Source organism: Pseudomonas sp. S3_C06, assembly GCF_054667675.1.
Genome location: NZ_CP162747.1, coordinates 2,371,004 through 2,428,674 on the forward strand (window position 1 = coordinate 2,371,004; position 57,671 = coordinate 2,428,674).

Annotated in this window: 53 protein-coding genes, 1 tRNA gene and 2 pseudogenes (2 of these 56 running past the window's edge); 26 read left to right on the top strand and 30 right to left on the bottom strand. The window is 59.0% G+C overall.

The window, feature by feature from the left end; all coding sequences use genetic code 11:
- The 4 genes from AB4N44_RS10415 to edd all read right to left on the bottom strand — a co-directional run.
- Positions 1 to 631 carry the 5' end (the start) of an ATP-binding protein gene (locus AB4N44_RS10415; RefSeq protein ID WP_095121285.1) on the bottom strand. Its footprint begins 839 nt before the window's first position, so only the first 631 of its 1,470 coding nucleotides appear in the window; its start codon is at positions 629 to 631; the stop codon falls past the left edge of the window.
- Positions 621 to 1,352: a response regulator gene (locus AB4N44_RS10420; protein ID WP_102900192.1), complete on the bottom strand. Its 732-nt coding sequence runs from the start codon at positions 1,350 to 1,352 to the stop codon at positions 621 to 623. Before AB4N44_RS10420 ends, AB4N44_RS10415 begins: the two co-directional genes overlap by 11 nt.
- A gap of 179 nt (positions 1,353 to 1,531) precedes the next feature.
- Positions 1,532 to 2,491, bottom strand: a complete 960-nt coding sequence (locus AB4N44_RS10425) for a glucokinase (RefSeq protein WP_460109003.1) — start codon at positions 2,489 to 2,491, stop codon at positions 1,532 to 1,534.
- Complete coding sequence (edd, locus tag AB4N44_RS10430) at positions 2,488 to 4,314, bottom strand: phosphogluconate dehydratase (RefSeq protein WP_137218817.1); 1,827 nt, start codon at positions 4,312 to 4,314, stop codon at positions 2,488 to 2,490. The genes AB4N44_RS10425 and edd overlap by 4 nt, the downstream gene beginning before the upstream one ends.
- A 220-nt stretch (positions 4,315 to 4,534) precedes the next feature.
- Between edd and gap the strand changes: the two genes are divergently transcribed.
- The 9 genes and pseudogenes from gap to AB4N44_RS10475 all read left to right on the top strand — a co-directional run bounded on the left by gap (position 4,535) and on the right by AB4N44_RS10475 (position 15,204).
- Complete coding sequence (gap, locus tag AB4N44_RS10435; RefSeq protein ID WP_368968479.1) at positions 4,535 to 5,536, top strand: type I glyceraldehyde-3-phosphate dehydrogenase; 1,002 nt, start codon at positions 4,535 to 4,537, stop codon at positions 5,534 to 5,536.
- Positions 5,537 to 5,735: 199 nt separating this feature from the next.
- Positions 5,736 to 6,254 (top strand): RNA polymerase sigma factor, encoded by a 519-nt coding sequence (locus AB4N44_RS10440; RefSeq protein WP_093430467.1) that lies wholly within the window; start codon positions 5,736 to 5,738, stop codon positions 6,252 to 6,254.
- Positions 6,255 to 6,379: 125 nt separating this feature from the next.
- Positions 6,380 to 7,345, top strand: a complete 966-nt coding sequence (locus AB4N44_RS10445; protein ID WP_150774420.1) for a FecR family protein — start codon at positions 6,380 to 6,382, stop codon at positions 7,343 to 7,345.
- A 122-nt stretch (positions 7,346 to 7,467) separates the two neighbouring features.
- Positions 7,468 to 10,053 carry a TonB-dependent receptor gene (locus AB4N44_RS10450; protein ID WP_460109002.1) on the top strand — a complete coding sequence of 862 codons (2,586 nt, stop codon included), beginning with the start codon at positions 7,468 to 7,470 and terminating at the stop codon, positions 10,051 to 10,053.
- A 111-nt stretch (positions 10,054 to 10,164) separates the two neighbouring features.
- Positions 10,165 to 10,761, top strand: coding sequence for a biliverdin-producing heme oxygenase (locus AB4N44_RS10455; RefSeq protein WP_110718803.1), 597 nt, complete (start codon positions 10,165 to 10,167; stop codon positions 10,759 to 10,761).
- A gap of 163 nt (positions 10,762 to 10,924) precedes the next feature.
- Positions 10,925 to 11,335, top strand: a complete 411-nt coding sequence (locus AB4N44_RS10460) for a YbaN family protein (RefSeq protein ID WP_064119128.1) — start codon at positions 10,925 to 10,927, stop codon at positions 11,333 to 11,335.
- Between the two features lie 463 nt (positions 11,336 to 11,798).
- A pseudogene (locus AB4N44_RS10465) lies at positions 11,799 to 12,806 on the top strand (methyl-accepting chemotaxis protein); the annotation flags it as partial.
- Positions 12,807 to 13,136: 330 nt separating this feature from the next.
- Positions 13,137 to 13,664: pseudogene (locus AB4N44_RS10470) on the top strand (methyl-accepting chemotaxis protein); the annotation flags it as partial.
- Between the two features lie 190 nt (positions 13,665 to 13,854).
- Entirely contained in the window at positions 13,855 to 15,204 is a 1,350-nt protein-coding gene (locus tag AB4N44_RS10475) for a CoA transferase (RefSeq protein ID WP_460109000.1), read from the top strand.
- Between the two features lie 208 nt (positions 15,205 to 15,412).
- On the opposite strand, the gene AB4N44_RS10480 is transcribed toward AB4N44_RS10475, so the two are convergent.
- The gene (locus tag AB4N44_RS10480; RefSeq protein ID WP_460158212.1) at positions 15,413 to 16,276 is read right to left on the bottom strand and encodes a DNA-3-methyladenine glycosylase family protein; all 864 of its coding nucleotides are present in this window, start codon (positions 16,274 to 16,276) and stop codon (positions 15,413 to 15,415) included.
- Positions 16,273 to 17,700 carry an arginine-ornithine antiporter gene (gene arcD, locus AB4N44_RS10485; RefSeq protein ID WP_064391748.1) on the bottom strand — a complete coding sequence of 476 codons (1,428 nt, stop codon included), beginning with the start codon at positions 17,698 to 17,700 and terminating at the stop codon, positions 16,273 to 16,275. Before arcD (AB4N44_RS10485) ends, AB4N44_RS10480 begins: the two co-directional genes overlap by 4 nt.
- Positions 17,701 to 18,137: 437 nt before the next feature.
- Between arcD (AB4N44_RS10485) and arcD (AB4N44_RS10490) the strand changes: the two genes are divergently transcribed.
- The 12 genes from arcD (AB4N44_RS10490) (at position 18,138) to AB4N44_RS10545 (ending at position 33,102) form a co-directional block, all read left to right on the top strand.
- Positions 18,138 to 19,565 carry an arginine-ornithine antiporter gene (gene arcD / locus AB4N44_RS10490; RefSeq protein WP_007908042.1) on the top strand — a complete coding sequence of 476 codons (1,428 nt, stop codon included), beginning with the start codon at positions 18,138 to 18,140 and terminating at the stop codon, positions 19,563 to 19,565.
- Positions 19,566 to 19,598: 33 nt separating this feature from the next.
- Positions 19,599 to 20,855, top strand: a complete 1,257-nt coding sequence (gene arcA / locus AB4N44_RS10495; protein WP_150774425.1) for an arginine deiminase — start codon at positions 19,599 to 19,601, stop codon at positions 20,853 to 20,855.
- Between the two features lie 69 nt (positions 20,856 to 20,924).
- On the top strand, positions 20,925 to 21,935 hold the full coding sequence (locus AB4N44_RS10500; protein WP_008086805.1) for an ornithine carbamoyltransferase: 1,011 nt from the start codon (positions 20,925 to 20,927) through the stop codon (positions 21,933 to 21,935).
- A 141-nt stretch (positions 21,936 to 22,076) separates the two neighbouring features.
- Positions 22,077 to 23,006 (top strand): carbamate kinase, encoded by a 930-nt coding sequence (arcC, locus tag AB4N44_RS10505; protein ID WP_034153407.1) that lies wholly within the window; start codon positions 22,077 to 22,079, stop codon positions 23,004 to 23,006.
- A 62-nt stretch (positions 23,007 to 23,068) separates the two neighbouring features.
- On the top strand, positions 23,069 to 23,431 hold the full coding sequence (locus tag AB4N44_RS10510) for a DUF5064 family protein (protein WP_007908047.1): 363 nt from the start codon (positions 23,069 to 23,071) through the stop codon (positions 23,429 to 23,431).
- A gap of 405 nt (positions 23,432 to 23,836) precedes the next feature.
- Positions 23,837 to 25,345: a sigma-54-dependent transcriptional regulator gene (locus tag AB4N44_RS10515; RefSeq protein ID WP_127929510.1), complete on the top strand. Its 1,509-nt coding sequence runs from the start codon at positions 23,837 to 23,839 to the stop codon at positions 25,343 to 25,345.
- 453 nt (positions 25,346 to 25,798) lie between these two features.
- Positions 25,799 to 26,182 carry a glycine cleavage system protein GcvH gene (gene gcvH, locus AB4N44_RS10520; protein ID WP_127929511.1) on the top strand — a complete coding sequence of 128 codons (384 nt, stop codon included), beginning with the start codon at positions 25,799 to 25,801 and terminating at the stop codon, positions 26,180 to 26,182.
- Positions 26,183 to 26,193: 11 nt separating this feature from the next.
- Positions 26,194 to 29,046: an aminomethyl-transferring glycine dehydrogenase gene (gene gcvP / locus AB4N44_RS10525; RefSeq protein ID WP_460108996.1), complete on the top strand. Its 2,853-nt coding sequence runs from the start codon at positions 26,194 to 26,196 to the stop codon at positions 29,044 to 29,046.
- 205 nt (positions 29,047 to 29,251) lie between these two features.
- Entirely contained in the window at positions 29,252 to 30,628 is a 1,377-nt protein-coding gene (locus AB4N44_RS10530; protein ID WP_460108995.1) for an L-serine ammonia-lyase, read from the top strand.
- A gap of 147 nt (positions 30,629 to 30,775) precedes the next feature.
- Positions 30,776 to 31,900, top strand: coding sequence for a glycine cleavage system aminomethyltransferase GcvT (gene gcvT / locus AB4N44_RS10535; protein WP_460108993.1), 1,125 nt, complete (start codon positions 30,776 to 30,778; stop codon positions 31,898 to 31,900).
- A 403-nt stretch (positions 31,901 to 32,303) separates the two neighbouring features.
- Positions 32,304 to 32,516 (top strand): cold-shock protein, encoded by a 213-nt coding sequence (locus AB4N44_RS10540; RefSeq protein WP_003227496.1) that lies wholly within the window; start codon positions 32,304 to 32,306, stop codon positions 32,514 to 32,516.
- Positions 32,517 to 32,613: 97 nt separating this feature from the next.
- On the top strand, positions 32,614 to 33,102 hold the full coding sequence (locus tag AB4N44_RS10545; protein WP_150750357.1) for an RDD family protein: 489 nt from the start codon (positions 32,614 to 32,616) through the stop codon (positions 33,100 to 33,102).
- A 134-nt stretch (positions 33,103 to 33,236) separates the two neighbouring features.
- Here the strand turns inward: AB4N44_RS10545 and nadA are convergent, their stop codons facing one another.
- The 19 genes from nadA to AB4N44_RS10640 all read right to left on the bottom strand — a co-directional run bounded on the left by nadA (position 33,237) and on the right by AB4N44_RS10640 (position 48,317).
- Positions 33,237 to 34,295 carry a quinolinate synthase NadA gene (gene nadA, locus AB4N44_RS10550; protein WP_016773509.1) on the bottom strand — a complete coding sequence of 353 codons (1,059 nt, stop codon included), beginning with the start codon at positions 34,293 to 34,295 and terminating at the stop codon, positions 33,237 to 33,239.
- Positions 34,296 to 34,566: 271 nt separating this feature from the next.
- Positions 34,567 to 34,642 (bottom strand) — tRNA-Lys (locus AB4N44_RS10555).
- 62 nt (positions 34,643 to 34,704) lie between these two features.
- Complete coding sequence (gene queC / locus AB4N44_RS10560) at positions 34,705 to 35,397, bottom strand: 7-cyano-7-deazaguanine synthase QueC (RefSeq protein ID WP_460108991.1); 693 nt, start codon at positions 35,395 to 35,397, stop codon at positions 34,705 to 34,707.
- Position 35,398: 1 nt separating this feature from the next.
- A complete protein-coding gene (gene queE / locus AB4N44_RS10565) occupies positions 35,399 to 36,046 on the bottom strand; it encodes a 7-carboxy-7-deazaguanine synthase QueE (RefSeq protein WP_007912722.1) in 648 nt (215 codons plus the stop codon).
- A gap of 166 nt (positions 36,047 to 36,212) precedes the next feature.
- Positions 36,213 to 37,046: a tol-pal system protein YbgF gene (ybgF, locus tag AB4N44_RS10570; RefSeq protein WP_007912724.1), complete on the bottom strand. Its 834-nt coding sequence runs from the start codon at positions 37,044 to 37,046 to the stop codon at positions 36,213 to 36,215.
- 6 nt (positions 37,047 to 37,052) lie between these two features.
- A complete protein-coding gene (gene pal / locus AB4N44_RS10575; protein ID WP_003178634.1) occupies positions 37,053 to 37,550 on the bottom strand; it encodes a peptidoglycan-associated lipoprotein Pal in 498 nt (165 codons plus the stop codon).
- 52 nt (positions 37,551 to 37,602) lie between these two features.
- Positions 37,603 to 38,883: a Tol-Pal system beta propeller repeat protein TolB gene (gene tolB, locus AB4N44_RS10580; protein ID WP_016983828.1), complete on the bottom strand. Its 1,281-nt coding sequence runs from the start codon at positions 38,881 to 38,883 to the stop codon at positions 37,603 to 37,605.
- Between the two features lie 17 nt (positions 38,884 to 38,900).
- Entirely contained in the window at positions 38,901 to 39,983 is a 1,083-nt protein-coding gene (gene tolA / locus AB4N44_RS10585; protein WP_460108989.1) for a cell envelope integrity protein TolA, read from the bottom strand.
- On the bottom strand, positions 39,983 to 40,435 hold the full coding sequence (tolR, locus tag AB4N44_RS10590) for a protein TolR (RefSeq protein ID WP_161806672.1): 453 nt from the start codon (positions 40,433 to 40,435) through the stop codon (positions 39,983 to 39,985). Before tolR ends, tolA begins: the two co-directional genes overlap by 1 nt.
- Positions 40,436 to 40,458: 23 nt before the next feature.
- The gene (tolQ, locus tag AB4N44_RS10595) at positions 40,459 to 41,154 is read right to left on the bottom strand and encodes a protein TolQ (RefSeq protein WP_008080223.1); all 696 of its coding nucleotides are present in this window, start codon (positions 41,152 to 41,154) and stop codon (positions 40,459 to 40,461) included.
- The gene (gene ybgC, locus AB4N44_RS10600) at positions 41,144 to 41,611 is read right to left on the bottom strand and encodes a tol-pal system-associated acyl-CoA thioesterase (RefSeq protein ID WP_064119107.1); all 468 of its coding nucleotides are present in this window, start codon (positions 41,609 to 41,611) and stop codon (positions 41,144 to 41,146) included. Before ybgC ends, tolQ begins: the two co-directional genes overlap by 11 nt.
- Positions 41,612 to 41,738: 127 nt before the next feature.
- The gene (ruvB, locus tag AB4N44_RS10605) at positions 41,739 to 42,800 is read right to left on the bottom strand and encodes a Holliday junction branch migration DNA helicase RuvB (RefSeq protein ID WP_460108987.1); all 1,062 of its coding nucleotides are present in this window, start codon (positions 42,798 to 42,800) and stop codon (positions 41,739 to 41,741) included.
- A complete protein-coding gene (ruvA, locus tag AB4N44_RS10610; protein WP_003227522.1) occupies positions 42,801 to 43,409 on the bottom strand; it encodes a Holliday junction branch migration protein RuvA in 609 nt (202 codons plus the stop codon). It lies immediately after the preceding gene.
- 115 nt (positions 43,410 to 43,524) lie between these two features.
- Positions 43,525 to 44,052: a crossover junction endodeoxyribonuclease RuvC gene (gene ruvC, locus AB4N44_RS10615; RefSeq protein ID WP_007962095.1), complete on the bottom strand. Its 528-nt coding sequence runs from the start codon at positions 44,050 to 44,052 to the stop codon at positions 43,525 to 43,527.
- A 158-nt stretch (positions 44,053 to 44,210) separates the two neighbouring features.
- Entirely contained in the window at positions 44,211 to 44,957 is a 747-nt protein-coding gene (locus AB4N44_RS10620) for a YebC/PmpR family DNA-binding transcriptional regulator (protein ID WP_460108985.1), read from the bottom strand.
- Between the two features lie 128 nt (positions 44,958 to 45,085).
- Positions 45,086 to 46,861 (bottom strand): aspartate--tRNA ligase, encoded by a 1,776-nt coding sequence (gene aspS, locus AB4N44_RS10625; RefSeq protein ID WP_038366634.1) that lies wholly within the window; start codon positions 46,859 to 46,861, stop codon positions 45,086 to 45,088.
- A 108-nt stretch (positions 46,862 to 46,969) separates the two neighbouring features.
- Complete coding sequence (locus AB4N44_RS10630; RefSeq protein ID WP_085730262.1) at positions 46,970 to 47,191, bottom strand: FmdB family zinc ribbon protein; 222 nt, start codon at positions 47,189 to 47,191, stop codon at positions 46,970 to 46,972.
- A gap of 131 nt (positions 47,192 to 47,322) precedes the next feature.
- Entirely contained in the window at positions 47,323 to 47,661 is a 339-nt protein-coding gene (locus AB4N44_RS10635) for a ribbon-helix-helix domain-containing protein (protein WP_127929518.1), read from the bottom strand.
- A 185-nt stretch (positions 47,662 to 47,846) separates the two neighbouring features.
- Positions 47,847 to 48,317, bottom strand: a complete 471-nt coding sequence (locus AB4N44_RS10640) for a Dps family protein (RefSeq protein WP_034153422.1) — start codon at positions 48,315 to 48,317, stop codon at positions 47,847 to 47,849.
- A gap of 312 nt (positions 48,318 to 48,629) precedes the next feature.
- Between AB4N44_RS10640 and AB4N44_RS10645 the strand changes: the two genes are divergently transcribed.
- The gene (locus AB4N44_RS10645; RefSeq protein WP_007912746.1) at positions 48,630 to 49,232 is read left to right on the top strand and encodes a cold-shock protein; all 603 of its coding nucleotides are present in this window, start codon (positions 48,630 to 48,632) and stop codon (positions 49,230 to 49,232) included.
- Positions 49,233 to 49,302: 70 nt separating this feature from the next.
- Here the strand turns inward: AB4N44_RS10645 and AB4N44_RS10650 are convergent, their stop codons facing one another.
- The gene (locus tag AB4N44_RS10650; protein ID WP_038366649.1) at positions 49,303 to 49,509 is read right to left on the bottom strand and encodes a SlyX family protein; all 207 of its coding nucleotides are present in this window, start codon (positions 49,507 to 49,509) and stop codon (positions 49,303 to 49,305) included.
- Between the two features lie 3 nt (positions 49,510 to 49,512).
- Entirely contained in the window at positions 49,513 to 49,938 is a 426-nt protein-coding gene (locus AB4N44_RS10655) for an HIT domain-containing protein (RefSeq protein ID WP_127930443.1), read from the bottom strand.
- A gap of 894 nt (positions 49,939 to 50,832) precedes the next feature.
- Between AB4N44_RS10655 and AB4N44_RS10660 the strand changes: the two genes are divergently transcribed.
- The gene (locus AB4N44_RS10660; RefSeq protein WP_150774433.1) at positions 50,833 to 52,179 is read left to right on the top strand and encodes an OprD family porin; all 1,347 of its coding nucleotides are present in this window, start codon (positions 50,833 to 50,835) and stop codon (positions 52,177 to 52,179) included.
- A gap of 119 nt (positions 52,180 to 52,298) precedes the next feature.
- On the opposite strand, the gene AB4N44_RS10665 is transcribed toward AB4N44_RS10660, so the two are convergent.
- Positions 52,299 to 53,141 carry a mechanosensitive ion channel family protein gene (locus AB4N44_RS10665; RefSeq protein ID WP_127929520.1) on the bottom strand — a complete coding sequence of 281 codons (843 nt, stop codon included), beginning with the start codon at positions 53,139 to 53,141 and terminating at the stop codon, positions 52,299 to 52,301.
- Positions 53,142 to 53,322: 181 nt separating this feature from the next.
- Positions 53,323 to 53,808, bottom strand: coding sequence for a YajQ family cyclic di-GMP-binding protein (locus AB4N44_RS10670; protein WP_007912755.1), 486 nt, complete (start codon positions 53,806 to 53,808; stop codon positions 53,323 to 53,325).
- A 140-nt stretch (positions 53,809 to 53,948) separates the two neighbouring features.
- On the opposite strand from AB4N44_RS10670, the gene AB4N44_RS10675 reads away from it, so the two are divergent.
- The 3 genes from AB4N44_RS10675 to AB4N44_RS10685 are packed head-to-tail and all read left to right on the top strand — an operon-like array spanning position 53,949 to position 57,536.
- A complete protein-coding gene (locus AB4N44_RS10675; protein ID WP_460108981.1) occupies positions 53,949 to 54,866 on the top strand; it encodes a putative 2-dehydropantoate 2-reductase in 918 nt (305 codons plus the stop codon).
- Between the two features lie 45 nt (positions 54,867 to 54,911).
- A complete protein-coding gene (locus tag AB4N44_RS10680) occupies positions 54,912 to 56,948 on the top strand; it encodes a sensor histidine kinase (RefSeq protein WP_127929522.1) in 2,037 nt (678 codons plus the stop codon).
- Between the two features lie 3 nt (positions 56,949 to 56,951).
- Positions 56,952 to 57,536 carry a cob(I)yrinic acid a,c-diamide adenosyltransferase gene (locus tag AB4N44_RS10685; RefSeq protein ID WP_455806074.1) on the top strand — a complete coding sequence of 195 codons (585 nt, stop codon included), beginning with the start codon at positions 56,952 to 56,954 and terminating at the stop codon, positions 57,534 to 57,536.
- Between the two features lie 113 nt (positions 57,537 to 57,649).
- Here the strand turns inward: AB4N44_RS10685 and AB4N44_RS10690 are convergent, their stop codons facing one another.
- Positions 57,650 to 57,671 carry the 3' portion of a Nudix family hydrolase gene (locus AB4N44_RS10690; protein WP_127929524.1) on the bottom strand. Its footprint extends 926 nt past the window's final position, so the window shows 22 of its 948 coding nt (coding positions 927-948); the start codon falls outside the window, past its right edge — the gene reads right to left on this strand; its stop codon occupies positions 57,650 to 57,652.

Here is a 57,671-nt window from a genome sequence, read left to right on the forward strand (position 1 = left end):
GTTGCGAGGGCAGGCCTTGCTCTTCAAGACTGGTGTACGGCTCCGGCAACAGTGAGGCGATGTACAGCCATTCGCCCGGGGCCATTTGAATCTGCGTGACCAGCACGGGTGGATTGACCGGCTCCAGGGTCAGCGCGTAATGCGCCCACGAGCGCGGCAGCTCATCGAGTTTCAGCCCGGCGTTGAAGATCCGCAGATCTTCGGGGCTGACAAAGGTCACCGAGATATCGGTGTCATGGCCCAACGTCTGCCGCAGCACTTCGTCGACCGCTTTCATCACCGCCGCTTTACGCGGCGTGACCGGCAGCACATCCATGCCCAGCGGTTTGTCGTTGAGCGTCACGACGAATCGGGTACCACCCATGCTACGCAATTGGTCGAGCACCAGGGGCCGATAAGCCACCGGCAACGAGCGGAAGTAACTGACGCTGGCAGTCATCGAATGGGCGAGGCTGCGGGCGCTGGTGACCAGGCCTTCGAGCTGCGTGGCGCGCAATTGCGAGACCCAGATCACGCTGGACAACGTCTGTGCGAACAACACAGCCAACAGCGTCAGCAGCAACATGCGCCCGAGCAGCGAACGCGGCACCGGGACCTTGGCGGCGAGTTTACGCAGCGAATCAGTGACCATTGCTGGCAACCACATTGGCTGCCAGTTGGTAGCCGCTGCCGCGTACAGTGCGGATCAGTCGTGGCGGTTTCTCGGTGTCGCGCAGACGCTGACGCAAACGGCTGACGGCCATGTCGACGATGCGATCGAGCGGCATCAGGTCGCGGCCCCGGGTGGCGTTGCCGATGGTGTCGCGGTCGAGGATTTCCTGCGGATGATCGAGGAACAGTTTCAGCAGGGCGAAGTCGGCACCGGAAAGAATCACTTCCTCGCCGTCGGTGTGAAACAACCGATGACTGACCATGTCCAGCCGCCACTCGTCGAAGGCCAGCACGTCACTGCCGCTGCGCTCCTGACCGAATTGCGCACGGCGCAGCAATGCCTTGATGCGTGCTTGCAGTTCGCGCGGGCTGAAGGGTTTGCCGAGGTAATCGTCGGCACCGAGTTCGAGACCGATCACGCGGTCGGCTTCGTCGGAACTGGCGGTGAGCATGATGATCGGCACCTGCGCCTGACGCGGATGCTGACGCACCCAACGGCACAGGCTGAAGCCGTCTTCGTCGGGCAGCATGACATCGAGGATCACCAAATCGCTCGGCGCCTCGTTGAGGGCCTGACGGAAACTGGCACCGTCGGCGGTGGCCCGTACCTGAAACCCGGCGCGGGTCAGGTAGGTTTCCAGCAACTCGCGTATTTCCTGGTCGTCATCGACCAACAATATCGACTTGTTGACTGAGCTCACTTCGAAGGCATCCTTGTTGTTGGAATTGGGGCGGATTATGCCTTAAGCACTGATTTTACAAACACCACAAAACAACTGTAGGAGTGAGCCTGCTCGCGATAACGGTTTGTCAGTCAACGAATGTGTTGAATCCAAGACAGCTATCGCGAGCAGGCTCACTCCTACAGTTTGATTGCATTTCAGGTCGGAATTGATTGGTCCAGGGCTACGCCAGCGCCGACAAGGCCGGAATACGGCGCTGTCACCAGCCACACCGGAATGCCTTTGAAGTAATCGCTCATGCACCCTTTGTCAGCGAAGCTGCGGGCGAAACCGCTTTCGAGGAAGAAATCGGCAAACCGTGGAATCACACCGCCGACGATGTAAACCCCACCCCGTCCGCCCGTAGTCAGCACGTTATTGCCGGCCACACGGCCGAGCCAGCAGCAGAACTGCTCGAGCACTTCCAGCGCGATCGGATCGCCCGCCAGACCAGCCGCCGTAATCGCTTCCGGCGTATCGAGTGTCGGCTCATGCCCATCGACTGCGCAGATCGCCCGATAAACCCGTGGCAAGCCACCACCGCTCAACGCGGTTTCCGCGCTGACATGGCCAATCTCGTTGTGGATGTGCTGCCACAACTGGGTTTCACGCGGGCTGCTCAGCGGCAGATCAACGTGACCGCCCTCGCCCGGCAACGCCGCGAAACGGCCTGCACCGAGGTCGAGCAAGGTGCCGACGCCCAGGCCAGTGCCCGGGCCGATCACCACCGCCGGACGCAACGGCTCCGGCGTGCCCTCGCAGACCACACGAAATTCGCCCGGCTGCAAACGGGTCATGCCCAGCGCCATCGCCGAGAAGTCGTTGACCAGCAACAACTGCTCGACCTGCAAGGTTTTGCAGAACGCGCTGCGACTCAGGCGCCAGTGGTTGTTGGTGAATTTGAACTCATCACCACTGACCGGGCCGGCCACTGACAGGCACACCGAACCAATCGAACCCGGCGCCAGACCGAGCCCGCTCAGGTACAGGCTGATCGCCTCTTCCGGGCTGGCGTGGTCGGCCGTGGCCAGCACCTGAACCGATTGCAGTTGCTGGTTTTTCCACAACGCAAACCGCGCGTTGGTGCCTCCGATGTCACCGACCAAAGCCAGTTTCAATTAAGCGTCTCCAGGGCAGAAGTGAAGGCGCTGGCGCCCTGCTCCGCCGAGCTGAAGGCCAAACGCATAAAGCCAAACAGTTCGCGACCGCTGCCAATGTTGTTGCCCAACAGGCCTTTGGCGGGTTCGCGCGCTGCAAATTCTGCGGCGTCGACCTTGAGTTCCAAAGTACCTTTGACGCCATCGACGCGGATGATATCGCCCTCTTGCACGCGTGCCAAAGCGCCACCGACATAAGCTTCGGGGCTGACGTGAATCGCCGCCGGGATTTTCCCCGAGGCGCCGGACATACGCCCGTCAGTCACCAGCGCGACTTTGAAGCCGCGATCCTGCAGCACGCCGAGGAACGGCGTCATCTTGTGCAACTCGGGCATGCCGTTGGAGCGCGGGCCCTGGAAGCGCATCACTGCGACGAAATCTTTTTCCAGCAAACCGGCCTTGAACGCGTCGGCCAGGTCCTGCTGATCCTGGAACACCATCGCTGGTGCTTCGACGATCTGGTTTTCCAGAGCGACGGCAGACACCTTCATCACACCGCGACCGAGGTTGCCTTCCATCACGCGCAAACCGCCTTCCTGCGAGAACGCACGGGCGACCGGGCGCAGAATGTTTTCGTCGAGGCTGTCGACCGGGCCTTCACGCCAGACCAGTTCACCGTTATCAAGGAACGGCTCTTTGGTGTATTTGCTCAAGCCGTGGCCGAGCACAGTGTTGACGTCTTCGTGCAGCAGGCCGGCGCCGAGCAGTTCGCGAATGAGGAACGACATGCCGCCCGCTGCCTGGAAGTGGTTGATGTCGGCTTTGCCGTTCGGGTAGACGTGGCTCAGGGTCGGCACGACTTCGGAGAGGTCGGCCATGTCCTGCCAGGTCAGTTGAATGCCCGCCGCCATGGCGATGGCCGGCATGTGCAGGGTGTGGTTGGTCGAACCGCCGGTGGCGTGCAGCGCGACGATCGAGTTGACCAGCGACTTCTCGTCGACGATTTCACCGATCGGCATGAAGTTGCCGTTCTGCTTGGTCAGGCGCGTCACTTGATGTGCGGCTTCACGGGTCAGCGCATCACGCAGCGGCGTGTTCGGGTTGACGAAAGAGGCACCCGGCAAGTGCAGGCCCATGACTTCCATCAGCAACTGGTTGGTGTTGGCGGTGCCGTAGAAGGTGCAGGTGCCCGGGCTGTGGTAGGACTTCATCTCCGATTCCAGCAGCTCTTCGCGGGTCGCTTTGCCTTCGGCGTACTTCTGGCGCACGTCGGCTTTTTCCTTGTTGGAAATCCCCGAGACCATCGGCCCGCCCGGGACGAAAATCGTCGGCAGATGACCGAAGCGCAGCGAGCCCATCATCAGGCCCGGAACGATCTTGTCGCAGATGCCGAGCATCAGTGCGCCGTCGAACATGTTGTGCGACAACGCCACAGCGGTCGACATGGCGATCACTTCGCGGCTCGGCAGGCTCAGTTCCATGCCCGGCTCGCCTTGGGTGACACCGTCGCACATCGCCGGAGTGCCGCCAGCGAATTGGCCAACCGAGCCGATTTCGCGCAGGGCGTTCTTGATCTGTTCCGGGAACACTTCATACGGCTGATGCGCCGAGAGCATGTCGTTATACGAAGAAACAATGGCGATGTTCGCCGAGTTCATCATCCGCAGGCTGTGCTTGTCTTCGCTGCCGCAACCGGCCACGCCATGGGCGAAGTTGGCGCATTGCAGCTTGCCGCGCATCGGCCCGTCAGTGGCGGCGCCGCGAATCAGTGCAAGGTAAGCCTGACGCGTGGCGCGGCTGCGGGCGATAAGCCGTTCGGTGACCTCAAGAACGCGGGGATGCATGTGTAGAACTCCAGGCTAACGGATGTGGCGACCTGATTGTCTATGCTGATCAAACGCCGTTGTTGTTGGAATGACAGACGGCTTTTTTGACCATTCGGACCAGTTGATTCAGGTCACTCGTTGTAGATAAAACAAAATATTGCCACTAAAAAGGCTTGTTTTCTATTTTTATGCGAATAATCTTGTAATTCCAACAACAAAACGACGGCGGCGCTGTTCCATGACTCTTCGAATCGCAATCAATGGTTTTGGCCGCATCGGCCGTAATGTCCTGCGCGCACTGTATACCCAAGGCTATCGACAGGATTTGCAGATCGTCGCCATCAACGATCTCGGCGACAGCTCGATCAATGCCCATCTGCTCAAATACGACACCGTTCACGGCACGTTCGACGCTCAGGTCGAGCATGACAACGAAAGTCTGACCGTCAACGGCGACCGCATTGCGGTCAGCGCGATTCGCAACCCGGCCGAATTGCCATGGGCGGCGGAAAAGATTGATGTGGTGTTCGAATGCACCGGTCTCTTTACCGATCGCGCCAAAGCGGCCGCGCATCTTACTGCCGGCGCGCGCAAAGTGATCATCTCCGCCCCGGCCAAAGGTGCCGACGCCACCGTTGTTTACGGTGTGAACCACGACATTCTGCGCCAGTCGCACCAGATCATCTCCAACGCTTCGTGCACCACCAACTGCCTGGCGCCGGTGGCGCAGGTGCTGCACCGCGAGCTGGGGATCGAAAGCGGCCTGATGACTACGATCCATGCCTACACCAACGATCAGAACCTCACCGACGTCTATCACACCGACCCGTACCGCGCGCGTTCGGCCACGCAGAACATGATCCCGAGCAAGACCGGCGCCGCTGAAGCGGTGGGCCTGGTGCTGCCGGAACTGGCGGGTAAGCTGACCGGCATGGCCGTGCGCGTGCCGGTGATCAATGTGTCGCTGGTGGATTTGACCGTACAGCTGAAAAAAGAAGCCAGCGCCGAAGAAGTCAACGCGCTGATGAAATCCGCGAGCCAGCACTCGAAGATTCTCGGCTTCAACACCCTGCCGCTGGTATCCAGCGACTTCAACCATAACCCGCTATCGTCGATCTTCGACGCCAACCACACCAAATCCAGCGGCAAGCTGCTGAAAGTGCTGGCCTGGTATGACAACGAGTGGGGCTTCTCCAACCGTATGCTGGATAACTGCCTGGCGTTGTGTAACGCGGAGTAATCTCAGGTTATCCCCTGCCCCTGTGGGAGCGAGCCTGCTCGCGAATACGATGTGTCATTCAATATTTATGTTGGCTGGGACACCGCTTTCGCGAGCAGGCTCGCTCCCACAGTTTTTTGCGCAGCTTTCAAAATCAGGGCTTGACCATTCGACTAGATGATAAGCATTATCATTCGCTTGAAATCGATCAGGTCCTCCCGTGAGTCAATCGCGCTTCAACCACGTCTTCCTCACCCAGCGCACATCCTTGTTGCGCACGCTGGAACGCATGGTCAACAACCACAGCACCGCAGAAGACCTGTTGCAGGAGACCTACCTGCGCGTGACGCGGGCGTTGAGCGAGCGGGCCATCGATCACCTCGAACCTTTTGTCTTCCAGACCGCGCGCAATCTGGCGCTGGATCATTTGCGCGCGCGCAAGATCCATTCGCGAACCATGGTCGATGATGTGCCGCAGGATGTCGTGCACAGCGTCGCCGCCCCCGCCAGCAGCGCCGAAGACGCCGCCCACGCCGAACAGATGCTGGAGCGCCTGAACGTGAGCCTCAGTCAACTCAGCCCGCGCCAGCAGCAGATTTTCATCCTCAGCCGTTTGCACGGGAACAGCTATCAGGAAATCGCTGATGAGCTGAACGTTTCCCTCAGCACCGTGCAGAAAGAATTGAAGCTGATCATGTCCATTTGCATCGGTGTCGCTGAACGTCTGAATGGCGACTGAGGTCGTAGGCCTTTTCTGTAAGTGCCAGGATCGACTGCACGGATCATCGGGCTTTGTTACCCTTGCCCGACTTTTACGCTTCACTTGAAAAAACAGCCGTGCGCAGACACTGCCGAGGAAACACCGTGACGGACACCCACCGCTCGCCTTCGCCGGATTCGGTGCAGGACGCTGCAAACGCAATGGACCAGGCACTGGACTGGCTCATCGTGCTCGGCAGCCCGGACGAGGAGCAGACCCGGCAATTTCACGCCTGGCTGGCGGCCGATCCGTTGAATGCCGAGGCGTTTGCCAAGGCTCAGGCGATCTGGGACGGCCCGCAGGTCGCCCAGTGCGCACAAAGCCTGGCGGCCAAACCTGCGAAAGTCACCGTCCTCCAGCGTCTGCGTCCGCACTGGAAACCGCTGGCCACTGCTGCGGTGCTGATCCTCGGTTTGTTCAGTTTCAGTAATTTGCCGATGCGCCTTCAGGCCGATCACCTCACGGTGGTTGGCGAGCGCCAGCGTCTGCAACTGGAGGACGGCTCGAAAGTCCTGCTCAATACCAATTCGGCATTCTCCAGCACCATCAACGATCAGCAGCGCGTTGCCCGGTTGTTTCAGGGCGAGGCGTTTTTCGAGATTGCCAGCGGTCGCAGTCAACCGCTGGAAATCGATGCCGGGCCAGTCACTGCCAGCGTGCGCGATACCGCGTTCGCCGTGCGTTATCTCGATGGCGTCGCGCAAGTCAATGTGCAGCGCGGCGACGTCGATCTGCGCGCCACGCACAACGACGCCCGCGTACGTCTGACTGCCGGTGAGAGCATCCGCATCGGTCCCAACGGTTTCGACCGCCCGGCCAAACTCGACGCCAACACAGACCTGGCTTGGGTGCAGGGCCGACTGGTGTTCGAGAACTGCCCGCTGAATCAGGTGCTGGCCGAATTGCGCCGCTACTACCCGGGCTGGATCATCAACACCAACGAGCAACTGGCCGACGTCGCCGTGACCGGCAATTACCGTCTCGATCAGCCGCTCGACGTGGTTCGTTCCCTCGCTCAGATCACCTCGGCGCAACTGAAAGAATTCCCCGCCGTGGTCATCCTGAACTAAATGAGAATTATTTTTACTCGATAGCCAACGTCAGTACGTCTCGTTATAGCCAATGCAATTGATTCGCATCACGCGAAGCCAATCAGCCCCTATAAAGATTCGTGCGACACGGAGCGCTATCGATGTCCTCACGCCTTACCCGCCAGACTTCCTCCCCTTCCCGCGTCTTGTCGCTGCTGACCGCTGCCATTCTGATGGCCGGCACCGCGCCACTGATGGCTGCCACTGAGCAACCGACGCGCAACATGGGCGATTACTCGTTCGCCATCGGCCAGCAGCCGCTGGTGTCGGCGCTCAATGCCTTCACCGCCGTGACCGGTTGGCAGGTCGGCTTGCCGGCAGAATTGGGTCAGGGCGTGTCGTCGCCGGGCGTGCGTGGCTCGTTGCCACCGGAAAAAGCCCTGGAGCGTCTGTTGGTGGGGACCAACCTGAGCTTCCGCAAAATCAGCAACAACAACGTCGTGCTGGAAAAGCGCAACAACAGCGGCACACTCAACCTCGATCAGGTGACCATCAGCGCCACCCGTCAGGAGCAGTCGGTCAACAGCGTGCCGGCTACCGTCACCGTGCAGACCCGTCAGGATCTGGACCGCAACAACGTCAACACCATCAAGGATCTGGTGCGTTATGAGCCGGGTGTTTCCGTGGGCGGCGCCGGTCAGCGTGGCGGTATCAGCGGCTACAACATTCGCGGCATCGACGGCGACCGCATCCTGACGCAGGTTGACGGTGTGGAAGTGCCGGACGGTTTCTTCAACGGTCCGTATGCCAAGACCCAGCGCAATTACGTTGACCCGGAAATCGTCAAACGCGTGGAAATCCTCCGTGGCCCGGCCTCGGTGCTGTACGGCAGCAACGCCATCGGCGGCGCCGTCAGCTATTACACCCTCGATGCCGACGACATCATCAAGCCGGGCAAAGATGTCGGTGCGCGTCTGAAAACCGGTTACAGCTCCGCCGATGACAGCTGGTTGAAGTCCGCCACCGTTGCCGGCCGCGCCGACCAGTTCGACGGCTTGCTGCACTACAGTCAGCGCGACGGTCACGAAACCGATTCCTACGGCAGTAACAATGGCACTGGCCTTGAGCGCACCGCCGCCAACCCGGAAGACGTCAACGCCTACAACGTGCTGGCCAAGATCGGCTGGAACTACAACGAAGATTCGCGCCTGGGCCTGACCTACGAAAAGTACAAGGATGATCGCGATACCGATCAGAAAAGTGCTTACGGCGGCCCGTACTTCAACGGCGCCCCGACCATCCCCAACAGCGTACTGCCCGGCGGCATGTACCAGTGGCGCACCGGTAACGACACCATCACCCGTGAACGTATCGGCATCGAACACTCCTTCGCCCTCGACAGCCTGCTGGTCGACAACGTGAAGTGGAGCCTCAACCACCAGATCGCCAAGACTGACCAGAGCACCACCGAGTTCTACTACCCGATCACCCGTAAAGTGCTGCGTACTCGCGACACCATTTACGAAGAAAAGCAGTGGGTCTTCGATGCGCAACTGGACAAGGCGTTCGCCCTCGGCGCCACCGATCACGTCCTGACTTACGGCACCACCATCAAGCAGCAGAAAGTCACCGGCTCGCGCAGCGGCGACGGCACCTGCCTGGCCGTCGGTCGTGGCTGCACCGCCATTGGTGCGACCAGCACCGCTGACGTGCTGGCCAAGGCCACCGACTTCCCGGACCCGACCATCAACACCTACAGCGTGTTCGCTCAGGATCAGATCAGCTGGAACAACTGGACCTTCCTGCCGGGCCTGCGCTACGACTACACCCAGCTCAAGCCGCACATCACTCAGGAATTCCTCAACACCGTGGCAGCTGACGGCCAAGGCACGGTCAGCGACGAGAACAAGACCTGGCACAAAGTCTCGCCGAAATTCGGACTGACCTACGCCCTGACCGAGAACTACACCTGGTACGGTCAGTACGCTGAAGGTTTCCGCACACCGACCGCGAAAGCCCTGTACGGCCGCTTCGAAAACACCACCACCGGCTACAGCGTGGCGCCCAACCCGGACCTGGAACCGGAAAAAAGCAAAAGCTATGAAACCGGTCTGCGCGGCAACTTCGAACACGGTTCGTTCGACGTGGCAGTGTTCTACAACAAGTACCGCGACTTCATCAACGAAGACGCTGTGACCCCGGGCCGCAACGAGCTGACCTTCCAGTCGGCCAACATCAAGCACGCCACCATCAAAGGTGCGGAAGTCAAAGGTCGTCTGAATCTGGATGCGTTCGGCGCCCCGCAAGGCCTCTACACCCAGGGCTCGATCGCCTACGCCTACGGTCGCAACAACGACAACGGCGAGCCGATCAACAGCGTCAACCCGCTGACCGGCGTGTTCGGTCTGGGTTACGACCAGGACAACTACGGCGGTCTGCTCAGCTGGACCTTGGTGAAGAAAAAGGATCGCGTCGACGACAGCAACTTCAAGTCGCCGGATGGCGTCAGCAGCCAGTTCAAAACCCCGGGCTTCGGCATTCTTGATCTGGCCGGTTATTACAAAGTCACCGACGACGTCACCGTCAGCGGCGGCATCTACAACCTGACCGACAAGAAATACTGGCTGTGGGATGACGTGCGCGGTTACGACAGCGTCGGCGAAGCGTCGGTGACGCAACCGGCCAATCTTGATCGCCTGACCCAACCGGGCCGCAACTTCGCGATCAATCTGATCTGGGACATCTGATCCGGCCCACCTCACTGCGCGTGTTCAGGCACCGCGCCGTGAGGTTTTTTTACGCTTGCACCTCGCCTTGTTCGTCTCGTTATCAAGCGCCTCTTTTATCAAGGACATGTCATGACCACTTCGGAAAAAGCCCTGCGTTCACAACGCCTGAACCAGATCACCCATGAGCCGCACAGCAAACTCGATGCATTGGTGAAGGCGCACGCGCCGTTCGAGACCCGCGCCAATTTCGCCCGTTTCGTCGTCGCGCAGTACCTGTTCCAGTCGGAACTGGTCGACCTGTACAACGATGCAGAATTGACTGCGATCGTGCCTGATCTGCCGGCCCGTTGCCGCGCCGAAGCGGCCAAGGCTGACCTCGCCGATCTCGACACCGAAGTACCGGCCCCGGTAGCCGGCGCGGTGAAGAACCCGAGCAAGGCTCGCGCGCTGGGCTGGATCTTTGTTTCCGAAGGTTCGAAGCTCGGTGCGGCGTTCCTGATCAAACGCGCCGTGGCGCTGGAGCTGAGCGAAACCTTTGGTGCCCGTCACCTCGGCGAGCCTGAAGGTGGCCGTGCCGAAGGCTGGAAGAGCTTCGTGCGTACCCTCGACTCGCTGCAGTTCAGTGCCGAGGAAGAAGCCGAAGTCGAGCAAGGCGCGATCGATGCGTTCAACCGCTTCACCGTGCTGCTGGAACAGGCTTACGCCACTGAAGCTGAACCGGCCTGACACAACACACATCCCCCTGTAGGAGTGAGCCTGCTCGCGATGGCGTCCTGTCATTCAACATGAATGTCGACTGATACACCGCTATCGCGAGCAGGCTCACTCCTACAGGAACTGCGTAAGCCTGTAAGATCTCCATTCCGCTTCAGAAGCCACCGCTGAGCCCATGCCGCAACCCGCCTCCTCGAAACTCGCCCGTGTGCTGTTCGGTCTGCTGGCCTACGTCAGCCTCGGCATCGGCCTGATCGCCATTGTCGTGCCCGGCCTGCCGACCACCGAGTTCATCCTTCTCGCCGCCTGGGCCGCGACTCGCAGTTCGCCGCGCCTGAGTGCCTGGCTGGAAAACCATCGGCTGTTCGGGCCGATCCTGAGCAACTGGCGCAACGGCAAGATCATCGCGCGCAAGGCCAAAGTCAGCGCGACGGTGAGCATGTTGCTCTGCGCGACTTTAATGCTGGTGATGCTCGACCACGGCTGGCCGGTCTATCTGGCAATTGCCGGGATGAGCCTGGGCAATCTGTGGATCTGGTCGCGCCCGGAATCCATCCGGGTCTGCACTGACCCGTCTTCGCACTGAAACATCCCTGTAATTATTCGCTTTTTCAGCACTTTCTCCTGCGCAAACGTTTAGCGCTGACCGTTCGTCGGCACGCGCCTCATGGCCTCTGCTTCCACGCCGATGAGCATTGAATGGCGCTGAATGGATTTGGCGAACCGGATAGTTCATATCCGCCTGCCACCCGTTTATTCATTCGCGAGATCGCCCCATGTTCGACTCTCTGTCCATTCGCCTGAAAATCGTTCTGCTCTCCGGTCTGTGCCTGCTCGGTGTGGTCGCGCTGATCGTCGGCATGAACATCTACCAGACCAACCAGAACGACGAACTGGTCAGCAACTCCAGCAACCAGTTGCTCACCGCCAGTGTGCAGAACCTGCTGCAAGCCAAAGCCGCCGAACAAGCGGTGCGGGTGCAGAAAACCTTCGGCGAAAGCCTGACGGTGATCACTGCCGTAGCGGATCAGATCAAGGACATGCGGGTAATGGCCGCCAAGCGTTCGCTGGACGCCGGCGCCTTGCGCGAAGAGTTGAACCTGAGCCTGAAAACCGCTTTTGAGCGCAACGATAAAGTGCTGGGCATCTGGCTCGCTTTCGAACCGAACGCTCTCGACGGCAAGGACAGCGAATTCGCCAACGATGCCGCTCGTCAGTCCAACGAAGCCGGGCGCTTCGCCACGTACTGGAGCCGCGCCGCCGGCGCCTCGCTGAACACCATCATGGTCGAAGAAGACCTGACCAAAACCACCCTCAGCGTCAGCGGCACGCCCTACAACAGTTGGTACACCTGCCCTCGCGACAACAAGCGCACCTGCCTGCTCGATCCGTATGCCGACACTGTCGGTGGCAAGGAAATGCTCATGACGACCATTTCCGTGCCGTTGATTGTCGACGGTAAAGCCATCGGCGTGGTCGGCGTCGACATCGCCCTCGACGCCCTGCAAGCGGCGGCCGTGGATTCCCAGCGCAGCCTGTTCAACAACGCCGGGCATATGCTGATCGTCTCTGGCAGCGGCGTGCTCGGCGCCGACAGTTCCGACGCGAGCAAGGTCGGCAAGAAAATCAGCGACACCCTCGGCGCCGATGGCAAGGATGTGCTGCAACTGCTGAGCTCCGGCACCCCGAAGATTCTCGAACAGGGCGATCTGATTCGTGCCGTGTATCCGGTCGACCCGATCGGCAACTCGCGCGCCTGGGGCGTAGTCATCGATCTGCCGAAACAAGTGCTGCTGGCCGATTCGGTCAAGCTGCAAGCGGTACTCGACGATGCTCAAGAAACCGGCGTGATCACGGCACTGCTGGTGGCAGTGGTCGCGGGTCTGGTCGGTCTGTTGCTGATCTGGCTGACCGCGTCCGGCGTTACTCGCCCGATCAATAGCGTTGCCGAAATGCTGAAAAACATCGCCAGCGGCGAAGGTGATCTGACCCAACGTCTTAACTACAGCAAGCAGGACGAACTGGGCGAACTGGTGAACTGGTTCAACCGTTTCCTCGACAAGCTGCAACCGACTATCGCGCAGATCAAGCAGAGCATCACCGAAGCACGCGGCACCGCCGACCAGTCTTCGGAAATCGCCCGACAGACCAGCGAAGGCATGCAGGTGCAGTTCCGCGAGATCGACCAGGTCGCCACCGCCTCCAACGAAATGAGCGCCACCGCCCACGACGTCGCCAACAGCGCATCGAACGCAGCCAATGCCGCGAAAGGTGCCGATCAGTCGGCCAAGGACGGCATGTCGATCATCGAGCGCAGCACCCGTGACATCAATCAACTGGCCGATGAAGTCAGCAAGGCCGTGACCGAGGTTGAAGCACTGGCAGTCAACAGCGAGCAGATCGGCTCGGTACTGGAAGTGATCCGCAGCATCGCCGAACAAACCAACCTGCTCGCCCTCAACGCCGCCATAGAAGCGGCCCGCGCCGGTGAGAGTGGCCGTGGTTTTGCCGTAGTCGCCGATGAAGTACGCAACCTCGCCAAGCGCACGCAGGATTCGGTGGAAGAAATTCGCATAGTCATCGAAAAGATTCAGACCGGCACCCGTGGCGTGGTCGCGACCATGCATTCGAGCCAGACCCAGGCGCACAACAACGCCGGGCAGATTCGTCAGGCGGTGGATGCGCTGGGCAAGATCAGCGATGCGGTGACGGTGATCAGCGACATGAACCTGCAGATTGCCAGCGCGGCCGAACAGCAGAGTGCGGTGGCTGAAGAAGTGAACCGCAATGTCTCGGCCATCCGCACCGTGACCGAAACATTGACTGAACAAGCCACTGAGTCAGCAGCAATCAGCAGCCAGCTCAATGCCTTGGCCAGTCAGCAGATGAAATTGATGGATCAGTTCCGCGTCTAGCAAACCTGCAAAAATCCCTGTGGGAGCGAGCCTGCTCGCGAAGACGGCAGCACATTCAACATTAATGTGACTGATCCACCGCTTTCGCGAGCAGGCTCGCTCCCACAGGGGTAAGTGTTCACCTGCGGGATTTCATCTGACTCGGGATTCTTTTGCACTATCATCGCCCTCTCGCTCCGGAGGGCCTTCGATGACTGATTTACTCACGTCCATTCAAGCCGCACTCGGCTTGCCGCATACGCCGATCCCGTTCACCGACCGAGGCGCCCTGCCCTCGGCGTTCGCCGTCACCGAGCTTGCCTGCGCCAGCATGGCCGCTGCCGGTCAGGCCGTCAGCGAATTGATCCGGCAACAGACCGGTCACCTGCCAGCCGTTGCAGTCGACCGACGTCTGGCCTCGTTCTGGTTCTCGACCTCGATCCGCCCCCTCGGCTGGCAAGTGCCGCCACTGTGGGACCCGATCGCAGGCGACTACGCCACCCAAGACGGCTGGATCCGCCTGCACACCAACGCCCCGCATCACCGTGCTGCCGCTGAACGCGTGCTGGGTGCCAGCGCCGATCGTGCCGCGATGGCGGCGAAAGTGGCGCAATGGACGAGTACGGATCTGGAGCAAGCGGTGGTCGACGCCAAGGGCTGCGCCGCTGAAATGCGCAGTTGGGCGCAGTGGCAGCAGCATCCGCAGGGGCTGGCGGTGAATGCCGAACCGTTGGTGCATTTCCTCGATTCGCAAGATGAAAGCCGCCAAACCTGGCGAGGCTCGGTGGCGCAACCGTTGGCCAGGCTCAAGGTGCTGGACCTGACGCGCGTGCTCGCCGGCCCCACCGCCAGCCGTTTTCTCGCCGGGCTTGGCGCCGATGTATTGCGCATCGATTCACCGACCTGGAACGAGCCCGGTGTCGTCCCGGAAATGACCCTCGGCAAACGCTGCGCGCGGTTGAACTTGCATGATCCGGCCGATCGCGCGGTGTTCGAAGGTTTGTTGAAAGACGCCGACATTCTGTTACACGGCTACCGCGCCGATGCACTGGAGCATCTCGGATTTGGCGTTGTGCGCCGTCGCCAACTCGCGCCTGGCCTGATCGATGTCGGCCTCAACGCCTATGGCTGGAGTGGCCCGTGGCAGAACCGTCGCGGCTTCGACAGTCTGGTGCAGATGAGCAGCGGCATTGCCGAGGCCGGGCAGCGCTGGCAGCAGGCTGAAAAGCCGACACCGTTGCCGGTGCAGGCGCTGGATCATGCGACCGGGTACCTGATGGCGGCCAGTGCGATCAGGTTGCTAACTGAGCGGTTGGCGAATGGCCGCTCGGGCTCGGCGCGATTGTCGCTGGCGCGTACGGCGAAGTTGTTGATCGAGCATGGACCGGGGACAACGCAAGCGTTGCGCGTCGAGGATGAACAGGATCAGAGCACGTCAATAGAGCAGACTCCGTGGGGACCGGCGCATCGTTTGCAGGTGCCGGTGAAGATCAGCGGCACACCGATTCAGTGGACGTTGCCAGCTACAGAATTGGGCTCACATCACCCACAGTGGAATTAAAAGCCCCTCACCCTAACCCTCTCCCAGAGGGAGAGGGGACCGATCAGGGAATATTGAAGAGATTCACCGACTTGAACGCTTGGCGCTGAATCCATAATCGACTCGGTCTTTCAGGTCGATGTACAACGCAAGACACCTCGGTCGGCCCCCTCTCCCTCCGGGAGAGGGCTGGGGTGAGGGCTGCAATTTCAGGCCGAGCGATGATGTATCAATCTGCCCTGCTCAAAGATGTCCACAAAAGCTGCGCCGCATACCCTCGATAAGGCCGCCAGGCCTCAGCCCGCAAAGACAATTCCCGAGCGTTTGGTCGCTGCCCTTCCAGCACTTCCAACGCCCGCAACAACCCGACATCGCCGGTGGGAAACCCGTCCAGATCGCGCAACTGCCGCAACGCAATGTACTGCGCTGTCCACTCGCCAATCCCGTGCAACGCCAACAACCGCGCCACGCCGCCCTCGCGATTCGGTTCAAATAAAGAAGGCTCATCCAGCAATGCCTGTGCGACGCCCGACAGCGTCCGCCCACGACTTTTCGGCATGCCCAGCGCCGCCAGATTCGCCGCCGCCAAGACGTGCGCCTCGGGAAACACATGCGTCAATCCGGGCACTGTGGATACCAGCGGCGCGCCATATTGCGCCACCAGTTTCCCCGCCAGACGAATCGCCGCCACCACCGTAATCTGCTGCCCAAGCACCGCGCGAAACGCCAACTCCAACCCATCCCACGCACCGGGAATCCGCAACCCCGCGCGCTCTACAATCAACCGCGCCAGCAACGGATCATTCGCCAGATGCGCTTGCATCAACGCCACATCAGCATCCAGATCAAACATCCGCCGCAACCTGACAACGATCTCGGGCACGGCTGCCGGATCAGGAAAGTCCAGCTCGACCTCCAGCGCATCCGCCGTCCCAAGCCACACCGAAACCGTACCGTGAACACCGTTCAACCCGATGCTGCGCGAGTACACACCCTCAACCACAACCTCCATCCCGACCACCGCCCGCGCCGCGACAAACCCCAACATCGCCGCCCAGTCATACGGTGGCTGATACGCAAGCGACAACCTCACAACGACAGCACACCGCTGTACAAACCATAAGCCGCCAGCCCCGCACCGATAACCACGCAGGTAAAAATGCCTTTCTCGACATGGGTGAACAACGGCTCGCCCTGCTCATGTTTAGCCTTGGCAAACAGGATCACCCCCGGCGCATACAGCAACGCCGACAGCAGCAAATACTTCACCCCGCCGGCGTACAGCAACCACACCGCATACCCGAGGGCGATGCCACCGATCAGCAGATCCTTGGTGCGCTCAGCCGAAGCATGTTCGTAGGTTTCGCCGCGCCCGCTGAGCAACACCGCGTACGCCGCCGACCACAGGTACGGCACCAGAATCATCGACGACGCCAGATAAATCAGGCTGGTGTAAGTGCCCGCCGAAAACAGCGTGATCAACAGGAAAATCTGGATCATCGCGTTGGTCAGCCACAGCGCGTTGACCGGCACATGGTTCTTGTTTTCCTTTTTCAGGAACGCCGGCATGGTCTTGTCCTTGGCCGTGGCGAAGAGAATCTCCGCGCAGAGCAATGCCCACGACAACAACGCACCGAGCAGGGAAATCGCCAGACCGATGCTGATCAACAACGCGCCCCACGGCCCGACGATGTGTTCGAGTACCGCCGCCAGTGACGGATTCTGCAGATTCGCCAGCTCCGGCTGGCTCATGATCCCCAGCGACAGCACGTTGACCAGCACCAGCAGCGCCAGCACACCGATAAAACCGATGACCGTGGCGCGGCCGACGTCGCTGCGTTTTTCCGCCCGCGCCGAGTACACGCTGGCGCCTTCGATGCCGATGAACACGAACACCGTGACCAGCATCATGTTGCGCACCTGATCCATCACCCCGCCGAAATTCGGGTTGCTGGTGCCCCAGATGTCACGAGTGAAAATGTCAGCCTTGAATGCCACCGCCGCGATGACGATGAACATGATCAGCGGCACGACTTTGGCCACCGTGGTCAGCTGGTTGATCAGCGCCGCCTCCTTGATCCCGCGCATCACCAGAAAATGCACGGCCCACAGCAGCACCGAGGCGCAGCCGATGGCGATCGGCGTATTGCCCTGGCCAAACACCGGAAAAAAGTAGCCGAGGGTGCTGAACAGCAAGACGAAATAACCGACGTTGCCCAGCCACGCACTGATCCAGTAACCCCACGCCGACGAGAAGCCCATGTAGTCGCCAAACCCGGCCTTGGCGTAGGCATACACGCCGGAATCCAGTTCGGGTTTGCGATTGGCCAGGGTCTGAAAGACGAACGCCAGAGTCAGCATGCCGATCGCGGTAATCCCCCAACCGATCAGGATCGCCCCGGCATCGGCGCGCGCCGCCATGTTCTGCGGCAGCGAGAAAATCCCCCCGCCAATCATTGAACCCACCACCAGGGCGATCAACGCGCCTAATCGCAGCTTTTGCGTCGGTTGCGACATTTCAGTTTCCCTTTGAAGTGTGGTGAGCGTGCATTTGTAACAACTATTAACTAAACGGATAAAGGTAGATGACGTTTATCAGGTAACGCCAGTTAACGCCTGTTTATATATAGCGGATGACGCTAACGCCTAGCACGTTAAGACAGTTTTGTGCGCTGATCCTGATAAATCAATTCTGTACTGAAAACAGAGGCGGAAAATTTGCCAAAAGCTGAAAAAGAACTAGCGTCATAATTCGAAAGTAATAATAGCCATTCCCAACAATGTAGCCACAACGCCTCTAGGACGGGCCTTGCGGGCAGGATATTTATGCCTTCAGTCGAAGCCTAAGTCATTCATTAACAATGGAATGTGACCATGCACTGATCTAAGTCAGCTGTTTGAACAGACAACAGAACTACGCTGTGATCTCTTCTCTCCTGCAATGGAGTCATGCAATGTCTGAAGCTCCCGGAAAACTACGACTAGGTGCACTGGTTGCATTGGTAGTCGGCTCGATGATCGGTGGCGGGATATTTTCTTTGCCACAAAACATGGCGGCCAGCGCCGATGTCGGTGCCGTACTGATCGGCTGGGCCATCACCGCTGTCGGCATGCTCACCCTCGCTTTTGTCTTTCAAACCCTCGCCAATCGCAAGCCCGACCTGGACGGCGGTGTCTACGCCTACGCCAAGGCCGGATTCGGCGATTACATGGGTTTCTCGTCCGCCTGGGGTTACTGGATCAGTGCCTGGCTGGGCAACGTCGGTTACTTCGTTCTGCTGTTCAGCACTCTCGGCTATTTCTTTCCGATTTTCGGTGAGGGCAACACCGTTGCTGCGGTGATTGGCGCCTCGGTGCTGCTGTGGGCCGTGCACTTTCTGGTGCTGCGCGGGATCAAGGAAGCGGCGTTCATCAACCTGGTGACCACGGTCGCCAAGGTCGTGCCGCTGCTGCTGTTCGTGTTGATCGCGGTGTTCGCTTTCAAACTGGACATCTTCACCGCCGACATCTGGGGCATCAAAAATCCGGATCTGGGCAGTGTGATGAACCAGGTGCGCAACATGATGCTGGTCACCGTGTGGGTGTTCATCGGTATCGAGGGTGCAAGCATCTTCTCGGCCCGCGCCGAAAAACGCTCGGACGTCGGTAAGGCCACTGTGATCGGCTTCATCACCGTGCTGCTGTTTCTGGTGCTGGTGAACGTGCTGTCGCTGGGCATCATGACCCAACCGGAACTGGCGAAACTGCAGAACCCGTCGATGGCCGCCGTGCTTGAGCACGTGGTCGGTCACTGGGGCGCGGTGCTGATCAGCGTCGGTCTGATCATCTCGCTGCTGGGCGCACTGCTGTCGTGGGTGCTGCTGTGCGCGGAGATCATGTTCGCCGCCGCCAAAGACCACACCATGCCGGAGTTCCTGCGCAAGGAAAATGCCAACCACGTACCGGTCAACGCCCTGTGGCTGACCAACGCGATGGTGCAGATTTTCCTGATCATCACGCTGTTCTCGGCGAGTACTTACCTGTCGCTGATCTACCTCGCCACTTCAATGATTCTGGTGCCGTACCTGTGGTCGGCGGCCTATGCCCTGCTGCTGGCGGTGCGCGGTGAAAGTTACGAAGGTTTTGCGGCCGAACGGCGCAAGGATCTGATTATCGGCGGCATCGCGCTGATCTATGCGGTGTGGCTGCTGTATGCCGGCGGGGTCAAGTACTTGCTGCTCTCGGCCCTGCTCTACGCACCTGGCGCGATCCTGTTCGCCAAGGCCAAGCTGGAACTCAAACAACCGATTTTCACTAACGTCGAGAAGCTGATTTTCGCCGCAGTGGTCGTGGGTGCCCTGGTGGCTGCCTACGGTCTCTACGACGGCTTCCTGACTCTGTAATCCCTGATTGTTTTGTTATCTGGAGGATCTGAAATGACCACGGAAAAAGTTAAGTACGGCGTCCATTCCGAAGCCGGCAAACTGCGCAAAGTCATGGTGTGCTCCCCAGGTCTGGCCCATCAGCGGCTGACCCCGAACAACTGCGATGAACTGCTGTTCGATGACGTGCTCTGGGTGGCTCAGGCCAAGCGCGACCACTTCGACTTCGTCACCAAAATGCGTGAGCGCGGCATCGACGTGCTGGAAATGCACAACCTGCTGACCGACATCGTCGCTAACCCTGAGGCACTGGACTGGATTCTCGAGCGCAAGGTCACCGCCGACTCGGTGGGCCTGGGCCTGATCAACGAAGTCAAATCCTGGCTGAAGAGTCTGGAGCCACGGCACATCGCCGAATTCCTGATTGGTGGCGTGTCTGCCGATGATCTGCCGGACAGCTTCGGTGGCAAGACCATCCAGATGTTCCGCGACTTCCTCGGCCACTCCAGCTTCATTCTGCCGCCGCTGCCGAACACCCAGTTCACACGTGACACCACCTGCTGGATCTACGGTGGCGTAACACTGAACCCGATGTACTGGCCGGCGCGCCGCCAAGAAACCTTGCTGGCCACTGCCATCTACAAATTCCACCCACAGTTCACCAACGCCGAATTCGAAATCTGGTACGGCGACCCGGACAAGGAGCACGGCAGCTCCACCCTCGAGGGCGGCGACGTCATGCCAATCGGCAACGGCGTGGTGTTGATCGGCATGGGCGAGCGCTCATCGCGTCAAGCCATCGGCCAACTGGCGCTGAACCTGTTCAAGAACAAAGCCGTGGAAAAAGTCATCGTCGCCGGTCTGCCGAAATCGCGCGCGGCGATGCACCTGGACACCGTGTTCAGTTTCTGCGACCGCGACCTGGTGACGATTTTCCCTGAGGTGGTGAACCAGATTGTCGCCTTCACCCTGCGCCCTGACGAAAGCAAACAGGGCGGCATCGACATCCGCCGCGAAGAAGGCACCTTCCTCGATACCGTGGCCAAAGCCCTCAACCTGCCGAAGCTGCGCGTGGTGGAAACCGGCGGCAACAGCTTCGCCGCCGAACGCGAGCAATGGGACGACGGCAACAACGTGGTGGCCGTGGAACCGGGCGTGGTCATCGGCTACGACCGCAACACCTACACCAACACCCTGCTGCGCAAGGCAGGCGTGGAAGTCATCACCATCAGCGCCGGTGAACTGGGCCGTGGCCGTGGCGGTGGCCACTGCATGACCTGCCCGATCATCCGCGACCCGATCGATTACTAAACCTCTGAGCCCTGGCCGACACTTACAACGTGCGGCCCGGGGGATAACCGACACCGAAGGAGATCCATCATGGCTTTTAACATTCACAACCGTAACCTGCTCAGCCTGGAACACCACACCCCACGTGAGCTGCGTTACCTGCTCGACCTGTCCCGCGACCTCAAACGCGCCAAATACACCGGCACCGAGCAACAACACCTGAAGGGCAACAACATCGCCCTGATCTTCGAAAAAACTTCGACCCGCACCCGTTGCGCGTTCGAAGTGGCGGCCTATGACCAAGGCGCCAACGTCACCTACATCGACCCGAACTCGTCGCAGATCGGCCACAAAGAAAGCATGAAAGACACCGCCCGTGTGCTGGGTCGCATGTACGACGCTATCGAGTACCGTGGCTTCAAACAGGAAATTGTCGAAGAGCTGGCCAAGTTCGCCGGCGTACCAGTGTTCAACGGTCTGACCGATGAATATCACCCGACGCAAATGATCGCCGACGTGCTGACCATGCGTGAACACGCCGACAAGCCGATCCATGAAATCAGCTACGCCTACCTCGGCGATGCGCGCAACAACATGGGCAACTCGCTGCTGCTGGTCGGCGCCAAGCTCGGCATGGACGTGCGCATCTGCGCGCCAAAAGCGCTGTGGCCACTGGATGATCTGGTCGAGCGTTGCCACAAATATGCGGAAGAAAGTGGCGCACGTATCACCCTGACTGAAGACCCGAAAGCAGCCGTTAAAGGCGTCGACTTCATTCACACCGACGTCTGGGTATCGATGGGCGAACCGGTGGAAGCCTGGGCCGAGCGTATCCAGCAACTGCTGCCGTACCAGGTCAACGCCGAGCTGATGAAAGCCTCCGGCAACCCGCGCACCAAGTTCATGCACTGCCTGCCGGCGTTCCACAACAGTGATACCAAAGTCGGCAAGCAAATCGCCGAACAGTATCCGCACCTGAAAAACGGCATCGAAGTGACCGACGACGTGTTCGAGTCCCCAGCCTGCATCGCCTTCGAGCAAGCGGAAAACCGCATGCACACGATCAAGGCGATTCTGGTTTCGACCCTGGCTGATCTGTAACCACTGCTGATCCATGATCGTTCCCACGCTCCCGCGTGGGAATGCATCCCGTGACGCTCTGCGTCACAGCGGACGCGGAGCGTCCGTGGCGGCATTCCCACGCAGAGCGTGTGAACGATCAACACGAAAAGGACATGCATTATGCGTATCGTCGTAGCTCTGGGCGGTAACGCCCTGCTCCGCCGTGGTGAACCGATGACCGCTGACAATCAGCGCGCCAACATCCGCATCGCCACCGAGCAAATCGCCAAGATCCATCCCGGCAACCAACTGGTCATCGCCCACGGCAATGGCCCGCAAGTCGGCCTGTTGTCGCTGCAAGCGGCGGCCTACACCTCCGTCACCCCTTACCCGCTGGACGTGCTCGGTGCCGAAACCGAAGGCATGATCGGCTACATCATCGAACAGGAACTGGGCAACCTGCTCGACTTCGAAGTGCCGTTCGCCACCCTGCTCACTCAGGTCGAAGTCGACGCCAAAGATCCGGCCTTCCAGAACCCGACCAAACCCATCGGCCCGGTCTACGACAAGGCCGAAGCAGAAAAACTCGCCGCTGAAAAAGGCTGGGCGATTGCCCCGGATGGCGATAAATTCCGCCGTGTGGTGGCCAGCCCACGACCAAAACGCATCTTCGAAATACGCCCGATCAAGTGGCTGCTGGACAAGGGCAGCATCGTGATTTGCGCCGGTGGCGGCGGGATTCCGACCATGTACGACGAGAACCGCAACCTCAAAGGCATCGAGGCGGTGATCGACAAGGATCTGTGCTCGTCGCTGCTCGCCGAGCAACTGGAAGCCGACCTGCTGGTGATCGCCACGGACGTCAACGCCGCGTTCATCGATTACGGCAAGCCGACACAGAAAGCCATTGCCGAAGCGCATCCAGATGAACTCGAACGCCTCGGTTTCGCCGCTGGCTCCATGGGGCCGAAGGTGCAGGCAGCCTGCGAATTTGCGCGCCATACTGGCAAGGTTGCGGTGATCGGTTCGTTGGCGGATATCGAAGCGATTGTCCAAGGTACTGCCGGTACTCGCGTGACCACGGCGAAGCCTGGCATCACTTATCGATAACTAGAAACGGCGGGGGCAGGCCCGGGGTCTGCCCTTCTCCCATGCCTTGAAAGGAGTAAACCATGGCCCAGTTTGAACCCGGTCATTTGCATATTGAGCGGCACGCGTTGACTCCGGATGACGTCAGTTACAACGTGCACCTCGACTATGAAGTGTTCACCGACCCGCAGAAAGGCAAAGGCATCCAGTTCACGATGCATGGCAACCTTCAGGGCAAGGACATGAAAGAGACCTTCTTCCTGCCCAAAGAGGAGGCCTACAACTTTGCCAACAATGTGACGAAAATCGCCGAGAAGTACGGCATTCCCAAGACGCACAGCCAGATCGGCTCGGTTCACAAGCATTACGACATGATGTTTGAAGACATCCGCAAGCAACTTGATATGAAGTCCGGCGACCCGGTCAATCTTGAGCATTTCGAATAACCCGCAAAAGCCCCTCACCCTAGCCCTCTCCCAAAGGGAGAGGGGACTGACCGGGGGATGCTCTAGAGTTACACCGACCTGATCCTGCATCACTGAATCCATAATCGACTCGATTTTTCAGGTCGACGTGTAGCGCCAGACACCTCGGTCAGCTCCCTCTCCCTCCGGGAGAGGGCTGGGGTGAGGGGACTGATTGAGGGATGCTCGATAGTTTTGCCGGCCCGACTCTGCTTTACCGAATCCATAATCGACCGGCTCTTTCAAGTCGATGTCAAACCTCAGACACCTCGGTCGGCCCCCTCTCCCTCCGGGAGAGGGCTGGGGTGAGGGTGCTTTTGCTTTCACCTCTCTCCAAGCCCAAGGCATACTTGCCACCCTCCGCACTGCAGAACACTGAACCGCCCCATGCGTATCCACGTCAGCTTCATCGACCGCGTCGGCATCACCCAGGAAGTCCTGGCTATCCTCGGCGGGCGTAATCTCAATCTGGATGCGGTGGAGATGATCCCGCCGAACGTCTACATCGACGCGCCGACCCTGAGCCCACAAGTGCTCGAAGAGCTGAAAGATGCATTGTTTCGCGTGCTCGGCGTGGAAGCGGTGACCGTGGTCGACATCCTCCCCGGCCAGCGTCGGCACTTGCAGCTTGATGCATTGCTGGCGGCGATGACCGATCCGGTTTTGGCGCTCGACAGCGCCGGCAAAGTGCTGCTGGCCAACCCGGCACTAATAGCGATCTACGGTCGCGAACCCGCCGGTGAAAGTGTCTCTGAACTGTTCAACGATCCGGCCCTGCTCGACACCTTGCTCGAACACGGCTTCCGTTTGCCACTGCGCGAAATTACCGTCAACGGTCAGACCTTGCTGCTCGACGCCACGCCGATCACCGACGCTGGCGCGCTGTTGACCTTGTATCAACCGAACCGCATCGGCGAACAACTCTCGGCACTGCACCACGACCATGCCGAAGGTTTTGACGCGCTGCTCGGTGAGTCGCCTGCAATCCGCACCCTCAAGGCACGCGCGCAAAGAGTCGCCGCCCTCGACGCCCCCCTGCTGATCCAAGGCGAAACCGGCACCGGTAAAGAACTGGTTGCCCGTGCCTGCCACGCCATCAGCACTCGGCACAGTGCACCGTTTCTCGCTCTCAACTGCGCAGCGTTGCCAGAGAACCTCGCCGAAAGCGAATTGTTCGGCTACGCCCCCGGCGCTTTCACAGGAGCAGCGCGTGGCGGCAAACCGGGGCTGATGGAACTGGCCAACCAGGGCACGGTGTTTCTTGATGAGATCGGCGAGATGTCGCCGTACTTGCAGGCCAAGCTGCTGCGTTTCTTGAACGATGGCAGCTTCCGCCGCGTGGGCGGTGATCGTGAAGTGAAGGTCAACGTGCGCATCCTCAGCGCGACCCATCGCGATCTGGAAAAAATGGTCAGCGAAGGCTTGTTCCGCGAAGACCTGTTCTATCGCCTCAACGTGCTCAACGTCGAAGTGCCGCCGCTGCGTGAGCGCGGGCAGGACATTCTGTTGCTGGCACGCTATTTCATGCAGCAGGCTTGTGCGCAAATTCAGCGCCCGGTCTGCCGCCTCGCCCCGGGGACTTACCCGGCGCTGCTCGGCAATCGCTGGCCGGGCAACGTACGACAATTGCAGAACGTGATCTTCCGCGCGGCAGCGATTTGCGAGAGCAGCCTGGTCGATATCGGCGATCTCGACATTGCCGGTACCTCGGTGGCGCGGCAGACCGACAGCGACGTCGACAGCCTCGAACAAGCGGTCGAAGCGTTCGAGCGATCGCTGCTGGAAAAACTCTACGTCAGCTACCCCTCGACCCGCCAACTGGCCAGCCGCCTGCAAACTTCGCACACCGCCATCGCCCATCGCCTGCGCAAATACGGCATCCCCAACAAACCCTGAACCCACCACGAATCCTCCTGTGGGAAATACCCCCACTGTGGGAGCGAGCCTGCTCGCGAAAGCGGTATATCAGCAGAATCATTGGTGACTGACACACCCTCTTCGCGAGCAGGCTCGCTCCCACAGGGGTTAGAGGGTGGATTCGAAATCCGTTCAAAAACGACCTCCAGCTGTACTGAAAGCGCTACAGCGGAACGATATCGCTACACCCGTCTTCGATCACCGCTGTGCAAGGCTTTGATCCCGTTCAGCTTTTCTCCTCGCCCCAGCCTGTAGCGATTTCGCTACACACCCCTGCTCAAGCCATCTCACCAAAACATATAACTTATTGATTTATATTAATAATTCAACATTGGCCGCGTTCTTGCTAATCAACCCCTCATAAATAAGGGCCTTCGCGCCCGACTATTCCACCGCGTCCACCAGACGAGTCTGGCCCCCTGAGGAGTTTCCATGAGCGAGTTGCGTTTTACTGAAGATCACGAATGGCTGCGCACCGAAGCTGACGGCAGCGTTACTGTCGGCATCACCGCTTTCGCGCAGAACGCCTTGGGCGACGTGGTGTTCGTGCAACTGCCTGAGCTGCAGGCTTACGAAAAAGGCGCCGAAGCCGCCACCGTGGAATCGGTGAAAGCCGCCAGCGGCGTGTACATGCCCCTCGACGGCGACGTACTGGAAGTCAACCCGGCGCTGGAAGATGCCCCGGAACTGGTCAACGAAGATCCGCTGGGCGAAGGCTGGTTCTTCCGCTTCCAACCTAGCGACGCATCGGCCGTGGCCAAACTGCTCGACCAAGACGCCTACGACCGTCTGATCAAAGCCCAAGCCGAAGCCTGAGGAACACCGACATGACTCAAGTAAACCTTGGCACCGCCAACGAATTCATTGCCCGTCACATCGGCCCGCGCGCCGGCGACGAGCAAGCCATGCTCAACAGCCTCGGTTTCGATTCGCTCGAAGCCCTGAGCGCCAGCGTCATCCCGGAAAGCATCAAGGGCACCAGCGTGCTTGGCATGGACGACGGCCTCAGCGAAGCCGATGCCCTGGCAATGATCAAAGGCATCGCCGGCAAAAACCAGCTATTCAAGACCTACATCGGCCAGGGCTACTACAACTGCCACACGCCGTCGCCGATCCTGCGCAACCTGCTGGAAAACCCGGCCTGGTACACCGCTTACACGCCGTACCAGCCAGAAATTTCCCAAGGCCGTCTCGAAGCGCTGCTGAACTTCCAGACGATGATCAGCGACCTCACCGGCCTGCCGATCGCCAACGCCTCCCTGCTCGACGAAGCCACCGCTGCTGCCGAAGCCATGACCTTCTGCAAACGCCTGAGCAAGAACAAAAGCAGCCACCAATTCTTCGCCTCGATCCACAGCCACCCGCAAACCCTCGACGTGCTGCGCACCCGTGCCGAGCCGCTGGGCATCGACGTCGTGGTTGGCGATGAGCGCGAACTGACTGACGTGACGCCGTTCTTCGGCGCACTGCTGCAATACCCGGCGAGCAACGGTGATGTGTTCGACTACCGCGAACTGACCGAACGCTTCCACGCCGCCAACGCTTTGGTCGCCGTCGCCGCTGACCTGCTGGCCCTGACCTTGCTGACCGCCCCGGGCGAGTTCGGCGCGGACGTCGCCATCGGTTCGGCACAACGCTTCGGCGTGCCGCTGGGTTTCGGTGGCCCGCACGCGGCTTACTTCTCCACCAAAGATGCGTTCAAACGTGACATGCCTGGCCGTCTGGTCGGCGTGTCGGTTGACCGTTTCGGCAAGCCTGCGCTGCGTCTGGCGATGCAAACCCGCGAGCAACACATCCGCCGCGAGAAAGCCACGTCGAACATCTGCACCGCGCAGGTACTGCTGGCCAACATCGCCAGCATGTACGCCGTCTACCACGGCCCGAAAGGCCTGACGCAGATCGCCAACCGCGTGCATCACCTGACCGCGATTCTGGCCAAGGGCCTGACCGCGCTGGGCGCGAAAATCGAACAAGCCAGCTTCTTCGACACCCTGACAGTAGCAACCGGCGCACAAACCGCTGCGCTGCACGACAAGGCGCACGTGGCGCAGATCAACCTGCGCGTGATCGACGCTCAGCGTCTGGGCCTGTCGGTCGACGAAACCACCACCCAAGCTGACATCGAAACCCTGTGGGGCCTGTTCGCCGACGGCAAAACCCTGCCGGACTTCGCCGCCCTCGCCGCTTCGGTTCAAAGCACTATCCCTGCTTCGCTGGTACGCCAGTCGCCAATCCTCAGCCACCCGGTGTTCAACCGTTATCACTCGGAAACCGAGCTGATGCGCTACCTGCGCAAACTGGCCGACAAGGACCTGGCACTGGATCGCACCATGATCCCGCTGGGCTCGTGCACCATGAAACTCAACGCTGCCAGCGAAATGATCCCGGTGACCTGGGCTGAATTCGGTGCGCTGCATCCGTTCGCACCGGCCGCGCAAAGTGCCGGTTACCAGCAACTGACCGATGAGCTGGAAGCGATGCTCTGCGCCGCCACCGGTTACGACGCGATCTCGCTGCAACCGAACGCCGGTTCGCAAGGTGAATACGCTGGCCTGCTGGCGATCCGCGCCTATCACCAGAGCCGTGGCGACGAACGCCGCGACATCTGCCTGATCCCGTCGTCCGCCCACGGCACCAACCCGGCCACCGCCAACATGGCTGGCATGCGCGTGGTCGTGACCGCGTGCGATGCGCGCGGCAACGTCGATATCGAAGACCTGCGCGCCAAAGCCATCGAACACCGCGAGCACCTCGCCGCGCTGATGATCACTTACCCGTCGACCCACGGCGTGTTCGAAGAAGGCATCCGCGAAATCTGCGGGATCATTCATGACAACGGCGGCCAGGTGTACATCGACGGCGCCAACATGAACGCAATGGTTGGCCTGTGCGCACCGGGCAAGTTCGGCGGCGATGTTTCGCACCTGAACCTGCACAAAACTTTCTGCATCCCCCACGGCGGTGGCGGCCCGGGCGTCGGCCCGATCGGCGTCAAGTCACACCTGACGCCGTTCCTGCCGGGCCACGGCCAGATGGAACGCAAGGAAGGCGCGGTCTGCGCAGCACCGTTCGGCAGCGCAAGTATTTTGCCGATCACCTGGATGTACATTCGCATGATGGGTGGCGCCGGTCTGAAGCGCGCTTCGCAACTGGCGATCCTCAATGCCAACTACATTTCCCGTCGCCTCGAAGAGCACTACCCAGTGCTGTACACCGGCAGCAACGGTCTGGTGGCGCACGAGTGCATTCTCGATCTGCGTCCGTTGAAAGACAGCAGCGGCATCAGCGTTGATGACGTCGCCAAGCGCCTGATCGACTTCGGTTTCCACGCGCCGACCATGTCGTTCCCGGTTGCGGGCACGCTGATGATCGAGCCGACCGAAAGTGAATCCAAAGAAGAGCTGGATCGCTTCTGCGACGCCATGATCCGTATCCGCGAAGAAATCCGCGCGGTGGAAAACGGCACGCTGGACAAGGACGACAACCCGCTGAAGAACGCGCCGCACACCGCTGCGGAACTGGTTGGCGAGTGGACCCACCCGTACAGCCGCGAGCAGGCCGTTTATCCGGTTGCGTCGTTGATTGAAGGCAAATACTGGCCACCGGTCGGTCGCGTCGACAACGTGTTCGGCGATCGCAACCTGGTGTGCGCCTGCCCGTCGATCGAAAGCTACGCTTAATTGAATGAGGGGCGTTTTAATCGCCCCGATTTCTGCAACACCACAGATCCCCCTGTGGGAGCGAGCCTGCTCGCGAAAGCGTAGTGTCAGTTAATGAAAGGTTGGCTGACACAGCGCTTTCGCGAGCAGGCTCGCTCCCACAAGGGATCTGCAACCGATTTCGGACTTTCGCCAATTCCTATAACAAGAAACCGGAGAACCACTCATGTCGTTAAGCGTGTTCGACCTGTTCAAGATTGGCATCGGCCCCTCCAGTTCCCACACCGTCGGCCCGATGCGTGCTGCTGCGCGTTTCGCCGAAGGTCTGCGCCGTGAAAACCTGCTGACCACCACCGCCAGCGTTCGCGTCGAGTTGTACGGTTCCCTCGGCGCTACTGGTAAAGGTCACGGCAGCGACAAAGCCGTGCTGCTCGGCCTCGAAGGCGAACACCCGGACACCGTCGATACCGAAACCGTCGCCGCGCGCCTGCAAGAAATTCGCGGCAACGGCCGACTGAATCTGCTCGTTGAACACAGCATTGCGTTCAACGAGAAAGAACACTTGGCGATGATCCGCAAGCCGCTGGCCTATCACCCCAACGGCATGATCTTCCGCGCCTTCGATGCGGCGGGGATCCAGATCCGCAGCCGCGAGTACTACTCGGTCGGTGGTGGTTTTGTTGTCGATGAGGACGCGGCCGGCGCCGATCGCATCGTCGAAGACGCCACACCGCTGACCTTCCCGTTCAAAAGTGCCAAGGACTTGCTCGGTCATTGCGCCACCTACGGTCTGTCGATCAGCCAGGTGATGCTGACCAACGAAAGCGCCTGGCGCCCCGAAGCGGAGACCCGTGCCGGCCTGCTGAAAATCTGGCAAGTGATGCAGGACTGCGTTGCCGCCGGTTGTCGTAACGAAGGCATTCTGCCTGGCGGTTTGAAGGTCAAACGTCGTGCGGCAGCGCTGCATCGGCAACTGTGCAAGAACCCGGAATCAGCGTTGCGCGATCCGTTGTCGGTGCTCGACTGGGTCAACCTCTACGCCTTGGCGGTCAACGAAGAAAACGCCAATGGCGGCCGCGTGGTCACCGCACCCACCAACGGTGCAGCGGGGATCATTCCGGCGGTACTGCATTACTACATGCGCTTTATCCCCGGTGCGAATGACGACGGCGTCGTGCGCTTTCTGCTGACCGCGGCGGCCATCGGCATTCTCTACAAGGAAAACGCCTCGATCTCCGGCGCCGAAGTCGGTTGTCAGGGTGAAGTCGGTGTTGCCTGCTCAATGGCGGCTGGCGCGTTGTGTGAAGTGCTCGGCGGCAGTGTTCAGCAAGTCGAAAACGCCGCAGAAATCGGCATGGAACACAACCTCGGTCTGACCTGCGACCCGATTGGCGGACTGGTGCAGGTGCCGTGCATCGAGCGCAATGCGATGGGTTCGGTGAAAGCCATCAACGCGGTACGCATGGCCATGCGCGGCGACGGTCAGCATTTCGTCTCCCTCGACAAGGTCATCCGCACCATGCGCCAGACCGGCGCCGACATGAAAAGCAAATACAAAGAGACCGCCCGCGGCGGTCTGGCGGTCAACATTATCGAATGCTGACCACGAAACGTAACTAGCCCCTCTCCCTCCGGGAGATAAACGTACCTAACTCCCTCTCCCTCTGGGAGAGGGCTGGGGTGAGGGGCTTTTGATCTTGATCTTGATCTAGCCCCATACCCCCAAACTCAAACTTTCAAGGAGCCACGCATGTCCACCGAACAACTGTCGAAAACCCCGCTGCACGCTCTGCACATCGAACTCGGCGCCCGCATGGTGCCGTTCGCCGGCTACGACATGCCGGTGCAATACCCGCTCGGCGTAATGAAAGAGCACCAACACACCCGTGAACACGCCGGGCTGTTCGACGTCTCGCACATGGGCCAGATCCGCCTGACCGGCGCCAACGCTGCCAAAGCCCTGGAAAGCCTGGTGCCAGTGGACATCATCGACCTGCCGGTGGGCATGCAGCGTTACGCGATGTTCACCAACGACAACGGCGGCATTCTCGATGACCTGATGGTTGCCAACCTCGGCAACGACGAACTGTTCCTGGTGGTCAACGCCGCGTGCAAGGATCAGGATCTGGCTCACCTGCAAAAACACATCGGCGCTCAGTGCACCATTACGGCGCTGTTCGAAGAGCGCGCACTGCTCGCACTGCAAGGTCCGGCAGCGGTCACTGTGCTGGCGCGCCTGGCTCCTGACGTGGCGAAGATGACCTTCATGCAGTTCAACCGCGTGTCATTGTTGGGCGTGGATTGCTTTGTCAGCCGTTCGGGTTACACCGGTGAAGACGGTTTCGAAATCTCCGTTCCGGCTGCAGATGCGGAAAAACTCGCGCGCGCCCTGCTCGCCGAACCGGAAGTTCAGGCCATCGGCCTCGGTGCTCGCGACTCGCTGCGCCTGGAAGCCGGCCTGTGCCTGTATGGCCACGACATGAACACCGAGACCACGCCAATCGAAGCCAGCCTGCTCTGGGCGGTCTCCAAGCCACGTCGCGCTGATGGCGCGCGGGCCGGCGGTTTCCCCGGTGCGGAAAACGTTTTCGCCCAGCAACAGAATGGCGTCGCACGCAAACGCGTCGGCTTGCTGCCACAGGAACGCACGCCAGTGCGTGAAGGCGCAGAAATCGTCAACGAAGCCGGCGAGATCATCGGCAGCGTGTGCAGCGGTGGCTTTGGTCCGACCTTGGGCGGGCCGTTGGCGATGGGTTACCTCGACAGCGCTTATGTCACCCTCGACACACCGGTTTGGGCCATCGTGCGTGGGAAAAAGGTGCAAATGCTTGTAAGCAAAATGCCATTTGTTCCACAACGCTACTATCGTGGTTGATTGACTGTTTCTATAAGTAACGCGATTGCGTAATGCGTGCACTAATGTGTCACGCAATCGCCACAAAAAAGTGCATTTTCTAACAATCGATTCGAATATGAACTTTGCTTATAACGTTCGAAAACAATTGAACAAGCGAATCGTCTAAGCCCGCACTAGTGAAAGGATTAACTTGCTCAAGCTCAGTAAAACCGGGGGCTTCGCAGGGCTTGTTTTTTCTCCCGTAGTTGGCGTAGAGTTTGTCCACTGTGTTTGCATGGGTCAGCTTGGAATCGTGACCTGGGCAGTAGCCTACAAGTTAGCTACATCCCGTTCGACGTCTTCTTACTCTCCTGCAACCAGCCCCAGTACTCTTTCATGAGAAAGAGACTGTCATCAATTTTTGCGTCAAAGGAAATAAGAAATGTCCACACGTCAGAGCGGTACCGTCAAGTGGTTTAACGACGAGAAAGGTTTTGGTTTTATCACTCCAGAAAGCGGTCCGGATCTGTTCGTGCATTTCCGCGCCATTCAGGGCAACGGCTTCAAAAGCCTGAAAGAAGGCCAGAAAGTGACCTTCGTTGCTGTGCAAGGCCAGAAAGGCATGCAGGCTGACGAAGTACAAGCAGAAGCCTGATCTTCTGTTACGAAAAAGCCCCTGATATTGATATCAGGGGCTTTTTTGTGCGCGCGAATCCGTAAAATGGCGCTTCAATTTGCGTCCAGAGGCTGCCATGTCGAAAAACCTGCTCACCCCACAGGGCGAATTTCCTGCCGTTGGCCTTGGCCGGCGTCTGGCTGCGATGTTCTATGACTTTCTGCTGTGCACCGCTCTGCTGATCGTCACCGGATTCGTTTACAAGTTGATCCAGGCAGCGATCATCGGCGAAGAACGTCTGCGGGTGATGACCGACGCCGGGCAACTGGACGGTGATCCGCTCTACTCGACGGTGCTGGTGTTGGTGCTGTTCGCATTCTTTGCGAAATTCTGGACCCATGGCGGGCAGACACTGGGCATGCAGGTGTGGGGCATTCGCGTACAGAACGCCAATGGCACCGCGATCAGTCTGTGGCAGGCGCTGTTGCGCTTTATGGTGTCGATTGCGTCGTGGCTGTGCGTGGGGCTGGGATTCTTCTGGTCGCTTTACGACAAGCAGAAGCGCACGTGGCATGACATCTATTCCGATACCCGCCTCGTCCGGGTCCCGAAGAAGACCAAATAATTTCCAGACTCTGAAAACCACTGTGGGAGCGAGCCTGCTCGCGAAGGCGGCGTATCAGTCGATTTCAATGGTGACTGATACACCGCTTTCGCGAGCAGGCTCGCTCCCACAGGTTTTGTGGCGCTTTTCAGAATTCAGGCGTTACCGGCCAGCTTCATCCGTGCGGCCTGGGTGAAGTCCAGCATGCGCTTGAGCGGCCGGATCGCCTGCGGAATCAACGCCGGATCAACAAAGATCTCGTTCGTGCCTTCCTTCAAGCTCTTCAGCGTGCGCTCAAGGGTATTCATGGCCATCCACGGGCAATGTGCGCAACTGCGGCACGCGGCACCGTTACCGGCGGTTGGCGCCTCGATGAAGACCTTGTCCGGGCACAACTGCTGCATCTTGTAGAAGATGCCCCGGTCGGTGGCCACGATCAGGGTCTTGTTCGGCAGGCTCTGCGCGGCAGCGATCAACTGGCTGGTGGAACCGACGGCATCCGCCAGTTCAATCACCGAAGTCGGCGACTCCGGGTGCACGAGGATCGCAGCATCCGGGTACAGCGCTTTCATGTCTTCGAGCTGCTTGGACTTGAACTCCTCGTGGACGATGCAGGCACCGTCCCACAACAGCATATCTGCGCCGGTCTTGCGCTGAATGTAGGTACCCAGGTGCTTGTCCGGCCCCCAGATGATCGTCTCACCGTTGTCCATCAGGCTTTCGACGATCTCCAGCGCGCAACTCGATGTCACCACCCAGTCAGCCCGCGCTTTCACAGCAGCGGAAGTGTTGGCATAGACCACCACCGTGCGCTCCGGGTGCTGATCACAGAACGCCGAGAACTCGTCGACCGGGCAACCCAGATCCAGTGAGCAGGTCGCTTCGAGGGTCGGCATCAGCACGCGTTTTTCCGGGTTGAGGATTTTCGCGGTCTCGCCCATGAATTTCACGCCGGCGACCACCACGGTCTTCGCCGGGTGAGCGTTGCCGAAGCGGGCCATTTCCAGGGAGTCAGAGACACAGCCACCGGTTTCTTCGGCCAGAGCCTGAATCACCGGGTCGCAATAAAAGTGGGCCACCAGCACCGCGTCCTGAGCCTTGAGCTCGGCGGCAATGGCGGAACGGTAATAAGCCTCTTCCTCAGCGGTCAGCGGTTTGGGCTGTTTGGCATCGAGGTGAGCTTGAACCAGAAGGCGTTCGGAAATCTGCGTCATGTTCGCAAGACCTGCAGGCGCTTTCGCGCGAAAGTCGAGTATACACCCGGCTCCGGACCGCTTGAGGGTACCGCCGGGAGAGTGAGTATTATCAGGCACGGACAGCATTGAAGCTGCGCAAGGCTACAGAATATCCCGTTGATACAAAAGATGATTCTGACCTGCGTCAGCGCTGCGGGTAGTGAAATAACGCGGAGCGAAATTACAGGCAAAAAAAAACCCGGAAATCCTCACTTTCGTGGGCCTTCCGGATTTTCTAAACCGCCAAATATGGTGGGTCGTGTGGGATTCGAACCTACGACCAATTGGTTAAAAGCCAACTGCTCTACCAACTGAGCTAACGACCCGCTGTGTGGTGGCGCGTATAATACTGATTTTTAAGGACTATTCAACACCTTTTTGAAAATAATCAAAAATAAGGTGTTGGGTCGTCCACACCAGCTGCCGCGAAGCCTTCTGCACGCAGGCGGCAGCTGTCGCATTTACCGCACGCGCGGCCGTCATCGTCGGCCTGATAGCAGGAAACGGTGAGGCCATAATCAACGCCGAGCTTAACGCCCGCCTCGACGATCTGTGCCTTGCTCAGGTTCTGCAACGGCGCCTGGATGCGGAAGCCATTGCCTTCAACGCCAGCCTTGGTCGCCAGATTGGCCATGCGCTCGAACGACTCGATGAACTGGGGGCGGCAATCCGGGTAACCGGAATAGTCCACGGCGTTGACACCAATAAAGATGTCGCGTGCACCCAGCACTTCTGCCCAGCCCAACGCCAGCGACAGGAACACCGTGTTACGCGCCGGCACGTACGTCACCGGAATGCCTTCGCCCAACTCTTCGGGGATGTCGATGCTGGTGTCGGTCAGTGCCGAGCCGCCCATACCATTCAGGTTGAGGCCAATCACCTTGTGCTCGACCACGCCCAAGTCGCGGGCGACGCGGGCAGCGGCGTGCAGTTCGGCGTGCGAACGCTGGCCGTAGTCGAAGCTCATGGTGTAGCAGCGGTAGCCTTCGGCGCGTGCCATGGCCACGACGGTCGCCGAATCGAGGCCGCCGGACAGCAGGATGACGGCGCGCTTTTCATTAGTCTTCAGTTGTTCAGTCATCTCAGCGCCCCGGCTCGTCGTTCCACAGATATTTATGCAACTGCAATTGCAAGCGCACCGGCAGGTTGTCCGCCACCACCCAGTCCGCCAGATCCCGAGCATTGAGGTCATGGTGACTTGGGGAAAACAGCACTTCGCCGGCACGCCGATCGAGACCGTACTGAATCAGTTTGGAGACGGCCCAGTCATAGTCGTCCCGCGAGCAGATAACAAACTTCACCTGATCGTTGGGCGTCAGCAGTTCGATGTTCTCGTAACGGTTGCGATGGGCTTCTTTCGAATCCGGCGTCTTCAGGTCGACAACGCGACTGACGCGCGGATCGACAGCCGAGACGTCGAGGGCGCCACTGGTTTCCAGCGAGACCTCGTAACCGGCATCACACAGCTGTTTGAGCAAAGGAATGGCGTTCGGTTGTGCCAGCGGCTCACCGCCGGTGACACAGACGTAGCGCGGACGAAATCCGGCCACTTGCTCGAGGATGTCGTCAAGGGTACGGACGGTGCCGCCACTGAATGCATAGGCGCTGTCGCAGTATTGGCAACGCAGTGGGCAACCGGTCAGGCGCACAAAAACCGTGGGCAGCCCGGCAGTCCGCGTTTCCCCCTGCAACGAGTAGAAAACTTCGGTGATTCTCAATGTGTCTTGCATAGTCGCCACGGGCGTAACAGCTAAACAGGCTGTCCGCCTCCGTCAGGCACTTCAGGCAATCCCGCCAACGCGTAGACCGCAAGAAGCGTGTTTCAGAAAAAGGGCGTGAATTCTAACGAAAAAACCCGCGACAAGCGCGGGTTTCTTCCAAACGGGTCAAGCGTGCTTACATGCGTTGCAGATCGCGTTGAGCCAACTGAGCGGCGGACGTGCCCGGGTATTGGGCCACCACCTGCTGCAGAATGCCTTTGACCTTGTCGGTATGACCGAGGCGGCGCTCTACATCAGCCAGCTTGTACAGCGAATCCGGCACTTTGGCGTGCTTGGGATACAGCTGCGAAACCTTGGCGAAAGCCTGACCTGCACCTTGCAGATCGCCTTTGGCCAGATTGACTTCGCCCAACCAGTACTGGGCGTTGCCCGCGTATTGGCTGTTCGGGTATTTGCGCAGGAAAGCGGCAAAAGCCTGGCTGGCCTTGTCGAAATCCTTGGCTTTGATCAGGTCGAAAGCGGCATCGTAATACAGCTTTTCCTTGGCCGGATCACCCGGTTCGCTGCTTGCAGCAGGTGCCTGGGCAGCAGCCCCGGCGCCAGCGGCAGCGCCGGCAGCAGCACTTGCATCGCCACCGGCAGAAGAATTCTCAGGAGTCGCGGCAGGTGCAACGCCGGATCCTATGCGCCGATCAAGATCCTGGTATCGCTCCAGGGATTCCTGCTTCATGCGCGCAACCTGATTCTGCAGTTCTTCAATCACACCTTGCTGGCGCGATATCTGATCCTGCATTTGTTGCAGTTGGTTGAACAGCATGCCTTGTGCCGAGGCAGGGGCCGAAGCCGCTCCCCCGGCATAGGCGCCGTTCGTACCGTAACCTGCAGGCGGATAACTGCTCCCGCTATTGTTATAACCGGAGTTGTCATCGACCACAGGAACCGCAGCCCACGCCGCAAGCGGCGCGAGGCTGAGAGCCAGAACAGTTACAGCACGACGGCACGTTCGCATATCGAATTACTTACGCAGTTCGACGCGACGGTTTTGAGCCCAGGACTGCTCGTCGTTGCCGGTAGCAACTGGACGCTCTTCGCCGTAGGAAACCAGTTCCAGCTGAGCTGGGGAAACACCTTGCAGTACCAGGTAGCGCTGAACGGCTTTCGCACGACGCTCGCCCAGTGCCATGTTGTACTCACGAGTACCACGTTCGTCGGTGTTGCCTTCCAGAACAACGCGAGCGCCGTTTGCTTTCAGGTCTTTGGCGTGAACGTCCAGAGCGCGCATGGCTTCTGGCTTCAGGTCCGAGCTGTCGTATTCGAAGTAGAAGGTGGTGATTGCGCGCAGAGCAGCTTCTTCGCTCAGGGAACCGTCAACGGCACCAGTGTTTGCGCCGTAACCAGCGTTTGGATCAACAGCGCCTTCACCGGCGTTGTCGCCGCCTTTGGACGAGCAACCTACAGCTACAGCCATGGCCAGAGCCAGCGCAGCAAATTTACCAAACTTCAGCATTTCCATCGTGAAACTCCTAATGAACCCCAGTGTGTTAAGTAAAACGTGTAGCGCCCGCTCACTTCAGGTAAGGGGACCAGGACGGTTCTCTGACTTCGCCTTGAGCGGTAGGAAGCGGGAGCCTAACGCGTCCATTAATGGACACGAGCATCAAGACTCCCCGGCCCTGTTGGCGGGTGGCGTAGATTACCATGGTGCCGTTGGGCGCAACAGTAGGTGACTCGTCCAGAGTGCTATCAGTGAGGATCTTTACACTCCCTCGCTGCAGATCCTGAGCTGCCACCTTGAAATTGGTGAAGCCATCCTGACGATGGATCATCACCAAAGTCTTTTCATCTGCCGAAAGTTTCGGGTTGGCGTTGTAGTTACCTACAAACGTCACACGCTCGGCACCACCGCCACTGGCGCTGGTTTTATAGATCTGAGGCTTGCCGCCGCGGTCCGAGGTGAAGTAGATGGTCGAACCATCCTTGCCCCAGTACGGTTCGGTGTTAATGCCAGGACCTGCGGTCACACGGGTGATCTGGCGCGAAGCCAGGTTCATCACGTAAATGTCCGGGTTACCGTCCTTCGACAATACAAAGGCCAGGCGATCGCCGTTCGGCGACCAGGCTGGCGCGCCGTTCAGACCTTCGAAGTTGGTGATCTGCTCACGGCGACCGGTGTCGATGTTCTGCATGAAGATGCGTGGACGCTTCTGCTCGAACGACACGTAGGCGATGCGTTTGCCATCCGGTGCGAAGCGCGGCGACAGGATCGGCTCGCGCGATTGCAGCAGAGTCACGGCGCGGGCACCGTCATAGTCAGAACGTTGCAGGGTGTAACGCGTGTTCTTCTCGGAGAAACGTTCGGCTGTGACGTACAGCAGACGCGTCGAGAACGCACCTTCGATACCGGTCAGTTTCTGGAACGACTGGTCGGAGATGAAGTGCGCCATGTCGCGCAATTGCTCGGTGGTGCCGGAAACACTGCCGTCTGCCACTTTCTGCTCGGTGGCCACGTTGAACAGTGCCCACTGCACCTGCAGGCGACCGCCGGCTGGGGCAATGCTGCCAACCATCATGTATTGAGCACCCACCGCCTTCCAGTCACGGAAGATGATTTCGCTCGGCTGGCTTGGCTGGCTGATCATGTTTTGCTTTGGAATCGGCGAGTAGTAGCCCGAGTTACGCAAATCGTTACCAATGATTTCTGCCATGTCGTCCGGCAGCACGGCACCGCCCTGCATGCCGAACGGTACAACGGCGATCGGGGTAGCCCGATCGCTGCCGCTGGTAACCAGAATGTTCTTTTCATCTGCCATCGCGATCCCTGCCATGCAGCAGATCACGACCAGCATTCCTCGAAGAAGGTTTCTCACAAGGCTAGATCCTCAGGTGTGAATGTCATCTTGAATGAACGATACGGAGCGAAATCGCTCGGCTTCATTCCCTGCATTTCTGTCAAACGTCCAATATTCTTCACTGCCGCGACTGCCGAAGCATCAAACGGACCGTCGCCACTGGACTTGGCCACGCTGACCGAAGTCACCGTACCGTCCGGCAACATGCCGATTTGCAGCACGACCGTCATGCCTTTGCGTGCCGAAGGAGGACGAGCCCAACCTTCTGCCGCTCGCGCACGAATCAGGTCATCGAAACTGCCCGCGACTTCGTCACCCTGCTCATCAGCCAAGGCCTGCTGGCGCTGCGGCGTGTCGGAAAGCAGATCGGCCAAGGCCTGAGCCTTTTTGTCTTCGGTCGATTTACGTGCCGCATCCTGCGCTTTCTTCTTCGCAGCATCGGCAGCAGCTTTCTTCTTCGCTTCGTCGGCGATTTTCTTCTTCGCCTCTTCAGCTTCAGCTTTCTTCTTGGCGTCTTCGGCGGCTTTCTTCTTCGCGTCTTCGACGATCTTCTTCTTGGCTTCTTCAGCAGCGGCTTTCTTGGCCTCTTCTTCAGCAGCCTTTTTCGCTTCTTCTTCAGATTTCTTCTTGGCTATATCAGCCAATTGTTTTTCTTCGGCCTTTTTGGCTTCGGCGGTCTTCTTAGCTTCGTCGGCTTTCTTGGATTCATCAGCCTTTTTCGCCTCGTCTGCTTTTTTCGACTCGTCGGCCTTCTTGGCCTCCTCGGCTTTTTGAGCCGCTTCTTCTTTCTTTTGTTCCGCAGCGGCCTTGATCTCTTCCTGCTCGACCTTCTTCTGCTCCATCTGCTCGACTTCGGTCTGGCGCGCGGCGGATTTCTTCGCCTCACCCGCAATCTTCTGATTGGTCTGGGTGGTTGCCTGACTTTTCGATTTCAGCTGGTAGAGGGTCGCCTGGACAATCGGTTTGGCCGGCGGCAGCTCTGGTGTAAAGGCAAAACTGACGAACAGCATGCCGAACACCAGCACGTGCAGGACAATCGCCAGAACACTAGGCCAGAAGTAGCTTTCCGAGGCGGACGGCTCTCGCTGTTGCTGCATCAGGGGGCCTCGGTAATCAAACCAACATTACCGACCCCGGCTTTCTGCAACCCGCCCATGGCGCCCATGACGGAACCGTAGTCGACGGTTTTGTCACCGCGGATGAAGACCTGGGTACGCTTGCCGCCTTCAGTGCCGGCACGAATGATCTTGGTCACCGCGTCGGTCATTTGCGGCAGGGTCATGGCCCTGTCCTGTTGCTTCTCGGTATCGACTTCGCTGCCAAGGTTCCAGTAGTAGGTCTTGTCAGCCTTGATCGAAATGGTCAGGACCTGAGTGTTGTTGTCCTGCGGCAAGGCTTCGCTGGAAACCTTGGGCAGATCAACTTTCACGCCCTGATTGAGCATCGGCGCGGTCACCATGAAGATGACCAGCAGCACCAACATCACGTCGATGTAAGGCACCACGTTCATCTCGGCGACCGGCTTGCGCTTTTTGCGAGCTCGAGCGATTAAAGCCATTGGAAATTACCTGCTTATTCTTCGCTGGTGTGCACTTTGCGGTGCAGGATCGCCTGGAATTCATCGGCGAAGGTGTAGTAGCGGCCCAACAAGGTTTCGCTGCGAGCGGCGAAACGGTTGTAAGCGATTACCGCAGGGATCGCGGCAAACAGACCGATCGCTGTGGCGATCAGGGCTTCAGCGATACCCGGAGCCACAGTGGCCAGGGTTGCTTGCTGGGCGCTGGCCAGACCGCGGAAGGAGTTCATGATGCCCCACACGGTACCGAACAGACCGATGTACGGGCTGACCGAACCGACCGTGGCGAGAAACGGCAGGCTCTGCTCCAGTTTCTCTTCTTCGCGGGAGATGGCGACGCGCATGGCACGGGCCACGCCTTCCATGACTGCTTCAGGGTCGACACCCGGCTGCTGGCGCAGACGGGAGAACTCCTTGAAGCCGGCACGGAAAATCTGCTCCACGCCCGAATCCGGATCCGGGTTGCTGCCCGCCTGACGGTACAGTTTGGACAGGTCGATACCCGACCAGAAGCGCTCTTCGAAGCTCTCCAGGGCGCGTCGACCGGCACGCAGCAGATTGCTGCGCTGAAAGATCATGATCCATGAGGTCACCGATGCGGCTACCAGGGTCAACATTACCAACTGCACCACGATGCTGGCATTGCTGACCAGGCTCCACATGGAGGAATGGTCGACGACGTTAGCTTCCACGCTTTATCTCCTGCTTTGAGTGTGTACCCGGGCCGACCGCGTCGGCAAAGGCCGCACGCAAGTCTTCGGGAAGGGCCCGGGGTTTCAAACTGTTAGTGCGCACACAGGCCACCAAAAACTGCCCCTCGCAGAGCAGCACATTATCCGTAGCCCGCCTGACCTGCTGTTTGAAGCGCAGGCTGGCACGGTTCAATTCGATTACTTCAGCGCTTACCAGCAGTTCATCGTCCAGTCGCGCCGGCGCGTGATAGCGCGCTTCGCTGGAGTGCACGACAAACAACAGGTCCTCCCCGGCAAGCTGCGATTGGGCAAAGCCCAGCTCGCGAAGCCGCTCGGTTCGAGCCCGTTCCATAAACTTGAGGTAATTAACGTAATACACGATGCCGCCCGCATCGGTGTCCTCGTAATAAACGCGACAACGATGTGCGAACGGCTCAAGCCCGTTTTGCGCGCGCATACTCTAGTGCTTACTCCTCAGGTTGCCAATCCGGCCAGGCAACTGTTTTTCATGGTTTCAGAGCTTTACCGTAAAAGTACCGTCCTCTGACAGTACAAACCCTGAATAAATCGACAACAAATGTGTATTAGTCGTCCACGGCATCGAGAAACTCGTCTGCCACGGGCATTTCACCCATTCGTGACGGAATGTTTAAACCGAAGTGCAGGTACGCATGCCGCGTCACCACCCTGCCCCGCGGTGTGCGCATGATGTAGCCCTGCTGAATCAGATACGGTTCCAGCACATCTTCAATGGTGTGACGTTCTTCACTGATCGCAGCGGCGAGGCTGTCGATACCGACCGGGCCGCCATCGAACTTCTCGATCATGGTCAGCAGCAGACGCCGGTCCTGATGATCGAAACCGTGTTCGTCGACATCCAGCAGGTTCAACGCCAGATCCGCCACCGCTTTGGTGATGTGACCCTTGGCGCGGACTTCGGCGAAGTCACGCACCCGGCGCAACAGACGGTTGGCGATTCGCGGCGTACCACGGGCACGACGTGCGATTTCGAACGAACCGTCCGGATCCAGTGGCAAACCGAGGATGGCCGCCGAACGGCTGACAATCGTCGCCAGATCGGCCGTGCTGTAGAACTCAAGACGCTGGACGATACCAAAGCGGTCACGCAACGGATTGGTCAACATGCCGGCGCGGGTCGTTGCACCCACCAGAGTAAACGGCGGCAGATCGAGCTTGATCGAACGCGCTGCCGGCCCTTCGCCAATCATGATGTCGAGCTGGAAATCTTCCATCGCCGGATACAGCACCTCCTCAACGATCGGCGACAGACGATGGATTTCGTCGATGAAAAGCACATCGTGCGGCTCAAGGTTGGTCAGCAATGCGGCCAGATCACCCGGACGTTCAAGTACCGGGCCGGATGTGCTCTTGATCGACACGCCCATTTCCTGGGCAATGATGTTGGCCAGCGTAGTCTTGCCCAGACCCGGCGGACCGAAGATCAGCGTGTGGTCGAGGGATTCACTACGACCACGGGCAGCCTGGATGAACAGCTCCATCTGCTCGCGCACGGTCGGCTGGCCAATATAGTCGGCCAGGCTGACCGGACGAATCGCGCGGTCCTGGACTTCTTCGCGCTCGCGCGGGCTGTGCGCGGCGGCGATCAGACGATCAGCTTCAATCACTTAAATCATTCCCTTCAGGGCGCGGCGGATCAGGTCTTCACTGCTCAAATTCTTGTCCTTGATGGCGGTAATCGCCTTGCTCGCTTCCTGCGGCTTGTAACCCAGGGAAATCAGCGCGCTGACCGCATCGTTTTCGGCGGTATTGACCGGCGCTGGCCCGTCCGGTTGGTTCGGGACGAGCGCGAACATCGCCGGCGAGGTTTCCCAAGCCTTGAAGCGATCCTTGAGTTCGACCAGCAAACGCTCAGCGGTTTTCTTGCCGACACCCGGCACCTTGGTCAGGGCCGAGGTGTCCTGAGACTGCACGCAGCGGATCAGTTCGTCGACTTCCAGACTCGACATCAAGGCCAGCGCCAATTTCGGCCCGACACCATTGAGACGGATCAACTCGCGAAAAAAGTCTCGCTCACGCTTGCCGGCGAAACCATAGAGTAATTGCGCGTCTTCGCGTACGACCAAATGGGTGTGCAAGGTCAGCGGTTCACCGACCGACGGCAGACGATAAAGGGTGGTCATGGGCACTTCCAGCTCATACCCGAGGCCGTTTACATCCAGAATCAGGTGCGGCGGCTGTTTCTCAGCCAGGGTGCCGCGCAAGCGTCCAATCACGTTTCAGATCCTTGAGCGTTGGCCAGCCGTGGGCTGGCGACTGTCGAAAGGCGGATTCCGGGCCGACGACCCAGGCGCAGGAAATCCGCTTTCAGGAAAATTGATGCTGATGCTATCAGAGACGCAGGCGCCCGCCACGACTGCGTGCCGTTCCCAAACCGTGCGGCAGCAGACTGGAGCGGGTGTGCGCATGGCAAATGGCAATGGCGAGGGCGTCCGAGGCATCGATTTGCGGTTTGCTGGTCAGCTTGAGCATGTGCATGACCATCATCTGCACTTGTTCTTTATTGGCGGCGCCGGTGCCGACCACAGCCTGCTTGACCTGAGTGGCCGTGTATTCGGCGATCTCCAGGCATTCTTCAGCACCGGCGACAATCGCTGCGCCACGGGCCTGCCCAAGCTTCAACGCCGAATCGGCGTTTTTCGCCATGAACACTTTTTCGATGCCCATGGTCACCGGGCCGTAGGTCTGGATGATCTCGCGGACCCCGCGATAGACGATTTGCAGGCGCTCGTGCAGCTCGCCGGCGCCAGTGCGAATGCAACCCGAGGCCACATAGATGCAGCCGCCACGCCCGGTATCGCGAACAATCCCGTAACCGGTAATGCGCGAACCGGGGTCGATACCAAGAATTAAAGTCATAACGCCTGCAGATTCGGTAAAAGCACGATTTTCAAATCAACCCATAACAAATGTGGGAGCGAGCCTGCTCGCGAAAGCGGTTTCATCATCAGCAACGATGTTGCCTGAAAATCCGCCTTCGCGAGCAGGCTCGCTCCCACATTGAATCGTAGTCGCTCTTAACCGAGCTGAGCGGCCACGTCTTCCGGAATATCAGCGTTGGAATAGACGTTCTGCACGTCATCCAGATCTTCAAGCATGTCGATCAGCTTGAGTACCTTCTCCGCACCTTCCAGATCCAGCTCGGCGCTGGTGGTCGGCTGCATGACGATTTCCGCGTCATCACCCTTGAATCCAGCGGTTTCCAGCGCGTTTCGCACCGCATAGAAACTGGTGAACGAGGTGAACACATCGATCGAGCCGTCTTCGTGGCTGACCACGTCATCGGCATCGGCTTCCAGCGCCGCTTCGGTCAGTGCGTCTTCATCAACGCCCGGCGCGAAGCTGATCTGGCCTTTGCGCTCGAACAAGTAAGCCACCGAACCGTCGGTGCCGAGGTTGCCACCACACTTGCTGAACGCATGGCGAACGGCTGCCGCAGTACGGTTGCGGTTGTCGGTCATGCACTCGACCATCACCGCTACACCGCCCGGGCCGTAACCTTCGTAGGTCAGCTCTTCAACGTTGTCGGCTTCGGTGGCACCGGCGCCACGCGCGACGGCGCGGTCAATGATGTCGCGGCTCATGTTCGCGCTCAGCGCTTTATCCAGCGCCAGACGCAGACGCGGGTTGGAGCCCGGATCACCGCCGCCCTGACGGGCCGCAACGGTCAGCTCGCGGATCCACTTGGTGAAGATCTTGCCTCTCTTGGCATCCTGACGTTCTTTGCGGTGCTTGATGTTCGCCCACTTGGAATGACCTGCCATAACTCGCTCCGAATTCTCTTTGAAACGTTGCCCGCCCTGCACATGCAGCGGCCAGCAAACAAAAAATCTCGACCTGCTCTCTATAGATAGAAAAAAGGCGCATCCGAAGATGCGCCTTCAGGCCCGTCTTACTCAGCCTTTGGCGTTTCGCGCAAACGAATGTGCAGTTCGCGCAGTGCCTTGGCATCCACCACACCCGGTGCCTGCGTCATCACGTCGGCAGCACTCTGGGTTTTCGGGAAGGCGATCACTTCACGGATCGACTGGGCGCCGGTCATCAGCATTACCAGACGGTCCAGACCGAAGGCCAGACCACCGTGCGGCGGTGCACCGTACTTCAGCGCGTCGAGCAGGAAGCCGAACTTCTCTTCCTGTTCCGCTTCATCGATACCCAACAGACGGAAGACCGACTGTTGCATCTCTTTGCGGTGGATACGGATCGAACCGCCACCCAGCTCAGTGCCGTTCAGCACCATGTCGTACGCGCGGGACAGAGCGCCAGCCGGGTTGGCTTCGAGCTCTTGCGGCGTGCACTTTGGCGCGGTGAACGGGTGGTGCAGCGCCGAGAAGCTGCCGTCGTCGTTCTCTTCGAACATCGGGAAGTCGACGACCCACATTGGCGCCCACTCGCAGGTCAGCAGCTTGAGGTCGTGACCGAGCTTGATGCGCAGTGCGCCCAATGCTTCGCTGACGATCTTGGCCTTGTCGGCGCCGAAGAACACGATGTCGCCATCGACTGCGCCAACGCGATCAAGGATCACGTTCAGCTTGTCTTCAGGGATATTTTTCACGATCGGCGATTGCAGACCTTCAACTCCGGCTGCACGCTCGTTGACCTTGATGTACGCCAGGCCCTTGGCACCGTAGATGCCGACGAACTTGGTGTAGTCGTCGATCTGCTTGCGCGGCATGCTCGCCCCGCCTGGAACGCGCAGTGCGGCGATACGGCATTTCGGATCGTTGGCCGGGCCGCTGAACACTTTGAAATCGACTTCTTTGAGTTGATCGGCAACGTCGACCAGTTCCAGCGGGTTGCGCAGGTCTGGCTTGTCGGAACCGTAACGGCGCATGGCTTCTTCGAAGGTCATGTGCGGGAAATCGCCGAATTCCAGACCCAGCACTTCCTTGAACAGGTTGCGGATCATTTCTTCGGTCAGGCCCATGATCTCTTTTTCATCGAGGAAGCTGGTCTCGATGTCGATCTGGGTGAATTCCGGCTGGCGGTCAGCGCGCAGGTCTTCGTCGCGGAAGCACTTGGCGATCTGGTAGTAACGGTCGAAACCGGCGACCATCAGCAGTTGCTTGAACAGCTGCGGCGATTGCGGCAGGGCGAAGAACGAACCAGCGTGAGTGCGGCTTGGCACCAGATAGTCACGTGCACCTTCAGGGGTGGCACGGGTCAGGATCGGCGTTTCGACGTCGAGGAAGCCGTTCTCGTCGAGGAAGCGACGGATGCTGGTGGTCATGCGCGAACGCAGACGCAGCTTCTCGGCCATTTCCGGACGACGCAGGTCGAGGAAGCGATAGCGCAGGCGAGTTTCTTCGCCAACGTCGGAGAACTCGTTCAGCGGGAACGGCGGGGTTTCCGACTCGTTCAGCACTTCCAGTTCGTAGCCCAGCACTTCGATCATGCCCGACGCCATGTTGGCGTTGGTGGCACCGGCCGGACGCAGACGCACCTTGCCGGTGATCTTCACAACGTATTCGCTGCGCACGCGATCGGCAGCGGCGAAGCTCTCGGCGCGATCCGGATCGAATACCACCTGGGCCAGACCGTCACGATCACGGATATCGAGGAAAATCACCCCGCCGTGGTCGCGACGACGGTGAACCCATCCGCAAAGGGTAATTTCCTGACCTTCCAGGCTTTCGTTCAGTTGGCCGCAATAGTGGCTGCGCATCATGGTAGTGGTTCGCTTCTCGTAATTCGAAATTCGGTAGAGATCCCGTCGCACACAAGCTGGGTGCGGCATCGGAAAACTCACGCGTGTCGTTCGACCTGGGCCTGAACCCTAGTCAGATTTGTCGCCACCGGCCAGATTCTTCTTGGCGCCGGTCTTGAAGTCGGTTTCGTACCAGCCGCCGCCGCTCAGGCGAAAACCCGGCATGGACAGCTGTTTCTTGAGCTCTGGTGCCTGGCAGGCAGGGCAGTCGACCAGCGGTGCATCGCTGATCTTTTGAATGGCTTCCAACTGATGACCACAGGAAGCACATTGGTAATCGTACATCGGCATGGGGGTGTCTCGGCGATCAGATTGCCACCGCGCGCAGGGCTTTGCGGCGAAAGAGCGGGATTATATCGATTAAATGCAGCCTGTGCAGCCGTAAGACTGCACAGGCCGCGACCTCGTTTGCAATCGCCGTTTCAGAGCGATTCGGTCGATGCAGCTTCCTTGATGCCGTTCATGACGCACACCACCCGTACAAGCGCGCTGAAATTCTTCACCCCGCCATGCCGCAGATGCACTTCACGGTCGACATGAGACAACAGCGAGCTGACCGAACAGCAATTTTGCGCGGCCATCGTGCCGAGGATGTTCCAGTAAACCTGCTCAAGCCGCAGGCAGGTTGCATAACCGTTCAGACGTACGGATCGTGACGATGGCTGAACCAGTGCCATGTCGAATTCGTTGACGAACGGATCGACTTTCAATTCATGTGGCAAGCCGACAATCCTGTCGCCTCGCCTGTCTCCCTCTACCATATCGGTGACACTCCTTTGCCATCTCTGCTTGTTTGAAAAGTCACATCCTGTGGCTTTCATAAAAGCGCAGACACAAAGTTATATCCAGACGACTTATTGACCATCTCCGTAGGATAAGCCAACGATACAAGTAAGATTCCGGACAGCGCACGACCCTCGACCGACTGGCTCGTGCGCCCGGATGATTATGCTTCCAGCAACGCGCGCAGCATCCACGCGGTTTTCTCGTGCACCTGCATGCGCTGGGTCAGCAGGTCTGCGGTCGGCTCATCGCTGACCTTGTCGAGCAGCGGAAAAATGCCGCGCGCCGTGCGCGTAACGGCTTCCTGGCCATCAACCAATTGTTTGATCATGTCTTCGGCACTCGGCACACCCACTTCTTCCTTGATCGAAGAAAGACGTGCGTACGTGGCATAGGCGCCCGGCGCCGGAAAACCCAAGGCGCGAATGCGCTCGGCGATCGAATCCACGGCCAGCGCCAGCTCGTTGTATTGCTCTTCGAACATCAAGTGCAGCGTGCGAAACATCGGGCCGGTGACGTTCCAGTGGAAGTTGTGGGTTTTCAGATACAGCACGTAGGTGTCCGACAACAGACGGGATAGTCCTTCGACGATGGACTTGCGATCTTCTTCACTGATACCGATATCGATTGCCATATTTACCCCCTAACGGCGATTGAATTCATCCAACAGGTGCAGACCCACTCTAGCAAGGCAACCGACACCCCGCAGCCCCGATTGGCTGCAAACGCTGCGACAAATCGACCGACGCCATGCCGCTGGCCGGGCTGATTTGAGTAGCCGCAGGCTTTGCTGTTAAATAGGCAGTGTGTCGCCATGCCCCATTTTTCGGGGCGTTGCGCATAGGCTGATGCCGTGAACGTGTCCACCGCCTCTTATTTTGTTCCGAAGCGAACCGTGCGCCTTCAGCTCTTCCTTGTGAGCCGTCATAAACGTGAGTCAATCAAAATGTTGAAAATCGTCCACCTGCTAATGGGCGCAGCGGCCTTGCTGCTGTCGTTCATACCCAGCTTGAAATCCGAAGCCGTTCCCTACCTGCAACAACCCGATGCACTTTACCTGGCCTTTTTCGGCCTGCTGAACCTGGTGATTGCCCCAGTGATTCCTTTCTGGAACAAAGGCCCTCGTCAGCATCTGCAAAATCTGGTCAGCGCTCTTCTGGTGCTGACTGTCGTCCTGCAAACCTTGACCCTGATCGCCCCGATGCCCGTCATCGCCGGCCAGCCAGCCGTGCTGTTCACCCTGGTGATCGCGCTGGTTGCCGTGGTCTTGCATCTGGCTGTGAGCTTCTATCGTTCTTCACCGGCTGCCGCTCCAACCAGCTATGACATGACCAATCGCGATACCGGTACCGTCAAGTGGTTCAACACCTCCAAAGGCTTCGGCTTTATCTCCCGGGATTCCGGCGATGATATTTTCGTGCACTTTCGCGCGATCCGTGGTGAAGGTCACCGCGTACTGGTCGAAGGCCAGCGCGTGGAATTCTCGGTGATGAACCGGGACAAGGGCCTGCAAGCCGAGGACGTGATCGCCGCTCTGCCGCGACGCTGATCCAGGCATAAAAAAACCGCGAGCAGCCTGCTGTTCGCGGTTTTTTTACGCCGGGTGAAAAGTACCCGCGTCAGTAGTGCGGCGGCGGCGCCTCGTCTTCGAAGGACTCGAACTGGCCGACCATCTCTTCCTGGCGCTTGAGCAGGGCTGCCATCTGCAATTGCAGGCGCTCAACCACGCGCTGTTGGGCTACCAGCACGTCGTTCAATGCCTGAATGGTGTCATCCTGAAACGCCAGACGGCTTTCCAGATCGGTAACGCGTTCTTCCAGGCTCATGACTCAGCCCTCCACAAAGGTGAAATGCTCGGTCAGGACCAGTCGCAACCGCTCGCGAATGGCGGCGACCTGCTCGACACTGTAAGGCTTGGCCGGGTGCTTGCCCCAGACCGGCGCTGGCCAGGCCGCGTCATCGCGTTTACGCACAATCACATGCATGTGTAACTGGCTGACGACATTACCCAGGGTTGCGACGTTCAGCTTGTCGGCGTCGAACAGATCCTTGAGCAACTCAGCCAGTGCGGTGGTTTCCTGCCATAACTGCTGTTGATCGGCGACATCCAACTGAAACAACTCACTGATATCGTCGCGACGAGGCACCAGGATAAACCAAGGGTAATTGGCGTCATTGGACAGCAGCAGTCGGCAAAGAGGGAAATCACCGATCGTCAGCGTGTCCTGTTGAAGTCGTGAATCTAAAGCAAACACTGCGCGCACTCCCGGCTGATCTTCATTATTCAGCTTAGCGGCCCTCCTCGCGAACGGCGCGACCAAGCGACAGGACGGCAGCATACCTGCGAATGCGCCAGCCTTCACGAAGGCTTGATGACGAACCGCTGCAAACGCCCCGGGATGGGACATTTACTCGCGCCATGCACCAGCACAGCACCAAGACACACTTCAAGCGTGGAGAAATGACCGAGAAAGACTGACTCGTTCAGCATCCAGCCAGCTCTCAACTGTATGAATACCGAACAGCTGTAAAATTTTTTGCACCAAAAACGCACAGTGCGTCTACGCTCACTGCGTCAGGCATCCGCCAAATACTCACTGGCGGGGTGAACCGGTAACGTTTTTGGTTGTCACGCTCGATCCTGCGTGTGGCAACACCATAGAAGGAATGGCGTCAAGCCCTGATAAAAAGGGGCTTGGCGTCCAGCATTTATGAGGTTTTTACAGTGACAGGCGGGCGTTCAGAAAAATAACCGCAACGAAATTGCGGTTTGTGCACGCTTGTTGCATTCGTACCCATATGGACTATAAGCGCACCACGGGAAGTGGATGCCTTAAGCCCCATAAGAATAGTGGCAGGGTTGCCCGATGGAGATTCAAGTGTTTTGCCAGGGACTCTTTTTTACCGATGCAAAAAGGCCCAGAAACAGCGATAAAGTTGTCAGTCCGGCTGCATTGGTACTGTGAATTTGCGACATCCACCACGCCATTTGCGACAACGTCGTAAAGATGCTGAAAGGTTGGATCAGCAAGTATCGCCAACATTGTCGGCGTGATATAAGTTTGCGCCGACACAAAAAGAAAGAGCCGCCCAGATAATAAAACAGGTGGGACGGCAGTACTCTTCTAAAACCAAAGGAGCAAATCACGATGCGCGTGATGAAGTGGAGCATGATCGCACTGGCAGTTGCTGCAGCCGCCAGTACTCAAGTGGCTACGGCCGCACCGTTTGTAAGTGACCAGGCTGAAGCCAAAGGTTTTGTTGAAGACGCGAAGTTTGATGTGTTGCTGCGCAACTATTACTTCAACCGAGACAGAAAAGCCGGATCAAACGATCAGCGAGACTGGACTCAAGGTTTCCTGAGCAACTTCAGCTCCGGTTACACCCAAGGTACCGTCGGCGTGGGTGTTGATGCGTTCGGCTACCTGGGCATCAAACTGGATGGTGGCGATGGCACCACAGGCTCGGGCAACACCAGCCTCGACTCCCAAGGTCATGCCAACGACTCCCTCGGTAAAGCAGGCGCAGCGATCAAGGCCCGCATCTCCAAGACCGAGCTGAAATTCGGCGAGTTCCAGCCAAGCACCGCTCCAGTCTTCGCCGTTGGCGGCTCCCGTCTGATTCCTCAGACCGCAACCGGTTTCCAACTGCAAAGCAGCGAAATCGACAACCTGGATCTGGAAGCAGGCCACTTCTACTCGGCCTCCAGCCAGGACGAGATGAACAGCGATGGTGAGTTGCACTCGCAGTACTCCAGCACCGGTGAAAACCCTGTCACAGGCAAAACCATGGACTTTGCCGGTGGTAAATACGGCATCACCGAGAACCTGAGCGTCTCGCTCTACGGTTCGAAGTTCAAGGATATCTGGAACCAGTACTACAGCAACGTGAACCTCACCACCCCGATCAGTGGTGACACTTCGCTGAACACCGACTTCAATATCTACCGCACCACTGACAGTGGCGATTCCAAAGCCGGTGACATCAGCAACACCACGTTCTCTCTGGCAACTGCGCTCTCGTTCCTGAAAGCACACACCGTGACTCTGGCCTTCCAGAAGGTCAATGGTGATACGCCGTTCGACTACGTCGGCGTGGGTGACAACAACCGTGGTGGCGACTCGATCTTCCTGGCTAACTCCATCCAGTACTCCGACTTCAACGGCCCTAACGAAAAATCTGCACAGATTCGTTACGACCTGAAAATGGCCGAGTACGGCGTTCCGGGCCTGAGCTTCATGACCCGTTACGTAAAAGGTTGGGACATCGACGGCACCAAAATGGACGCCAGCAGCCCATACAACTCTTACGGTTACGGCGAAGATGGCAAGCATCACGAAACCAACCTTGAAGCCAAATACGTAGTTCAGGCCGGCCCTGCCAAAGACCTGTCCTTCCGTATTCGTCAAGCATGGCACCGTGGCAACGCCGACCAGGCTGAAGGCGATATCAACGAGTTCCGCCTGATCGTCGACTACCCACTGTCGATCTTGTAATCGCCAAACACTAGTTTGCGGTAACAACAAAAAGGCCCATCTTACGATGGGCCTTTTTTATTGCCTGTCACTTGCAATAGTTGCCTGACCGACAAGTCAGGCAATTAATTAGCAACCTATCATTGTGTTACCGATTCCTGCACCACACGAATCACGCGTTGCGGAAAAGGAATATCAATGCCGGCAGTCTTTAAACGATCACGCGACTGTTCGTTAAACATGAACATCACGTCCCAGTAGTCTGCAGTTTTAACCCACACACGCAGCGAAACAGTGATCGAACTGTCGCCCAGCGTCGAAATCACGGCCTGTGGCGCAGGATCCTGCAAGACACGCTCATCCTTGGCCAGATCCAGCAGCACTTGACGGGCTTTTTGCAGATCGGCTTCGTAATCAACGCCTACATCAAACACGACTTTACGAGTCGGCTGACGGTTGGTGTTGGTGATGATGCCGTTCGACAGGTTGCCGTTCGGTACGATGATGGTCTTGTTGTCGCCGGTACGCAGTACCGTGTGGAAAATCTGGATGCTGTCGACAGTACCCGCCACACCTTGCGCTTCGATCCAGTCACCGATACGGAACGGGCGGAACAACAGAATCAGCACGCCACCGGCGAAGTTCGCCAGGCTGCCTTGCAAGGCCAGACCGATGGCCAGACCGGCAGCACCGATCGCAGCAACGAACGAGGTGGTTTCAACACCGATCATCGACGCGACGCTGACAATCAGCAGCACTTTGAGAATGATGTTCGCCAGGCTGCTGATAAAGCCTTGCAGGGCCAGATCGGCATTGCGCAGGGCCAGCAGACCGCCGAGCTTTTGCGTGACCTTGTTGATCAGCCACCAGCCAATGGCCAGGGTAATCACTGCCAGCAGCACGCGGCTGCCGTATTCCATGATCATTGGAATCCACGCCTGGGATGCCTTGACCAGGTTGTCCACCTCAGCATTCAAATCCATGTTCTATCTCCTGATTTCCGGCCATTCGGCACGCGAAAAATAAGCGGCAGAAACCCGCCGGGTGTACACAAAACAATGTGGGAGCGAGCCTGCTCGCGAAGGCGGTGTGTCAGTCAACTCATTGCTGAATGACACGGCGCCTTCGCGAGCAGGCTCGCTCCCACAGGTCATCTGACCGAGCTTAGTCGCGGAAGTTGTTGAACTGCAGTGGCATGCCGAATTCCTTGGCACGCAGCGCCGCGATGGCCTCTTGCAGATCATCACGCTTCTTGCCAGTCACACGCACTTGCTCGCCCTGAATGGCCGCCTGCACTTTGAGTTTGGCGTCCTTGATGTGGCCGACGATCTTCTTCGCCAGTTCCTTGTCGATGCCTTCCTTGAGCACGGCGTCCTGCTTCATCAGCTTGCCCGATGCGTAGGCGTCTTTGACTTCAAGGCACTGCACGTCGATCTTGCGCTTGACCAGCGCCAGCTTGAGGATTTCGATCATCGCTTCGAGCTGGAACCCGGCTTCAGCGGTCAGGCTCACGGTGAGGTCCTTTTCCTTGAACTCGAAGCTGCCTTTGCCTTTCAGGTCATAACGACGATCGAGTTCCTTCACGGCGTTCTCGACCGCGTTGGTGAGTTCGTGTTTGTCCAGTTCGGATACCACGTCGAACGACGGCATGTAATCTCTCCAATAAAAAGGCGCGCTCGATGTGGATGGAGCGCGCTTGGCTTGCGGTTAAAATCGGGCTCATTATAACGGGTCTTTTCCCACCGACACGGCGAGCCGCACATGCCTGTACGCAATCGAGCAAAAAACTGATGGCCACCCCCTGGCATATTCTCGGCGCTGGCAGTCTCGGCACACTGTGGGCCACACGTCTGGCTCGCGCCGGCCTGCCGGTCAGACTGATCGTGCGCGATGCCGAACGCTTGCAAAGCTATCAGGCTGCGGGCGGCTTGACGCTGGTGGAGCAAGGTGTGGCGAGCAGCTATGCGGTTCCCGGCGAAACACCCGACAGTCCCGAGCCGATCCGCCGTTTGCTGGTGGCCTGCAAAGCCTACGACGCCGAAAACGCCGTCGCCCGCCTCGCCCCACGACTGACAGCGGACGCCGAACTGATCCTTCTGCAAAACGGCCTCGGCAGTCAGGACGCCGTCGCCAACCGTGTGCCAATGGCACGTTGCATCAGCGCTTCAAGCACCGAGGGTGCATTTCGCGATGGCGACTGGCGCGTAGTGTTTGCCGGCCACGGCTTCACTTGGCTGGGCGACGCTGGCCATCCGGTTGCACCGATCTGGCTGGACGATCTCGACGCCGCGAAAATCCCCCACGAATGGAGCACCGATATCCTCACGCGCTTGTGGCGCAAACTGGCACTCAACTGTGCGATCAATCCGTTGACCGTGCTGCACAATTGCCGCAACGGTGGTTTGCAGGAACACCATTGCGAAGTCGCCACCCTGTGCGCCGAACTCGCTGAGTTGCTGGAGCGTTGCGGCCAGCCGGCCGCCGCCGACAATCTGCAACAGGAAGTCGAGAGGGTCATCCACGCCACCGCCGCCAATTACTCATCGATGTTTCAGGACGTCGCCAACCAGCGCCGCACCGAAATCAGCTATCTATTGGGCCACGCCTGCAAAGTCGCCGCCCGCCACCAGTTGAACCTGCCGCACCTCAATCAATTGCAACAGCGGCTGATCGCGCATCTGCACAGCCGTGGATTGCCCAGCGACTGAGCAGCGGCTACGCTGGCCACTTGTTCCTTTGCTGCGATAAACCTGATGCCATTGCGCCAGCGTCTCGAAAACCTGCCGGTCGGCCAGAAACTGCTGGCCGCCCTGCTGGTGCTGTTGACCACTGTTCTGCTGGTCGCCAACCTGACCTTTATCAGCGCCGCCTATTACATCTCTCAGGAAAGCATGGCGCCGCAGGCCTTGCAGACCATCGGCCGACTGATTGCCAACCCCAGTCTGGTCAGCGAAGCCCTGCAATCGCCGCAAAGCGCCGAACGCCTGCTCAAGGAACTCGACAGCTATTCGCCACTGCGCGCTGCCGCGTTGTATGACGGCAAGGGTGAACGCCTTGCGCAAGTCCAGCGCGGCGACAAACTCAACCTGCCGGAACGCTATCGGCATGTCGAAGCGTGGCAACTGACCGAGTTTCGCAGCAACCAGTTGATCACCCTGCCCCGCCCCGGCACCGCACCGGGCCACTTGTTGCTGGTGGCCAGCAGCGAACTGCCGATGGCGTTCTACACCGGCACGCTGACCGCCAGCCTCGGCATTCTGATTTTCAGTGTGTTGCTGTGGCTGGTGATTGCCCGGCAGATCAAACGTCTGATTACCCGCCCGATTCATCAGTTGGAAGAGCTCTCGCGCCAGGTCACCCGCGAAGAAAACTACGCCCTGCGCGCCTCACGCGGCAACCACGACGAAATTGGCAGCCTCGCCGAGGCCTTCAATACCATGCTGTCGCGCATCGAAGCCCGCGAGCAGCAACTCAAGCGCGCCCGCGATGACTCGCAAGCCGCCTACGATCAGGCACAGGGGCTGGCCGAGGAAACCCGCCACACCAACCGCAAACTGGAACTCGAAGTCCAGGTGCGCAGCAAGATCGAGAAGAAGCTCACCGGTTTCCAGAACTACCTCAACAGCATCATCGACTCGATGCCCTCGGCGCTGATCGCCCTCGACGAGCAACTTTACGTCACCCAATGGAATCAGGAGGCCAGCGCCCTCTCCGGCACGCGACTGGACGAAGCGCTGAACCAACCGATCTTTCTCGCCTTCGAACCGCTCAAGCCGTTTCTGCCGCAACTCAAGCAGACCGTCGAACAGCACACCGTAGCGAAAATCGAGCGGGTAACGTGGTTCAAGGATGAAGAACCGAAGCATTACGCGCTGACGTTTTATCCATTGATGGGCGGTGCCGGGCGTGGCGTGGTGATCCGCATCGATGACATCACCCAGCGTCTGTCGCTGGAAGAAATGATGGTGCAGTCGGAAAAAATGCTCTCGGTCGGTGGCCTCGCCGCCGGCATGGCCCATGAAATCAACAACCCGTTGGGCGCGATCCTGCACAACGTGCAAAACATCCGGCGACGCCTGTCCGCGGATCTGCCGAAGAACCTCGAAACCGCCGAGCAACTGGGCATCGAACTGGACACGGTGAACCGCTACCTGCAGGGCCGCGAAGTGCCGCAATTGCTCGATGGCATTCAACAGGCCGGCGCTCGGGCAGCGAAAATCGTCACGCACATGCTCAGCTTCAGCCGTCGCAGTACCCGGCAAATGGCGCCGTGCGATCTGCCGGCACTGATCGATCAAGCCGTGGAAATCGCCGGCAACGACTTCGACCTGGCCATCGGCTTCGACTTCAAGGGGCAGGCGATCATCCGTCAGTTCGACCCGGCGCTCGGCCCGGTGCCGGGCACCGCCAACGAACTCGAGCAAGTACTGCTCAACCTGTTGAAAAATGCCGCGCAGGCCATTCACCAGCGTGAAGACGATAGCGAGCCGGGAAGAATCATCCTGCGCACCAAACTCAATCCGCCATGGGCTGAAATCCAGGTCGAAGATAACGGCATCGGCATGAGCGAGAACGTGCGCAAACGCACCTTCGAGCCGTTCTTCACCACCAAGGAAATCGGTCAGGGCACCGGGCTTGGCTTGTCGGTGTCGTATTTCATCATTACCAACAATCACAAAGGGCAGATGGAGGTGCAGTCGGCACCGGGCCAGGGCACGTGTTTCACCCTGCGTCTGCCGTTGACGCCACCGCTGCCCATCGCTGCCGAAACCAATCAATTATCGAGGTAACCCATGGGCTTTCGCCTGTCGAAAATCTACACCCGCACCGGCGACAAAGGTGAAACCGGCCTGGGCGATGGCCGCCGTGTACCCAAGGATCATCCACGCATCGAGGCGATTGGCGAAGTCGACACGCTGAACAGTCAGGTCGGCGTGTTACTGGCCGGGTTGCTGGCCGAGCGCGAGACGTATCCGGGGCTGAATGAACTGATCGAGGTGTTGGCGCCTTGTCAGCATCGCTTGTTCGATCTGGGTGGCGAGTTGGCGATGCCGGCGTATCAGGCGCTGAATGCGGCGGAAATCGAGCGGCTGGAAGCAGCGATTGATGTGTGGAATGAGGAGCTGGGGCCGCTGGAGAATTTCATCTTGCCGGGCGGTTCGATGCTGATTGCGCAGGCGCATGTGTGCCGGAGCCTGGCGCGGAGTGCCGAACGGCGTTGTCAGCATTTGAATGCGATCGAGCCGTTGGCCGGGGTTGGGCTGGCTTATATCAATCGGTTGTCGGATTTGCTGTTTGTGGCGGCGCGGTTGATTGCGCGGCGGCAGGGGATTGCGGAGATTTTGTGGCAGCCAGCGGTAAAACCTGCAGAAATCTAGCGCCTGAAAGATCGCCTTCGCGAGCAGGCTCGCTCCCACATTTGATTGCATTCCAACTGAAGAAATCCGATCAACTGTGGGAGCGAGCCTGCTCGCGAAGAGGTCGGCAGCCTTTACAGAGAGTCAGGCCAGAAC

Coding starts and splice junctions, on each gene's coding strand:
- edd (WP_137218817.1), bottom strand. CDS start 4,314: ATGCATCCCCGCGTTCTTGAGGTCACCGAACGGCTTATCGCCCGCAGC.
- gap (WP_368968479.1), top strand. CDS start 4,535: ATGACTCTTCGAATCGCAATCAATGGTTTTGGCCGCATCGGCCGTAAT.
- AB4N44_RS10450 (WP_460109002.1), top strand. CDS start 7,468: ATGTCCTCACGCCTTACCCGCCAGACTTCCTCCCCTTCCCGCGTCTTG.
- AB4N44_RS10455 (WP_110718803.1), top strand. CDS start 10,165: ATGACCACTTCGGAAAAAGCCCTGCGTTCACAACGCCTGAACCAGATC.
- AB4N44_RS10460 (WP_064119128.1), top strand. CDS start 10,925: ATGCCGCAACCCGCCTCCTCGAAACTCGCCCGTGTGCTGTTCGGTCTG.
- AB4N44_RS10475 (WP_460109000.1), top strand. CDS start 13,855: ATGACTGATTTACTCACGTCCATTCAAGCCGCACTCGGCTTGCCGCAT.
- arcD (WP_064391748.1), bottom strand. CDS start 17,700: ATGTCGCAACCGACGCAAAAGCTGCGATTAGGCGCGTTGATCGCCCTG.
- arcD (WP_007908042.1), top strand. CDS start 18,138: ATGTCTGAAGCTCCCGGAAAACTACGACTAGGTGCACTGGTTGCATTG.
- arcA (WP_150774425.1), top strand. CDS start 19,599: ATGACCACGGAAAAAGTTAAGTACGGCGTCCATTCCGAAGCCGGCAAA.
- AB4N44_RS10500 (WP_008086805.1), top strand. CDS start 20,925: ATGGCTTTTAACATTCACAACCGTAACCTGCTCAGCCTGGAACACCAC.
- arcC (WP_034153407.1), top strand. CDS start 22,077: ATGCGTATCGTCGTAGCTCTGGGCGGTAACGCCCTGCTCCGCCGTGGT.
- AB4N44_RS10510 (WP_007908047.1), top strand. CDS start 23,069: ATGGCCCAGTTTGAACCCGGTCATTTGCATATTGAGCGGCACGCGTTG.
- AB4N44_RS10515 (WP_127929510.1), top strand. CDS start 23,837: ATGCGTATCCACGTCAGCTTCATCGACCGCGTCGGCATCACCCAGGAA.
- gcvH (WP_127929511.1), top strand. CDS start 25,799: ATGAGCGAGTTGCGTTTTACTGAAGATCACGAATGGCTGCGCACCGAA.
- gcvP (WP_460108996.1), top strand. CDS start 26,194: ATGACTCAAGTAAACCTTGGCACCGCCAACGAATTCATTGCCCGTCAC.
- AB4N44_RS10530 (WP_460108995.1), top strand. CDS start 29,252: ATGTCGTTAAGCGTGTTCGACCTGTTCAAGATTGGCATCGGCCCCTCC.
- gcvT (WP_460108993.1), top strand. CDS start 30,776: ATGTCCACCGAACAACTGTCGAAAACCCCGCTGCACGCTCTGCACATC.
- AB4N44_RS10540 (WP_003227496.1), top strand. CDS start 32,304: ATGTCCACACGTCAGAGCGGTACCGTCAAGTGGTTTAACGACGAGAAA.
- AB4N44_RS10545 (WP_150750357.1), top strand. CDS start 32,614: ATGTCGAAAAACCTGCTCACCCCACAGGGCGAATTTCCTGCCGTTGGC.
- nadA (WP_016773509.1), bottom strand. CDS start 34,295: ATGACGCAGATTTCCGAACGCCTTCTGGTTCAAGCTCACCTCGATGCC.
- queC (WP_460108991.1), bottom strand. CDS start 35,397: ATGACTGAACAACTGAAGACTAATGAAAAGCGCGCCGTCATCCTGCTG.
- queE (WP_007912722.1), bottom strand. CDS start 36,046: ATGCAAGACACATTGAGAATCACCGAAGTTTTCTACTCGTTGCAGGGG.
- ybgF (WP_007912724.1), bottom strand. CDS start 37,046: ATGCGAACGTGCCGTCGTGCTGTAACTGTTCTGGCTCTCAGCCTCGCG.
- pal (WP_003178634.1), bottom strand. CDS start 37,550: ATGGAAATGCTGAAGTTTGGTAAATTTGCTGCGCTGGCTCTGGCCATG.
- tolB (WP_016983828.1), bottom strand. CDS start 38,883: ATGCTGGTCGTGATCTGCTGCATGGCAGGGATCGCGATGGCAGATGAA.
- tolA (WP_460108989.1), bottom strand. CDS start 39,983: ATGCAGCAACAGCGAGAGCCGTCCGCCTCGGAAAGCTACTTCTGGCCT.
- ybgC (WP_064119107.1), bottom strand. CDS start 41,611: ATGCGCGCGCAAAACGGGCTTGAGCCGTTCGCACATCGTTGTCGCGTT.
- ruvC (WP_007962095.1), bottom strand. CDS start 44,052: ATGACTTTAATTCTTGGTATCGACCCCGGTTCGCGCATTACCGGTTAC.
- AB4N44_RS10620 (WP_460108985.1), bottom strand. CDS start 44,957: ATGGCAGGTCATTCCAAGTGGGCGAACATCAAGCACCGCAAAGAACGT.
- aspS (WP_038366634.1), bottom strand. CDS start 46,861: ATGATGCGCAGCCACTATTGCGGCCAACTGAACGAAAGCCTGGAAGGT.
- AB4N44_RS10630 (WP_085730262.1), bottom strand. CDS start 47,191: ATGCCGATGTACGATTACCAATGTGCTTCCTGTGGTCATCAGTTGGAA.
- AB4N44_RS10635 (WP_127929518.1), bottom strand. CDS start 47,661: ATGGTAGAGGGAGACAGGCGAGGCGACAGGATTGTCGGCTTGCCACAT.
- AB4N44_RS10640 (WP_034153422.1), bottom strand. CDS start 48,317: ATGGCAATCGATATCGGTATCAGTGAAGAAGATCGCAAGTCCATCGTC.
- AB4N44_RS10645 (WP_007912746.1), top strand. CDS start 48,630: ATGTTGAAAATCGTCCACCTGCTAATGGGCGCAGCGGCCTTGCTGCTG.
- AB4N44_RS10650 (WP_038366649.1), bottom strand. CDS start 49,509: ATGAGCCTGGAAGAACGCGTTACCGATCTGGAAAGCCGTCTGGCGTTT.
- AB4N44_RS10660 (WP_150774433.1), top strand. CDS start 50,833: ATGCGCGTGATGAAGTGGAGCATGATCGCACTGGCAGTTGCTGCAGCC.
- AB4N44_RS10665 (WP_127929520.1), bottom strand. CDS start 53,141: ATGGATTTGAATGCTGAGGTGGACAACCTGGTCAAGGCATCCCAGGCG.
- AB4N44_RS10670 (WP_007912755.1), bottom strand. CDS start 53,808: ATGCCGTCGTTCGACGTGGTATCCGAACTGGACAAACACGAACTCACC.
- AB4N44_RS10675 (WP_460108981.1), top strand. CDS start 53,949: ATGGCCACCCCCTGGCATATTCTCGGCGCTGGCAGTCTCGGCACACTG.
- AB4N44_RS10680 (WP_127929522.1), top strand. CDS start 54,912: ATGCCATTGCGCCAGCGTCTCGAAAACCTGCCGGTCGGCCAGAAACTG.
- AB4N44_RS10685 (WP_455806074.1), top strand. CDS start 56,952: ATGGGCTTTCGCCTGTCGAAAATCTACACCCGCACCGGCGACAAAGGT.